At 68.6% G+C, this 56,917-nt stretch carries 53 protein-coding genes and 4 tRNA genes (1 of these 57 only partly in view); 30 read left to right on the top strand and 27 right to left on the bottom strand.

The window, feature by feature from the left end; all coding sequences use genetic code 11:
* Positions 1-2,503, top strand: partial view of a bifunctional proline dehydrogenase/L-glutamate gamma-semialdehyde dehydrogenase gene (locus BIU89_RS06575; RefSeq protein WP_071245299.1) — the 3' portion only. 1,067 nt of this gene lie to the left of the window's left edge; the window shows 2,503 of its 3,570 coding nt (coding positions 1,068-3,570); its start codon lies off the left edge, out of view; it ends in the stop codon at positions 2,501-2,503.
* A 115-nt stretch (positions 2,504-2,618) separates the two neighbouring features.
* Here BIU89_RS06575 and BIU89_RS06570 read toward each other — a convergent pair whose 3' ends face one another.
* The 8 genes from BIU89_RS06570 to BIU89_RS06535 all read right to left on the bottom strand — a co-directional run bounded on the left by BIU89_RS06570 (position 2,619) and on the right by BIU89_RS06535 (position 7,233).
* A complete protein-coding gene (locus BIU89_RS06570) occupies positions 2,619-2,816 on the bottom strand; it encodes a hypothetical protein (RefSeq protein WP_035809337.1) in 198 nt (65 codons plus the stop codon).
* A 10-nt stretch (positions 2,817-2,826) separates the two neighbouring features.
* On the bottom strand, positions 2,827-3,369 hold the full coding sequence (locus tag BIU89_RS06565; RefSeq protein ID WP_071245297.1) for a dihydrofolate reductase family protein: 543 nt from the start codon (positions 3,367-3,369) through the stop codon (positions 2,827-2,829).
* A gap of 33 nt (positions 3,370-3,402) precedes the next feature.
* A complete protein-coding gene (locus BIU89_RS06560) occupies positions 3,403-3,747 on the bottom strand; it encodes a hypothetical protein (RefSeq protein WP_071245295.1) in 345 nt (114 codons plus the stop codon).
* On the bottom strand, positions 3,744-4,739 hold the full coding sequence (locus tag BIU89_RS06555) for an SDR family oxidoreductase (RefSeq protein ID WP_027467045.1): 996 nt from the start codon (positions 4,737-4,739) through the stop codon (positions 3,744-3,746). Before BIU89_RS06555 ends, BIU89_RS06560 begins: the two co-directional genes overlap by 4 nt.
* A 70-nt stretch (positions 4,740-4,809) precedes the next feature.
* Positions 4,810-5,571: a YqjF family protein gene (locus BIU89_RS06550; RefSeq protein WP_254791520.1), complete on the bottom strand. Its 762-nt coding sequence runs from the start codon at positions 5,569-5,571 to the stop codon at positions 4,810-4,812.
* Positions 5,568-6,401: a nitroreductase family protein gene (locus BIU89_RS06545; protein WP_071245291.1), complete on the bottom strand. Its 834-nt coding sequence runs from the start codon at positions 6,399-6,401 to the stop codon at positions 5,568-5,570. Before BIU89_RS06545 ends, BIU89_RS06550 begins: the two co-directional genes overlap by 4 nt.
* A 3-nt stretch (positions 6,402-6,404) precedes the next feature.
* Positions 6,405-6,785: a hypothetical protein gene (locus tag BIU89_RS06540; protein WP_071245289.1), complete on the bottom strand. Its 381-nt coding sequence runs from the start codon at positions 6,783-6,785 to the stop codon at positions 6,405-6,407.
* A gap of 10 nt (positions 6,786-6,795) precedes the next feature.
* Positions 6,796-7,233: an Lrp/AsnC family transcriptional regulator gene (locus BIU89_RS06535; RefSeq protein ID WP_017887694.1), complete on the bottom strand. Its 438-nt coding sequence runs from the start codon at positions 7,231-7,233 to the stop codon at positions 6,796-6,798.
* A gap of 245 nt (positions 7,234-7,478) precedes the next feature.
* Between BIU89_RS06535 and ddaH the strand changes: the two genes are divergently transcribed.
* A complete protein-coding gene (ddaH, locus tag BIU89_RS06530; protein ID WP_071245287.1) occupies positions 7,479-8,387 on the top strand; it encodes a dimethylargininase in 909 nt (302 codons plus the stop codon).
* Complete coding sequence (gene rocD, locus BIU89_RS06525; protein WP_071245285.1) at positions 8,387-9,616, top strand: ornithine--oxo-acid transaminase; 1,230 nt, start codon at positions 8,387-8,389, stop codon at positions 9,614-9,616. The genes ddaH and rocD overlap by 1 nt, the downstream gene beginning before the upstream one ends.
* Before the next feature lie 121 nt (positions 9,617-9,737).
* Here the strand turns inward: rocD and BIU89_RS06520 are convergent, their stop codons facing one another.
* Together BIU89_RS06520 and BIU89_RS18045 are read right to left on the bottom strand one after the other, a co-directional pair.
* Positions 9,738-10,730 (bottom strand): NAD-dependent epimerase/dehydratase family protein, encoded by a 993-nt coding sequence (locus BIU89_RS06520; RefSeq protein WP_071245283.1) that lies wholly within the window; start codon positions 10,728-10,730, stop codon positions 9,738-9,740.
* A gap of 58 nt (positions 10,731-10,788) precedes the next feature.
* Positions 10,789-11,418 (bottom strand): hypothetical protein, encoded by a 630-nt coding sequence (locus BIU89_RS18045; protein WP_139178850.1) that lies wholly within the window; start codon positions 11,416-11,418, stop codon positions 10,789-10,791.
* Positions 11,419-11,661: 243 nt separating this feature from the next.
* Between BIU89_RS18045 and BIU89_RS06510 the strand changes: the two genes are divergently transcribed.
* The gene (locus tag BIU89_RS06510) at positions 11,662-12,672 is read left to right on the top strand and encodes an aldo/keto reductase family protein (RefSeq protein ID WP_071245281.1); all 1,011 of its coding nucleotides are present in this window, start codon (positions 11,662-11,664) and stop codon (positions 12,670-12,672) included.
* 198 nt (positions 12,673-12,870) lie between these two features.
* On the opposite strand, the gene BIU89_RS06505 is transcribed toward BIU89_RS06510, so the two are convergent.
* The 3 genes from BIU89_RS06505 to BIU89_RS06495 all read right to left on the bottom strand — a co-directional run bounded on the left by BIU89_RS06505 (position 12,871) and on the right by BIU89_RS06495 (position 13,147).
* Positions 12,871-12,943: transfer RNA gene (locus tag BIU89_RS06505), tRNA-Phe, on the bottom strand.
* Position 12,944: 1 nt separating this feature from the next.
* Positions 12,945-13,021 (bottom strand) — tRNA-Asp (locus tag BIU89_RS06500).
* Between the two features lie 53 nt (positions 13,022-13,074).
* Positions 13,075-13,147 (bottom strand) — tRNA-Glu (locus BIU89_RS06495).
* Between the two features lie 258 nt (positions 13,148-13,405).
* Here BIU89_RS06495 and BIU89_RS06490 point away from each other — a divergent pair.
* Together BIU89_RS06490 and BIU89_RS06485 are read left to right on the top strand one after the other, a co-directional pair.
* Complete coding sequence (locus BIU89_RS06490) at positions 13,406-14,683, top strand: M23 family metallopeptidase (protein WP_071245279.1); 1,278 nt, start codon at positions 13,406-13,408, stop codon at positions 14,681-14,683.
* 34 nt (positions 14,684-14,717) lie between these two features.
* The gene (locus BIU89_RS06485; protein WP_071245276.1) at positions 14,718-16,178 is read left to right on the top strand and encodes a C40 family peptidase; all 1,461 of its coding nucleotides are present in this window, start codon (positions 14,718-14,720) and stop codon (positions 16,176-16,178) included.
* Between the two features lie 249 nt (positions 16,179-16,427).
* Here the strand turns inward: BIU89_RS06485 and BIU89_RS06480 are convergent, their stop codons facing one another.
* The gene (locus BIU89_RS06480; protein WP_027467055.1) at positions 16,428-16,919 is read right to left on the bottom strand and encodes an inorganic diphosphatase; all 492 of its coding nucleotides are present in this window, start codon (positions 16,917-16,919) and stop codon (positions 16,428-16,430) included.
* 64 nt (positions 16,920-16,983) lie between these two features.
* Here BIU89_RS06480 and tilS point away from each other — a divergent pair, with 64 nt between their 5' ends.
* From tilS to BIU89_RS06415, 15 genes are all read left to right on the top strand, one after another.
* On the top strand, positions 16,984-18,003 hold the full coding sequence (tilS, locus tag BIU89_RS06475; RefSeq protein ID WP_071245272.1) for a tRNA lysidine(34) synthetase TilS: 1,020 nt from the start codon (positions 16,984-16,986) through the stop codon (positions 18,001-18,003).
* 9 nt (positions 18,004-18,012) lie between these two features.
* A complete protein-coding gene (hpt, locus tag BIU89_RS06470) occupies positions 18,013-18,564 on the top strand; it encodes a hypoxanthine phosphoribosyltransferase (protein WP_017887686.1) in 552 nt (183 codons plus the stop codon).
* 158 nt (positions 18,565-18,722) lie between these two features.
* A complete protein-coding gene (ftsH, locus tag BIU89_RS06465) occupies positions 18,723-20,711 on the top strand; it encodes an ATP-dependent zinc metalloprotease FtsH (RefSeq protein ID WP_027467057.1) in 1,989 nt (662 codons plus the stop codon).
* A gap of 6 nt (positions 20,712-20,717) precedes the next feature.
* On the top strand, positions 20,718-21,686 hold the full coding sequence (gene folP / locus BIU89_RS06460; RefSeq protein ID WP_173032459.1) for a dihydropteroate synthase: 969 nt from the start codon (positions 20,718-20,720) through the stop codon (positions 21,684-21,686).
* Positions 21,683-22,072: a dihydroneopterin aldolase gene (gene folB, locus BIU89_RS06455; protein WP_027467059.1), complete on the top strand. Its 390-nt coding sequence runs from the start codon at positions 21,683-21,685 to the stop codon at positions 22,070-22,072. The genes folP and folB overlap by 4 nt, the downstream gene beginning before the upstream one ends.
* Complete coding sequence (gene folK / locus BIU89_RS06450; RefSeq protein ID WP_071245270.1) at positions 22,069-22,623, top strand: 2-amino-4-hydroxy-6-hydroxymethyldihydropteridine diphosphokinase; 555 nt, start codon at positions 22,069-22,071, stop codon at positions 22,621-22,623. Before folB ends, folK begins: the two co-directional genes overlap by 4 nt.
* Positions 22,620-23,111, top strand: a complete 492-nt coding sequence (locus BIU89_RS06445) for a DUF3180 domain-containing protein (protein ID WP_027467060.1) — start codon at positions 22,620-22,622, stop codon at positions 23,109-23,111. Before folK ends, BIU89_RS06445 begins: the two co-directional genes overlap by 4 nt.
* A 24-nt stretch (positions 23,112-23,135) precedes the next feature.
* Positions 23,136-23,657: a PH domain-containing protein gene (locus BIU89_RS06440; protein ID WP_071245268.1), complete on the top strand. Its 522-nt coding sequence runs from the start codon at positions 23,136-23,138 to the stop codon at positions 23,655-23,657.
* 9 nt (positions 23,658-23,666) lie between these two features.
* Entirely contained in the window at positions 23,667-25,427 is a 1,761-nt protein-coding gene (locus tag BIU89_RS06435) for a PH domain-containing protein (RefSeq protein ID WP_083404212.1), read from the top strand.
* On the top strand, positions 25,424-26,116 hold the full coding sequence (locus tag BIU89_RS06430) for a Rossmann-like and DUF2520 domain-containing protein (protein WP_035809347.1): 693 nt from the start codon (positions 25,424-25,426) through the stop codon (positions 26,114-26,116). The genes BIU89_RS06435 and BIU89_RS06430 overlap by 4 nt, the downstream gene beginning before the upstream one ends.
* Before the next feature lie 514 nt (positions 26,117-26,630).
* Positions 26,631-28,157, top strand: a complete 1,527-nt coding sequence (gene lysS / locus BIU89_RS06425; RefSeq protein ID WP_071245266.1) for a lysine--tRNA ligase — start codon at positions 26,631-26,633, stop codon at positions 28,155-28,157.
* Positions 28,158-28,186: 29 nt separating this feature from the next.
* Positions 28,187-28,390, top strand: coding sequence for a hypothetical protein (locus tag BIU89_RS06420; RefSeq protein WP_071245264.1), 204 nt, complete (start codon positions 28,187-28,189; stop codon positions 28,388-28,390).
* A gap of 101 nt (positions 28,391-28,491) precedes the next feature.
* On the top strand, positions 28,492-28,665 hold the full coding sequence (locus tag BIU89_RS18445) for a hypothetical protein (RefSeq protein ID WP_175474980.1): 174 nt from the start codon (positions 28,492-28,494) through the stop codon (positions 28,663-28,665).
* Between the two features lie 63 nt (positions 28,666-28,728).
* Positions 28,729-28,863 carry a hypothetical protein gene (locus BIU89_RS19020; RefSeq protein ID WP_258320880.1) on the top strand — a complete coding sequence of 45 codons (135 nt, stop codon included), beginning with the start codon at positions 28,729-28,731 and terminating at the stop codon, positions 28,861-28,863.
* A 353-nt stretch (positions 28,864-29,216) separates the two neighbouring features.
* Positions 29,217-30,275 (top strand): sigma-70 family RNA polymerase sigma factor, encoded by a 1,059-nt coding sequence (locus BIU89_RS06415; protein ID WP_071245262.1) that lies wholly within the window; start codon positions 29,217-29,219, stop codon positions 30,273-30,275.
* A gap of 205 nt (positions 30,276-30,480) precedes the next feature.
* Here the strand turns inward: BIU89_RS06415 and BIU89_RS06410 are convergent, their stop codons facing one another.
* The gene (locus tag BIU89_RS06410) at positions 30,481-31,413 is read right to left on the bottom strand and encodes an NAD(+)/NADH kinase (protein WP_027467066.1); all 933 of its coding nucleotides are present in this window, start codon (positions 31,411-31,413) and stop codon (positions 30,481-30,483) included.
* A 70-nt stretch (positions 31,414-31,483) separates the two neighbouring features.
* On the opposite strand from BIU89_RS06410, the gene BIU89_RS06405 reads away from it, so the two are divergent.
* A complete protein-coding gene (locus BIU89_RS06405; protein WP_027467067.1) occupies positions 31,484-31,960 on the top strand; it encodes a Clp protease N-terminal domain-containing protein in 477 nt (158 codons plus the stop codon).
* 224 nt (positions 31,961-32,184) lie between these two features.
* Positions 32,185-34,704 (top strand): ATP-dependent Clp protease ATP-binding subunit, encoded by a 2,520-nt coding sequence (locus BIU89_RS06400; protein WP_027467068.1) that lies wholly within the window; start codon positions 32,185-32,187, stop codon positions 34,702-34,704.
* 296 nt (positions 34,705-35,000) lie between these two features.
* On the opposite strand, the gene BIU89_RS06395 is transcribed toward BIU89_RS06400, so the two are convergent.
* The 5 genes from BIU89_RS06395 to BIU89_RS06375 all read right to left on the bottom strand — a co-directional run bounded on the left by BIU89_RS06395 (position 35,001) and on the right by BIU89_RS06375 (position 38,515).
* Positions 35,001-36,023, bottom strand: coding sequence for a hypothetical protein (locus BIU89_RS06395; protein ID WP_071245261.1), 1,023 nt, complete (start codon positions 36,021-36,023; stop codon positions 35,001-35,003).
* Positions 36,020-36,970, bottom strand: coding sequence for a hypothetical protein (locus BIU89_RS06390; RefSeq protein WP_071245259.1), 951 nt, complete (start codon positions 36,968-36,970; stop codon positions 36,020-36,022). Before BIU89_RS06390 ends, BIU89_RS06395 begins: the two co-directional genes overlap by 4 nt.
* Before the next feature lie 4 nt (positions 36,971-36,974).
* On the bottom strand, positions 36,975-37,430 hold the full coding sequence (locus BIU89_RS06385) for a hypothetical protein (protein WP_071245257.1): 456 nt from the start codon (positions 37,428-37,430) through the stop codon (positions 36,975-36,977).
* Positions 37,427-37,870, bottom strand: a complete 444-nt coding sequence (locus BIU89_RS06380) for a hypothetical protein (RefSeq protein WP_035809351.1) — start codon at positions 37,868-37,870, stop codon at positions 37,427-37,429. The genes BIU89_RS06385 and BIU89_RS06380 overlap by 4 nt, the downstream gene beginning before the upstream one ends.
* Before the next feature lie 192 nt (positions 37,871-38,062).
* Positions 38,063-38,515 carry an SRPBCC family protein gene (locus BIU89_RS06375; RefSeq protein ID WP_071245255.1) on the bottom strand — a complete coding sequence of 151 codons (453 nt, stop codon included), beginning with the start codon at positions 38,513-38,515 and terminating at the stop codon, positions 38,063-38,065.
* A 77-nt stretch (positions 38,516-38,592) separates the two neighbouring features.
* On the opposite strand from BIU89_RS06375, the gene BIU89_RS06370 reads away from it, so the two are divergent.
* The gene (locus tag BIU89_RS06370) at positions 38,593-39,135 is read left to right on the top strand and encodes an amino-acid N-acetyltransferase (protein ID WP_071245253.1); all 543 of its coding nucleotides are present in this window, start codon (positions 38,593-38,595) and stop codon (positions 39,133-39,135) included.
* Between the two features lie 64 nt (positions 39,136-39,199).
* Complete coding sequence (locus tag BIU89_RS06365; protein ID WP_071245251.1) at positions 39,200-39,898, top strand: hypothetical protein; 699 nt, start codon at positions 39,200-39,202, stop codon at positions 39,896-39,898.
* A gap of 206 nt (positions 39,899-40,104) precedes the next feature.
* Here BIU89_RS06365 and cspE read toward each other — a convergent pair whose 3' ends face one another.
* A complete protein-coding gene (gene cspE, locus BIU89_RS06360; protein WP_017887662.1) occupies positions 40,105-40,314 on the bottom strand; it encodes a transcription antiterminator/RNA stability regulator CspE in 210 nt (69 codons plus the stop codon).
* A gap of 280 nt (positions 40,315-40,594) precedes the next feature.
* Here cspE and BIU89_RS06355 point away from each other — a divergent pair, with 280 nt between their 5' ends.
* Positions 40,595-40,978 (top strand): SseB family protein, encoded by a 384-nt coding sequence (locus tag BIU89_RS06355; protein WP_017887661.1) that lies wholly within the window; start codon positions 40,595-40,597, stop codon positions 40,976-40,978.
* 4 nt (positions 40,979-40,982) lie between these two features.
* Here BIU89_RS06355 and radA read toward each other — a convergent pair whose 3' ends face one another.
* The gene (gene radA / locus BIU89_RS06350; RefSeq protein ID WP_083404211.1) at positions 40,983-42,344 is read right to left on the bottom strand and encodes a DNA repair protein RadA; all 1,362 of its coding nucleotides are present in this window, start codon (positions 42,342-42,344) and stop codon (positions 40,983-40,985) included.
* Positions 42,345-42,354: 10 nt separating this feature from the next.
* Complete coding sequence (locus BIU89_RS06345) at positions 42,355-43,362, bottom strand: SGNH/GDSL hydrolase family protein (RefSeq protein WP_071245247.1); 1,008 nt, start codon at positions 43,360-43,362, stop codon at positions 42,355-42,357.
* Positions 43,363-43,505: 143 nt separating this feature from the next.
* Here BIU89_RS06345 and BIU89_RS06340 point away from each other — a divergent pair.
* Positions 43,506-43,592, top strand: a tRNA-Ser gene (locus BIU89_RS06340).
* A gap of 741 nt (positions 43,593-44,333) precedes the next feature.
* Here the strand turns inward: BIU89_RS06340 and BIU89_RS18440 are convergent.
* The gene (locus BIU89_RS18440; protein ID WP_175474979.1) at positions 44,334-45,215 is read right to left on the bottom strand and encodes a hypothetical protein; all 882 of its coding nucleotides are present in this window, start codon (positions 45,213-45,215) and stop codon (positions 44,334-44,336) included.
* 76 nt (positions 45,216-45,291) lie between these two features.
* Between BIU89_RS18440 and BIU89_RS18435 the strand changes: the two genes are divergently transcribed.
* Together BIU89_RS18435 and BIU89_RS06325 are read left to right on the top strand one after the other, a co-directional pair.
* A complete protein-coding gene (locus BIU89_RS18435; RefSeq protein ID WP_071245244.1) occupies positions 45,292-45,564 on the top strand; it encodes a tyrosine-type recombinase/integrase in 273 nt (90 codons plus the stop codon).
* Between the two features lie 46 nt (positions 45,565-45,610).
* On the top strand, positions 45,611-46,489 hold the full coding sequence (locus tag BIU89_RS06325; protein WP_071245243.1) for a hypothetical protein: 879 nt from the start codon (positions 45,611-45,613) through the stop codon (positions 46,487-46,489).
* Positions 46,490-47,023: 534 nt separating this feature from the next.
* Here the strand turns inward: BIU89_RS06325 and BIU89_RS17690 are convergent.
* Positions 47,024-48,172, bottom strand: coding sequence for an ROK family transcriptional regulator (locus BIU89_RS17690; protein ID WP_302847407.1), 1,149 nt, complete (start codon positions 48,170-48,172; stop codon positions 47,024-47,026).
* 1,016 nt (positions 48,173-49,188) lie between these two features.
* Here BIU89_RS17690 and BIU89_RS17685 point away from each other — a divergent pair.
* A complete protein-coding gene (locus BIU89_RS17685; RefSeq protein WP_139178844.1) occupies positions 49,189-50,733 on the top strand; it encodes a sigma-70 family RNA polymerase sigma factor in 1,545 nt (514 codons plus the stop codon).
* A 372-nt stretch (positions 50,734-51,105) separates the two neighbouring features.
* Here BIU89_RS17685 and BIU89_RS17680 read toward each other — a convergent pair whose 3' ends face one another.
* Both BIU89_RS17680 and BIU89_RS18430 read right to left on the bottom strand, forming a co-directional pair.
* Complete coding sequence (locus BIU89_RS17680; protein WP_083404217.1) at positions 51,106-53,943, bottom strand: DUF11 domain-containing protein; 2,838 nt, start codon at positions 53,941-53,943, stop codon at positions 51,106-51,108.
* 762 nt (positions 53,944-54,705) lie between these two features.
* The coding region (locus tag BIU89_RS18430) for a DUF5979 domain-containing protein (protein ID WP_217642818.1) at positions 54,706-56,917 on the bottom strand (2,212 nt) is incomplete at its 5' end.

The raw sequence follows: 56,917 nt of genomic DNA, 5'->3' as shown, positions 1-56,917 counted from the left end.
CGCGCAGCGCCGCGGGGTCACCGACGCCGTCGACGTCGAGATGCTGCTCGGCATGGCGTCCACCCACGCCCAGGCCGTCCGGGCCGACGTCGGGCAGGTCCTGCTCTACACGCCCGTCGTGCAGCCGGACGAGTTCGACTCGGCCATCGCGTACCTCGCCCGGCGCCTGCAGGAGAGCGCGAGCCCCGAGAACTTCATCGCCGCCGCAGCCGACATCGACCACGACGCCAGCGTCTTCGAGCGGGAGCACAGCCGGTTCCTGGCGTCCGTCGCCGCACTCGACGAGCCCGTCCCCGCCAGCCACCGCACGCAGGACCGCCACCGTGCCCTCGGCGAACCGGTCCTGCGCGACGCGTTCCACAACGCCCCCGACACCGACCCGTCCGTCGCCGCGAACCGGGCCTGGGCGCTCGACGTCCTGCGCCGGGTGCCGCGCTCGCAGCTCGGCGCACAGACGATCCGCGGCGCGAAGGTCGCCGACCGCTCCAAGCTCGAGCGGATCATGGCGCGGACCGCCCAGGCCGGCGTGAACTGGGGGCGGCAGGACCCGTCCGACCGCGCCGAGCTCCTCGACCTCATCGGGCACGAACTCGAGACCCGCCGCGCCGACCTGATCGAGGTGATGGCCGCCGAGACGGGCACGACCGTCGCCGAGGCCGACGCCGAGGTGACCGAGGCCGTCGACGCCGCCCACTACTACGCCGAGAGCGCCCGGCGCCTCGGTGACGTCGAGGGCGCGCAGTACGTGCCGCCGCGGCTGACCGTCGTCGTGCCGCCGTGGAGCTCCCCGGTCGCGATCCCCGCCGGTGGCGTGCTGGCGGCGCTCGCCGCGGGCAGCGGTGTCGTGCTCAAGCCCGCGCCCGAGGCGAAGCGCTCCGGTGCCGTGCTCGCCGACGTGCTCTGGGACGCCGGGGTGCCGCACTCGCTGCTGCAGCTCGTCGACCTGGCCGAGGACGAACTCGGCCGCGACCTCATCGGCCACCCCACGGTCGACCGCATCATCCTGACCGGCTCGTCCGACACCGCCCGCTCGTTCCGCTGGTGGCGTGCCGGACTGCCGCTCACCGCCGAGACGAGCGGCAAGAACGCCATCGTCGTCACGCCGAGCGCCGACCTCGACCTGGCGGTGCAGGACATCGTGCAGTCCGCCTTCGGGCACGCCGGACAGCAGTGCTCGGCGGCGTCCCTCGTGATCCTGATCGGGTCCGTGGGTGAGAGCGAGCGCTTCCAGCGGCAGCTCGTCGACGCCACCCGCACGCTCCGGGTCGCGTGGCCGGACGACCCCACGGCGCAGGTCGGCCCGCTCGTCGCCGAACCGCAGGGCACGCTCCGCCAGGGACTGACCGAGCTCGGGCCGGGGGAGTCGTGGCTCGTGCAGCCCGAGGCGGTCGACGACTCCGGCCGACTCTGGTCGCCGGGCATCCGGGACGGCGTCCGACCCGGCAGCGACTTCCACCAGACCGTGTACTCCGGCCCGGTGCTCGGCATCATGCGCGCCGAGACCCTCGAGCAGGCGATCGCCATCCAGAACGGCACCGACTTCGGGCTGGCGGCGGGCATCCACTCGCTCGACGTCGACGAGGTGTCCGAGTGGCTGGCCCGGGTCCACGCCGGCAACCTGTCCGTCAACCGCGGCATCACCGGTGCCGTCGTGGGGCGCCAGCCGTTCGGTGGCTGGAAGGGTTCCTCGGTCGGCACCGGCACCAAGGCCGGCGGCCCGATGTACGTCGCGACCCTCGGCCGCTGGCAGCCCACACCCCGGACCGTGCACAGGAGCATCCAGCTGCACGGCCTGCCCCCACGCGTCACCGCGGTGATCGAGGCTGCACGCAGCGGGCTGTCGTTCGAGGAGTTCGACCGTGTCCGAGCCGGAGCCCTGAGCGACGTGCATGCACGAGAGACGCTCTTCCGGTCGCGGGACCTGTCCGGTCTCGTGGTGCAGCGGAACGTGCTGCGCCACCGACCCCAGTCCGTCATCGTGCGCCAGGCCGAGGACGCCTCGACCGTGGACCTCGTCCGGACGCTCGTCGCCGCGACCTCGGCACGCGCGCACATCCTGCTCAGCACGGCTCGGCCGCTGCCGGGCCCGCTCACGCAGCTGCTCGCGTCGAACCGGTCCCCGCTCGACGTCGTCGACCACCTGGTCGAGTCCGACCAGGAGTTCCACGCCCGCGCGTCGTCGGGGGCCGTGTTCCAGGCGGACTGGTCCACCGACCAGGACGACCAGCCGGTCGACGCGCTCGAGGCCGTCTTGTCGCAGGGCCAGGACCGGCCGGCCCACACGGCGTTCGGTGGTCCCGGTGCCCGGATCCGGTTGCTCGGCGGTGACCCGCTCGCCCTCGAAGAAGCCCTGGGTGCGAGCATCGACGTCGCGATCCACGACGCCCCCGTGGTCGAGGCCGGTGTGATCGAGATGCTGCCGTACCTGCGTGAGCAGTCGGTGTCGATCACCGCGCACCGGTTCGGCGACGTCGACAGCGACTTCTCCGAGCTGCGCGTCTAGGCGCTTCGCGCGTCGCGCATCGCGCGTTCCACTTCGTGCGTTCCGCTTCGTGAGCAGAAGAGGTCGGGTTCCCAGACGGGACCCGACCTCTTCTGCTCACGAAGTGACCCGAGGATCAGTCCTCGGCGTCACCCGCGTCTTCGTCCTCGACGCCGGTCTCGTCCATGCGGTCCCGCAGGTGGTCCGCCATCGCGCCGGCGCCCTCACCGGCGTGGTCGTGGTCGACCTGCTCGATCAGGCCCTGCAGCTTCTCGTGGTTCGTGGCATCGGTGGCACCGTCCATGACGGGCTCGGTCTGCTCGTTGTCGCTCATGCTCCGGACGCTACGCCGCGGTTGCTGCGGAACGGTAGTGGAGCTCGACCGCCCCGCCGTCGAACTGCGTGGTGCCGACGAGCTCGAACACCGGGGTCGGTGCGGCGACCGGCAGCAGGGGAGCTCCGCCGCCGAGCGCGACCGGCATCACGGTGACCCGCAGCTCGTCGAGGATCCCCGCCTGCTGGTACTGCGCCGCGAGCAGTCCGCCGCCGACGACCCAGACGTCACGCCCGGCGGCCTCGCGCTCGAGGTCGGCCTGGTGGTCGCCGACCTCGCCCGAGACGAAACGCACGTCGACGCCGTCGGGCACCGGCAGGTCTCGGGTCGTGAACACCCACGTCGCCAGGTCCGGGTATGCCCACGTGTCGTCGTGCTCGAGCACCCACTCGTACGTCGTCGACCCCATCGCGATCGCCCCGACGCCGGCGAAGAACCGGTCGTGGTGTTCCTGGAACGGCTCGAAGCCGAACTGCAGCAGCCAGTCGAGGTCGTCGTCGGGTGCAGCGACGAAGCCGTCCAGCGAGGACGCGACGGAGTAGATCGTGCTCATGCCGGGGACGCTACCGAGCACCCCCGACAGGAGTCAGCGACGACCGCTGCGACCGACGACCGCTGCCTCGGCGACCGCGAGCACCGCGGCGATCCAGAGCTGGTCGAGCGCGAACCGGCGTCGACGCGGATCGGCGACGGCCAGCGGCACCATCGTCACGCCGTGCAGGGCGTCCACGACGGCGCTCAGGGTGTGCGCGTTGCCGGAACCAGCCCGCGCGACGAGCGCAGCCTGTGCGAGCTGACGGACCCCGAGCACGCCGTGCAGCACGGCCTGGTCCGACCCTCGGGCCGCACGGCTCAGGTGCCACAGGCCGAGCCCGGCACGCGCCAGCTCGACGACGGCTGCCCCGTTACCGGCGGACGACCGGCGGCTCATCGTCGGCGTCCCGCGACGAGTGCAGCGGCACCGGCCGCACCGAGCACCGCCCCGATGATGCCGTTGCCGACCCGGCGGTGCTCCACCCACCAGGTTTGCGGGGACCAGGCGTGCGCTGACTCGTCGAAGACCCCGTGCGCGCCGTGGTCGCCCGGAACCGGCTCGTACAGGTTGTCCCGCATCTCGAGGCCGTCCTTGTCGGGGGCCTGCTGCCCGTCGACCAGCGTCTTGGCGGCGTACCAGTCGGCGAAGCGTCCGCTGATCCGGTTGCCGAGGATCGTGTAGACCGTCGACTCGCCCACCCAGGTGCGGCTGCGCGGTCGTTCGGCCACGGCGGCGATGGCGCGGGCGCCGACCTCGGGCTGGTAGATCGGGGCGACCGGCTGCGGGTGGTGCGGCAGCTTCGACTTCACCCACTGGAACTGGATCGTGTTGAGGGCCGGCATGTCCACGCGGGACACCTTGACCTTGCTGCCCTGTTCGCGCAGCTCGGAGACGACGGACTCGGTGAACCCGACGATCGCGTGCTTCGCGCCGCAGTACGCGGCCTGCAGCGGGATCCCGCGGAACCCGAGCGCCGAACCGACCTGGATCACGTGCCCACGACCGCGGGGGACCATCCGCGACAGCGCCGACCGGGTGCCGTTCACGAAGCCGAGGTAGGTCACGTGCAGCGCGCGCTCGAAGTCCTCCGGGGCGGTGTCGAGGAACTTCCCGAACACCCCGACCATCACGCCGTTCACCCACAGGTCGATCGGTCCGAGCTCTCGCTCGACCCGGTCGGCGGCTGCCTCGACGGCGTCGCGGTCGGAGACGTCGGCGACCAGGGCCAGCCCGCGTCGCCCGGCTGCCTCGACCTCGGCGACGGCGGCGTCGACGCCCTCCTGCCCGCGGGCCAGGACGGCCACGTCCCACCCCCGTGCGGCGAGCTCCCGGACGGTCGCCCGTCCCAGTCCTGCGGATCCACCGGTCACCACTGCCACTCGAGTCATGGCTCCCTTGTACCTGCGGTCGACCGTGCACCACTCAGCCGCTGTCCCCCGATGCGGCAGCAGCCGTGCCTCAGCGCCCCCGACCGAACCGCGTCGTGACCCCCGGCGAGTAGAGCACCGAGTCCGGCTCGAGCTCGGTCAGCCCGAAGGGCAGCCCGGCCGCTCCGACCAGGTCGTCCCGCAGCGACACCACCGAGGCCCGGTGCAACGGCCACGACTCGTGCTCGTTCGGCCAGAACCGTGTCCGTCCGGCCCGGTGCACGTGCATGCCCCACCGCGCCGTCAGGAACGTCTCGAGGGGCCCCGGCTCGTCGAGCACCTCGCCCACACGGACGTCGAGCATCGACCGCAGGTGGGTGCCGTGCCGCCGCATCGCGTACCCCACGCGGCCGTCACCGCTGCGCGACTCCGCGACCGCCCACCGGTACGGCAGCCCGGTCGCGACGCGTGCGCCGATGGTCGGCAGGAGCTTGCCGGCGTCGAGCGACAGGAACACGACCCCGCGTTGCCCCTGTTCGTCGACCGTGTAGACGCGGACGTTCAGCTCGACGAAGTCGCCGATGCTCCCGGTCGAGAACGGCGGGAACCGGGTGTCCTCGAACCGGAACGCGATGAGGCCCACCCAGGTGGTCACCCCGTCGTCGGTGCCGTCGAGCGCCATCGTGTCGGGCCGCGTGCCGGCCGGCAGCAGCGGGGCCACCGCCGACACGTCGACGCGCCAGTGCACGAAGACGACGTCGAGCCAGTCCTGCGAGATCCAGGGACGGCCCGGCAGACCGGGGGCCACGGCCTGGAGGCCCGGGGTCACGTGAGTGGGTCGGGTGTCGGTCACGATGTGGTCGCCTCCGGTTCGATGTGGGCTGCGACGGGTGCGTCGTCCCACCCCTGCTGCGGGGTGTCGCAGGTGCCGCGGAACACGTACTGCGAGGGACGCTTCCGCTCGCTCGACGTCCAGTCGATGGCCGGCCGTCGTCGTTCCGGGGGCAGGTACCCGATCCGGTAGACGGCCATCAGCTCGAGCGACTCGGGCACGCGGAGCAGTCCCTCGATCTCCTCCCACGCGCCGGGGGTCTCCATCGGGAAGGACACGAACTGGATCCCCAGACCGAGCTCGGTCGTCGCGAGCCAGATGTTCTCCATCGCCGCGCCCATGCTGAACACCGAGTAGAAGCCGGACAGCTCCTCCTTCCGGTACTCGTGGCGGTCGAGCATCACGCCGAGCAGCAGCGGCGACCCGGCGACGAGCTTCCGGTTCTCCTCACCCAGGGTCTGCGGCACCCGGAGCGTGTTCATGAGCAGCTGTCCGCGCTTCGTGAACACCTGCTTCGTGAACGGCCGCAGCGGCCCGGGGAGCTTGTCGAACAGCATGCCGTCGCGCCGCTCGTCCATCTCGGCCTTGGAGAACCGGAAGTACGGCTTGTACCGCTCGAAGAACGTGCCCTCGGCCATCGTGCGGGTCATCGAGCTGCCGCTGATCTCGGCGACGCGGTCGATCGTCTGGCGTTCTTCGATCAGCACGAAGCGCCACGGCTGGCTGTTGAGCTGCGACGGCGCCCGGCCGGCGAGCTCCATGAGCAGCCGCTGGTGCTCGTCCGACACCGGATCGGGCAGGAACGGCCCGTTCGTCGTGCGTCGTCGTCGGATGGCCTCGAACAGCTCCACTGCTCACCTCTCTGATCGCCTGCGTGCGAGCACGGCCCCCAGGTAGGACGGTGCGGCGGCGACCGCGACCCTCCAGTGTGCTCCGGAGCGCGGGTTCGTGCGTGGAGCGACCGCCAGGGGCACGAGTGCCGGCAGCAGGAACAGTGCGGTCCGGTCGCGCGTCCACGCGGGGGTCGTCGCGGCGACGCCGGTCAGGGTCGCGGTCACGACGAACAGGCCGTGGTGCACGACGCGGAGCTTCTTCGTGCGGATCAGCCGCACGGCGACCGCGGTGCCCCACAGGCAGTTCGCGACGTAGGCGACGCTCGCAGCGGTGACCAGCTGCCGGGCCGGGCGCGATCCCGTGGGTGCCGAGCCGCGCCTCCAGACCGCCTTCCGTCCCATGCGTGGGACGTTACGCGGTCTCTCGACTGACGAGCTTGGAGAGCACGATCGCGGAGCGGGTGTGGTCGACCTGGGGTGCGAGGCGGACCTTGTCGAGCGCCTCTTCGAGCGCGGACAGGTCCTTCGAGCGCATGTGCACGACGGCGTCGGCGCTGCCGGTGACCGTGCCGGCGTCGATGACCTCGGGGACGGTGTCGAGCAGGGCACGCAGCTCGTCGGGCGAGACGGTGCCGCGGCAGTAGAGCTCGACCCAGGCCTCGGTGCCGCGGTCCTCGACGGCGGGGTCGACCTTGATCGTGAAGCCCTGGATGACGCCGTCACCGACCAGCCGGTCGACGCGGCGCTTGACGGCCGAGGCCGAGAGTCCGACCACCGACCCGATGTCGCCGTAGCCGGCGCGGGCGTTGTCCCGGAGCTGATCCAGGATGCGGTGGTCGAGCGTATCCATTTGTCCCCATCGTACGCGGACTTGTTGCGAGGCTGGTGGGTCTCGCGCACGAAACGTGCGTCACCCGAACGGGTGTCACGGTCCCGCAGGCGGGGGACTGCGCTCCGTGGAAGGTCTGTGGAAGGATCGTCACGGCGTCGACCTGGTCCGCTGCGGTGAGTGAGCCTGCATCTCACCGGAGCTCTTCTCCTCGTTCCGTTTCGGTTCCTGGCAGGCTCGGGCCCCGGTCCCTTCCAGGAGGACTGATGTCGAACACCGCACCCGCCCCCGAGTCCGTCGCCACCCCGGCCCGTGTCGCCACCAAGCGCACGATCCTGATGTGCAAGCCGGACTTCTACACCGTGAGCTACCGGATCAACCCGTGGATGCACCCGGAGGAGCCGACCGACACGTCGAAGGCCGTCGAGCAGTGGGAGTCGCTCGTCGCCGTCTACGAGCAGCTCGGCTTCGACATCTCGTACATCGACCCGATCGACGGCCTGCCGGACATGGTCTACGCGGCCAACGGCGGGTTCGTCCTCGACGGCATCGCGTACGGCGCGAAGTTCCAGTACCCGGAGCGCCAGCCCGAGGGCCCCGCGTACATGGACTGGTTCCGCCAGGCCGGTCTGACCGTCGCCGAGCCGGAGCAGACCAACGAGGGCGAGGGTGACTTCCTGCTCATCGGGGACACCATCTTCGCCGGCACCGGCTTCCGGTCGGACAGCACCTCGCACGACGAGCTCGCGAAGATCTACGGCCGCGAGGTCGTCACGCTCAAGCTCATCAACCCGAGCTTCTACCACCTCGACACCGCCATCGCCGTGCTCGACCCCGAGCCCGCCGTCGACGGGACGAGCAACATCGCGTACCTGGAGAGCGCCTTCGACGAGCCGTCGCTGGCGATCCTGCGCGAGCGCTTCCCGGACGCGATCATCGCCACCGAAGAAGACGCCGCGATCCTCGGTCTGAACTCGTACTCCGACGGGTACAACGTCGTGATCGCCGCCCGGGCTGTCCGGTTCGCCGAGCAGCTGCGCGAGAAGGGCTACAACCCGATCGGCGTCGACCTGTCCGAGCTGCTGCTCGGCGGCGGCGGCGTGAAGTGCTGCACCCTCGACCTGCACCCGGTCGGCACCGGCACCTCGGTCGCGCGTTCGCTCGGGGTCAGCTAATGTCGGCGGCAGCGTCGCTCGGGGTCAACACCGCGGCGGCGCTCGCCGTCGAGGACCGCGCCCTCGCGCACAACTACAGCCCGCTGCCCGTCGTCATCGCGTCGGGTGCCGGAGCGACCGTCACCGACGTCGACGGCAAGCAGTACCTGGACGGCCTCGCCGCGTACTCGGCGGTGAACTTCGGCCACGGCAACCCGCGGCTGCTCGACGCCGCACGGGCGCAGCTCGACCGTGTGACGCTCACGAGCCGCGCGTTCGTGAACGACCAGCTCGGGCCGTTCGCCGCAGCACTGGCAGCGTTGACGGAGACCGAGATGGTCCTGCCGATGAACACCGGTGCCGAGGCCGTCGAGTCCGCGATCAAGGTGTCCCGCGCCTGGGGCTACCGCGTCAAGGGTGTGCCGGCCGAGCGGGCGACGATCATCGTCGCGTCCGGGAACTTCCACGGCCGCACCACGACGATCATCTCGTTCTCGGACGACCCCTCGGCCCACGATGACTTCGGGCCGTTCACGCCGGGCTTCCGCACGGTGCCGTACGGCGACGCTGCGGCGCTGCGCGAGGCGATGGACGAGACCGTCGTCGCCGTGTTGCTCGAGCCGATCCAGGGCGAGGGCGGCGTGGTCATCCCGCCGGAGTCGTACCTCCCTGACGTCCGCGCGGTCTGCGACGAGTTCGGCGCGCTGTTCATCGCCGACGAGATCCAGTCCGGCCTCGGTCGCACCGGACACACGCTCGCGGTGCAGCGCGTCGGGGTCCGCCCCGACCTCATCACGCTCGGCAAGGCCCTCGGCGGCGGCATCGTGCCGGTGTCGGCGGTCGTCGGTTCGGCAGCGGTCCTCGGCGTCCTGCGCCCCGGCGAGCACGGGTCCACCTTCGGCGGCAACCCGCTCGCCGCGGCCGTCGGCGCCGAGGTCGTGGCGATGCTCGGAGAGGGCACCTTCCAGCAGCGGGCTCTCGACGGCGAACCGCTGTTGCGCGGCCTGCTCGACGACCTGCTCGGCAAGGGTGTCGTCTCGCACCGCGTGGCCGGACTGTGGGCGGGGATCGACATCGACCCCGCGCTCGGCACCGGCAAGGCGATCTCGAAGGACCTCGCCGACCGCGGGCTCCTGGTGAAGGACACCCACGGGTCGACGATCCGCTTCGCGCCGCCCCTGGTCGTCACCGACGACGAGGTGCGCTTCGCGATCGGAACCCTGGCCGACGTCCTGACGGCGCGCGCCTGACCTGATCCGCAAAACACCGGTGTTCGCGCGTTGAACCCCCGCATCCCGCGGTGCGGAGCGCGAACACCGGTGTCTTGCGTGCGCCGGCGCGCGTCACCCGATGCGCAGCGACCAGTGCGGCTCACACGGCCCAGCGCGCCGCCAGCTCGTCCATCAGGGCATCGAGCCGCTCGTCGACGACCTGCTCCTCGGGGTGCGCCTCGTACCAGGCGATGACCTCGCGCACACCCTGCCGGTAGGTGGTGCGCGGCAGGTACCACGGCACGAGCGACCGGACCTTGCTGTTGTCGAACACCGAGCTGTTCGCCTTGTCGCCGAGCAGCGCCGCGCCCCACTCGGGGTCGACGGCGGCGATGGCATCCGCCGGCACGTGCACGATCCGCAGGTCCTCGACTCCGGCCGCCGCCGCGATCTCGTGCGCGATGGCGTTCCACGTCGGCGCCTCGTCGCTCGTGATCGTGAAGGGCTCACCGATCGCCTCGGCCCGGTCGAGCAGCCCCGTGAAGCCGACCGCGAAGTCGCGGCTGTGCGTCAGGGTCCACAGCGAGGTGCCGTCGCCGGTGATGATGACCGGCTTGCCGGCACGCATCCGAGTGACCGCGGTCCAGCCGCCGGTCAGCGGCAGCTTCGTCTCGTCGTAGGTGTGCGACGGCCGCACGATCGTCACCGGGAAGTCCTGCTCCCGGTACACCTGCATCAGCAGTTCCTCGCATGCGATCTTGTCGCGCGAGTACTGCCAGTACGGGTTCTTCAGCGGCGTCGACTCCGTGATCGGCAGGTGCGTTGCCGGCGTCTGGTACGCCGAGGCCGAGCTGATGAACACGTACTGCCGCGTCCGCCCGGCGAAGAAGTCGACGTCGGCCTGCACCTGGTCCGGCGTGAAGGCGATCCAGTTCACGACCACGTCGAAGCGCTGGTCGCCGAGTGCGTCCGCCAGTGCGCTGCGGTCCGACACGTCGGCCTGGAGGCGCGTCACACCCTCCGGGATCGGCCTGCCCCCGGTGGTCCCCCGGTTGAGCACGGTGACGTCGAACCCCTGCTCGACGGCTTCCCGGACGCAGGCGGCGCTGATCACGCCGCTCCCGCCGATGAACAACACGCTCGCTCCGGTCATGGATGCTCCCTCGATCTCCGCGGCGCAGCCCTGCGCCGAACCCCTCCGATCCTGCCCCTCAGATGCTGGGTCGGGCACCGAGCACCGTGCCGAGCATCGTCACGTCCTGTGCCCAAGCCGCGGCGCCGGGGTGGATCCATCCGAGCAGTTCGATCGCGTAATCGTGGTCCCGCCGAAGATCACGCCCATGGATCGGCTCGTGGTGCGCGGCGCGGTTCCGCACGAAGTGCAGTTGCTGCATACGTGTCCGAACCTCGCGCTGGCGAGTCAGCGCATCCGCCGGGCCGTGTGGGAACGCGCGGTGGAGTGCCGGTGTCCACAGGGCCGTCAGGTAACGAGACTCGAACAGGTACCGCCAGAACCCGAAGCTCAGTTCGGCGACGACTCGCCCGTGCACTTCTGCTCGTTTCCCCCCTCGCGTGGCACGTCGTCGCGCGACGACCAGATCGTTCTTGCCTTGGGCGTCGAGGGGAACGACGTCGAGCCAGGATGAGCCGGGGTGACGAGCAGTTGCCCAAGCGCGGAGCTGCACGTCTGCGGCGTTGCGGACCACGATCTCGACCGCCCCGGTCAGCTCCATCACGGCAGCTGCAGCTCGCATGTTCCATTCGTAGAGCCCGACAGCGCGTGCGTCGTCGGGCACAGCGTGGAAGTAGGAACGAAGGCGTTCCCGGGTCAGCAGGTCCACTACGTCCGCCGGCTCCACGCGACCTCCAGTTGACATCGAACGCACGCCCCGTAAACTCATATATCGAAGACCCCGGAACGATCACTGGCTCAAGCCACATCGCCGGGGTTTCGTCTTTGCCGACCGTTTCTGAAACATCAGCGTACAGCGCCGCGCCGCCTTGCCGAGTGCGCGGCGACGACGTCGGACTACCGTCACGGTTCGGGTCGCACCGACGCGCCCCACGACAGGAGTGACACGCACATGGAGTACCGCTACCTCGGCAACTCGGGCCTCAAGGTCTCCGAGATCACCTACGGCAACTGGCTCACCCACGCATCCCAGGTCGAGAACGACGCGGCGATCGCCTGCGTCAAGGCCGCCCTCGAGGTCGGCATCTCGACGTTCGACACCGCCGACGTCTACGCCAACACCGGCGCGGAGACGGTCCTCGGCGAAGCGCTCAAGGGGGAGCGGCGCCAGTCCCTCGAGATCGCCACGAAGGTGTTCGGGCCGACCGGTCCGAAGGGGCACAACGACACCGGGCTGTCCCGCAAGCACATCCTCGAGTCGATCGACGGCTCGCTGCAGCGGCTGCAGACGGACTACGTCGACCTGTACCAGGCGCACCGTTACGACCACGAGACCCCGCTCGAAGAGACGATGCAGGCCTTCGCGGACATTGTGCGCCAGGGCAAGGTCCTGTACGTCGGCGTCAGCGAGTGGACCGCGGACCAGCTGCGTGCGGGTGCTGCGCTCGCGAAGGACTTCGGCTTCCAGCTCATCTCGAACCAGCCGCAGTACTCCGCGCTGTGGCGGGTCATCGAGGACGAGGTCGTCCCCACCTCGAAGGAACTCGGCATCTCGCAGATCGTCTGGTCCCCGATCGCCCAGGGGGTGCTCACCGGCAAGTACAAGCCGGGTCAGCCGCTGCCCGAGGGCTCCCGCGCGACCGACGACAAGGGCGGCGCGGACATGATCAAGCGGTTCATGCGCGACGAGGTGCTGTCCTCGGTGCAGGAGCTGCAGCCGGTCGCCGACGAGCTCAACCTGTCGATGGCGCAGCTCGCCGTCGCGTGGGTCCTGCAGAACGACAACGTCGCCTCGGCGATCATCGGGGCCTCGCGTCCGGAGCAGGTGCACGACAACGCGGGCGCTGCCGGCGTCACGATCCCCGCGGAGCTCATGTCGCGGATCGACGATGCCCTGGGCGCCGTGGTCGAGCGCGACCCCGCGAAGACGAACGACAGCAGCCCGAAGACGCGCGAGGCCTAGCCGCCGAAGCCGACGTGCGGAGGCGACCCGCGCCTCCAGGCCGTCGGCGAACCGGCGCGAACGCGAGCCGCACAACCGGAGTCACCCCGAACTGCGCTGCTGCGTGGTTCGGGGTGGCTTTGGTTGTGCGCTGCGACCGACGTCACACCGCTCAGACAACGGAAAAGGCCCCCTGCCGAAGCAGGGGGCCTTCACCGGTGGCTGGACACGGCATCGATCCGTGGACCTTTCGATTTTCAGTCGAACGCTCTACCAACTGAGCTATCCAGCCGTGGCGACCCTGACGGGACTTGAACCCGCGACCTCCGCCGTGACAGGGCGGCACGCTAACCAGCTGCGCTACAGGGCCATATTGAATTGCTGTGGTGTTGTTCAGTACTACTTGCTCGCTCACTCAAGGAGTGACCCCAACGGGATTCGAACCCGTGCTGCCGCCGTGAAAGGGCGGTGTCCTAGGCCACTAAACGATAGGGCCGCAAGCAGTGCATCGCGCTACCGATGGACAAGCATACGGATGCCCCCCGGGTTTCACAAATCCGACCCCGCCAACCATGCATCCCCGGCGTGTCGCGGCGTCAGCGCACGGGTCTCCGATGCTGTCGGTGCGAGCATCGTCGGCGGCCGCACCCCTCGTCCGAGGGGCTGTCGAGCCTGCGACCCGTGTTGTTACTGTTGCACCTGTTAACAGTGTTACGTGCGTGAGCCTTGCCGCGCTGTTACGAAATCGAGATACATGTCGACCTCCACTCCCTTCTCCCTCCGCACCCGCAGCCGCCTGATCGCCGCCGCGCTCGCCGTCGCGCTCACGGCCGGCACGCTCGCGGCCCTTGCCCCGACGTCGTCCGCCAGCGCTGCGAGCTACCCCAGCTGGGACGAGGTGCAGCAGGCGAAGTCGTCGACCAGCGCCCAGCAGGCCAAGGTCAGCGAGATCAAGTCGCTCATCTCGTCGCTGAAGAGCGAGGCGGCTGCCAAGCAGAAGACAGCCCAGGCCGCGGGCGAGGCGTACCAGGCCGCGCAGAGCAAGTACGACGAGGCGACGCTCAAGCAGAAGTCGCTGCAGTCCCAGGCCGACGAGGCCGAGCAGACCGCCGCGCGGTCCGAAGCGCAGGCCGGTCAGCTCGCCGCGCAGCTCGGTCGGGCCAGCGCCAACGACGTGACGACCGACATCCTCACGCACCCCTCGGACTCCGGTGACCTGCTCTACGAGCTCGGTGCCATGTCGAAGCTCAGCGAGCAGGCCGACGGCATCTACTCGCAGGCCTCGCAGGACCGCGGCACCGCCCAGGCCCAGGCCGACAAGGCGGACACTGCAAAAGCAGCCCTGGGCGACCTCGCCGACGCCGCACAGTCGAAGATGCAGCAGGCCCAGGGCGCCGCCGACGCCGCACAGACCGCGGTGGACGCCCAGAACGACAACCAGTCCCGGCTCGAGGCGCAGCTGACCGCGCTCACCTCGAAGCAGCGCGGCGTCGAGGCCGACTACCGCAAGGGCGTCGCCGCCGAGAAGGCCCGACAGGCCCGCCTCGCCGCAGCCGCCGCGAAGGCAGCCGCGAAGGCCGCAGCCACGAGCCAGGGTGGCACCGGCGGCGGCACCGCGAACGCGTCCGGCTGGGTCCGACCCGCCGGCGGGTACCAGACCAGTCCCTACGGCTACCGCGTCGACCCCTACACGCACGTCAGCGCCCTGCACGCCGGCGTCGACCTGGCCCCGGCCTGCTACGCCCCGATCTACGCGGCACACGACGGCACCGTCACCTTCGCCGGCAACGGTGGCGGGTACGGCAACGAGGTCATCCTCGACAACGGCGGCGGCATCTCCACCGCGTACGGCCACGTCGTCGACGGCGGGATCATGGTCGCCGCCGGCCAGCGCGTCACCGCGGGACAGCAGATCGCCAAGATCGGCTCGACCGGCTGGTCGACCGGGTGCCACCTCCACTTCGAGACCCGGGTCAACGGCGCTGCCGTCGACCCGGTCCCCTTCATGGCAGCGCGGGGGATCTCGGTATGAGCATCAGCGCCACCGGAACGAGTCCTTCCACGTCATGACCACCTCCGCTCGCTCGTTCTCCTGCGGGATCGCGACCATCGCCGTGCTCGGCATCGGCCTGTCGGTCGTCATCGCCGGACCGGCCCAGGCCGCGCCCTCGGGTCCGTCCTGGGACGACGTCAAGGCCGCCAAGTCCGACGCGGCCGACGCCCAGCAGACGGTCGACGAGCTGAGCGACCGGCTCGGCACGCTGCAGGACGCCGCCGACCAGGCCGGTGTCGCCGAGCAGCAGGCCGGACAGGCGTACGCCCTGGCGGCGTCGCAGCAGCAGGAGGCCGAGGACACCCTCGCCGACCTGTCCGCGCAGTCGAAGCGTGCGAAGGACCGGGCGGACGACTCGGCCGGCCAGGTCGCCGGGCTCGTGGTCGAGCTGTCCCGCACGGGCGGCGGTGACCTGTCGACGACGATGCTCATGGACTCGTCGGACTCGAAGGACCTGCTCTACCGCGTCGGCACCATGTCGCACCTGTCCGAGCGCTCCGCGACCGTCCTGGCCGAGGCACGCGCCGACCAGAAGACCGTCGAGTCCCTGGCGGCCCAGCAGTCCGCCGCCGAGAAGGCCCTGAGCAAGGCGACCGAGGCGACGAAGACCACCTTCGCGACGGCCAACGACGTGGCCGCAGGCGCCCAGGCGCGGGTGCAGAAGGAACAGGACCAGCAGGCCGAGGTCCTGCGCCAGCTCGCATACCTGAAGGGCACGAGCGTCGCGACGGAGACCGCGTACTGGAGCGCGCAGCAGGCGAAGGCCGCCGCGGCCGCCATCGCCAAGCAGACGGGCGACGCCGGTACCGGGAACGCCACCGGCGGGGGCACGAGCGGCAGCGACACCGGCGACACCGGCAACACGGGCGGCACCGGCAGCACCGGTGGTGGGACCTCCACTCCGGCCGTCCCGAGCACGCCGTCCAAGCCGAGCACCCCGTCGAACCCCGGCACCCCCGCGAAGCCGAGCACGCCGTCCAAGCCGAGCACTCCCAGCACGCCGAGCAAGCCGGCACCCGCCCCTGCTCCCGCGCCGGCTCCTGCCCCGGCACCCGCCCCCGCACCGGCCCCGAGCAGCCCCTCGAAGGCCGCCGGCGCGATCTCCTACGCCCGAGGGCAGCTCGGCGAGGCGTACGTCCTCGGCGGCGCCGGCCCGACCACCTGGGACTGCTCCGGCCTCGTGATGATGGCCTACAGCTCGCAGGGTATCGCGACCGGTGGGCACAACGTCGTCTGGCAGTACAACTACTTCAAGTCGATCGGTCGCCTCGTCCCGCTGTCCCAGCGCCAGCCCGGCGACATCCTGTTCTACTCGTCGAACGGCACCGCCTCGGGGGCGTACCACGACTCGATCGTGACGAGCTACGGCACCATGGTCGAGGCCGCGCGCCCCGGCGTCGGCGTCGTCGAGCGCGCGATCTGGCTGCCGAACCAGCTCATGCCGTACGTCGCCCGCCCGAGCGGTTCCCTGTAACCCGCTCCCGGTCTGCCCGTTCTTTCCCAGAGCGGCTGCGGTACCAAGCGAGATCGGGCGTACCTGCACGGATCAACGCACCAGGTACGCCCGTTTCCACCAGGTGCAGCCCCGGCATGCCCCGCGCCACCCCCCCCCGCACGCCGCTCGGCCCGGCCCGCCCCCGCCCGACAGCAGCCACCACGCACGACACAGAACGGCGCCCGCCCTCCGGAAGGAGAGCGGGCGCCGTTCGTCGTCAGGGGATCGTCAGTGCGAGCCGGGCACGTACGCGGCCTGACCGGCCTGCACGATGCGCTCGGCCTCGGCGGCGTCGCCCCAGCCCTCGGCCTTGACCCACTTGTTCGGCTCGAGGTCCTTGTAGCGCTCGAAGAAGTGCGCGATCTCGGCCTTCGTCTGCTCCGGCACGTCCGAGATGTCCTGGATGTGTGCCCAGCGCGGGTCCTTGGCGGGGACGACGAGGACCTTCTCGTCGTTGCCGGCCTCGTCGCTCATCTTGAAGACGCCGACGGGGCGGACCTTGACGCCGACGCCGGGGAACGTCGGGAACTCGAGCAGCAGCAGCGCGTCCACGGGGTCACCGTCGTCGGCCAGGGTCTTCTCGAAGAACCCGTAGTCGGTGGGGTAGACGAACGAGGTGAACAGCACGCGGTCGAGGTAGACGCGACCGGTCTCGTGGTCCACCTCGTACTTGTTGCGGCTGCCCTTGGGGATCTCGACGACGACGTCGTACGCGGCCATGTTGCGCTCCTGTGTCTGCTTCGGGGACTGTCGTGTGTTGCGAAAGCGCGGCTAACGTTACCGGGTGAACTCTCCGCGTCCCCGGCTCGACCCCGCCGTCGCCGAGACCCGCCTGGCGGTCCGCGACCTGCTCGCCGCAGCCGTCGACGACGGTGTGGTCGCCGCAGGCGACCTGGTCCTCGTCGCACTGAGCGGCGGACCGGACTCCCTCGCCCTGGCGGCGGCCACCGCGTTCGAAGCGGGCAAGCAGGGTCTGCGGGCCGGGGCAGTGGTCGTCGACCACGCGCTCCAGGCGGGCTCCGAGGCGGTCGCGAGCCGCGCCTCCCGGCAGGCATCCGAGCTGGGACTCGACCCGGTGACGGTCCGCAGGGTCACGGTCGGCTCCGACGGTGGTCCGGAAGGCGCCGCCCGGGAGGCCCGCCACGCGTCGATCGCCGAGGTCGCGGCCGCCACCGGGTCACCCCTCGTGCTGCTGGGCCACACCCTGGACGACCAGGCCGAGACGGTGCTGCTCGGCCTGCTGCGCGGCAGCGGGCCGGACAGCCTGTCCGGCATGCAGCCGCTCGCCCGACGCGACGGCGGCCCGGCGTACGGCCGGCCGCTCCTGTCGGTCCGGCGTCACGTGACCCGGCAGGCGTGCGCCGCAGCGGGGCTCGCGCCGTGGCACGACCCGCAGAACGACGACCCCGCGTACGCGCGGGTGCGGGTGCGGAACACCCTGCTGCCGGTGCTCGAACGGGAGCTCGGTGCCGGGGTGCCCGAGGCCCTGGCCCGCACGGCCGACCAGCTGCGCGAGGACTCCGCCGCCCTCGACCACTTCGCCGAGGAGATCGCCGAGGACATCGCCGAGCACTCCGAGGCGGGCATCTCGCTGTCGGTGCGGGCGCTCGGGGCGAACCCGCCGGCGCTCCGGCAGCGACTCGTGCGCCTCGCGGTGGAGAGCGAGTTCGGGGTGACGCTGTCGCGCGTGCAGACGCTCGAGGTCTGCCGGCTGGTCACGGACTGGAGCGGACAGGGCCCGATCGACCTGCCGGGCGTCCGTGCCACGCGGACCGGCGACCGCATCGAGTTCAGCGCCGGTTAGGCTGGCGTGGTGGAACTCTCCGACGTCCAGGCAGACCTGTCCGAAGTGCTCTTCACCCCCGAGCAGATCGACGAGAAGCTCGCCGAGCTCGCGGCGGTCGTCGACGCCGACTACGCGGGCCGCGACCCGCTGCTCGTCGGCGTGCTCAAGGGTGCCGTCATGGTGATGGCGGACTTCTCGCGCCACCTCAAGATGCAGGCGCGGATGGACTGGATGGCGGTGTCGTCGTACGGCTCCGGCACGAAGTCGTCCGGTGTGGTGCGGATCCTCAAGGATCTCGACACCGACCTGCACGGCCGCGACGTCCTGATCGTCGAGGACATCATCGACTCCGGCCTGACCCTGTCGTGGCTCAAGCAGAACCTGCAGTCCCGCGGTGCCGCGAGCGTCGAGATCGTCGCCCTGCTGCGCAAGCCCGAGGCCGCCAAGGTCGAGGTCGACGTGAAGTACGTGGGCTTCGACATCCCCGACGCCTTCGTGGTCGGGTACGGCCTGGACTACGACGAGCGCTACCGCAACCTGCGCGGCGTCGGCGTCCTCGCTCCGCACGTCTACTCCTGACGGGCGGCCCGCCGCGCTCGGGTCGCACTCGGCCGACTCTGGCCCGGGGGTGAGTTCGCCCGCAGAGGACACCCATTCTCGCCACAGAATCGCGGCCGTATGCTGACCTGCACGCAACTTCGGCAGAGAAAGGTGTCGGGCACTCGCGCCCGGATCACATGAACTTCAAGCGCATCTTCCGCGGCCCGTACCTCTACGTGCTGATCGCGCTGGCGGGCATCTTCATCGGCTGGAGCGTCATCAGCCAGGGCAGCACGCAAGAGATCGACACCCAGAAGGGTCTCGAGCAGCTCTCCGATGACAAGGTCTCGTCCGCGACCATCAACTCCACCGAGCAGCGGGTCGACCTCGTCCTGAAGGACGGCGACAAGCAGGAGCAGTTCTACTACTCCACGCCCCGCGGCGAAGAAGTGGTGCAGGCGGTCAACGACGCCAACCTGCCCGACGGCTACAACGACCGTGTCGCCCAGGGCAACTGGTTCCTGTCGCTGCTCGGCATCCTGCTGCCGTTCCTGATCATCGGTGCCCTGTTCTGGTTCCTGCTCTCGAGCGCCCAGGGCGGCGGCTCGAAGGTCATGCAGTTCGGCAAGTCGAAGGCCAAGATCAACAACAAGGAGAACCCGCAGGTGTCGTTCGCCGACGTCGCGGGTGCCGACGAGGCGATCGAGGAACTGCACGAGATCAAGGAGTTCCTCAAGGAGCCCGCGAAGTTCCAGGCCGTCGGGGCGAAGATCCCGAAGGGCGTGCTGCTGTACGGCCCTCCCGGAACCGGCAAGACCCTGCTCGCCCGCGCCGTCGCGGGTGAAGCCGGCGTGCCGTTCTACTCGATCTCCGGTTCGGACTTCGTCGAGATGTTCGTCGGTGTCGGTGCGAGCCGTGTCCGTGACCTCTTCGAGCAGGCCAAGGCGAACTCGCCGGCCATCGTCTTCATCGACGAGATCGACGCCGTCGGTCGTCACCGTGGTGCCGGCATCGGCGGTGGCAACGACGAGCGCGAGCAGACGCTGAACCAGCTCCTCGTCGAGATGGACGGCTTCGACGGCAAGACGAACGTCATCCTCATCGCCGCGACGAACCGTCCCGACGTGCTCGACCCCGCGCTCCTGCGCCCCGGCCGCTTCGACCGCCAGATCGGCGTCGACGCTCCGGGTCTCGCCGGCCGCAAGCAGATCCTCGAGGTGCACGCGAAGGGCAAGCCGCTCGCCGCGAGCGTCGACCTCGAGCTGCTCGCCCGCAAGACGCCGGGCTTCACCGGTGCCGACCTGGCGAACGTCCTGAACGAGGCGGCCCTGCTGACCGCCCGCTCGAACGCGCAGCTCATCGACAACCGCGCCCTCGACGAGGCCGTCGACCGCGTGATGGCCGGCCCGCAGCGCCGGACCCGGATCATGTCCGACCAGGAACGCCTGATCACCGCGTACCACGAGGGTGGCCACGCCCTGGCGGCAGCGGCGATGCGGCACACCGACCCGGTCACGAAGATCACGATCCTGCCCCGCGGCCGTGCCCTCGGCTACACGATGGTGCTCCCGCTCGAGGACAAGTACTCGGTCACCCGCAACGAGCTCCTCGACCAGCTCACCTACGCAATGGGTGGTCGCGTCGCGGAAGAGATCGTGTTCCACGACCCGACCACGGGCGCCTCGAACGACATCGAGAAGGCCACCGGCACCGCCCGCAAGATGGTGACTGAGTACGGCATGAGCCAGGCCGTCGGGTCCGTCAAGCTCGGGTCCGGCTCGAGCGAGCCGTTCGTCGGCCGTGACATGAGCGGCGGCACCGGTCGCGACTACTCGGAGACCATCGCCCAGACGGTCGACGCCGAGACCCGCGCCCTGCTCGAGGCCGCGCACGACGAGGCCTACCAGGTGCTCAACGACAACCGCGACATCCTCGACCGCCTGGCCGGCGAGCTCCTCGAGAAGGAGACGCTCGACGCCCCGGAGCTCGTGGAGATCTTCAAGGACGTCCGCAAGCTGCCGGAGCGCCCCCAGTGGCTCTCCAGCGACAAGCGCCCGGTCAGCAACCTGCCCGCGATCGACGTGCCCGGCAAGGCCGCCTCGACCGCAGCGGACCCGTCGGACTCCGAGTCGACCTCGAAGACCCGTCGTCGCCCGTTCGGCAACCCGGGTATCGCCCCCGCGTAGGCCGGCATGACCGAGCTGCCGACGCGACGAGAGCGTCGACTCGCCGAGGTGAGTCGTGCTCGCGCCGCCGCCGCCGAACCGGCGACGGTCGCGATCGACCTCCGTGCACCCCAGCCGGTGCCGGAGGTCGTGACCGGCCGTCGCCGTGATCGCGGTGGCCCGGCCGAGGAACGCACCCGGGTGCTCGGCATCCTCAACGTCACCCCCGACTCGTTCAGCGATGGCGGGCTGCACCAGGCCTACGACGCCGCCGTGCAGCACGCACGTGACCTCGTCGCCGCCGGTGCGGACGTCATCGACGTCGGTGGGGAGTCCACCCGCCCCGGTTCCGAGCGCGTGCCCGTGCCGGTCGAGCAGGAACGTGTGCTGCCGGTCGTGCAGCAGCTCGTCGCCGAGGGCATCCCGGTCAGCGTCGACACCATGAACGCCGCGACGGCCGAACGTGCCGTCGACCTCGGCGCCGCGATCGTCAACGACGTCTCGGGCGGGCTCGCCGACCCGGACATGGCCCGGGTCGTGGCGTCGACGGGGGTCGGCTTCGTCGTCATGCACTGGCGCGGCCACAGCGACCGGATGTACCGCAACGCCGAGTACACCCACGCGGTCGAAGAGGTCCGGCGCGAGGTCGAACTCCGGGTCGCCGAACTCATCGTGCTCGGTGTCCGGCAGGAGCAGGTCGTCATCGACCCGGGCCTCGGCTTCGCCAAGCACGGCGTGCAGAACTGGGAGATCCTGGCCGGCTACGAGCGCTTCGCCTCGATCGGCCTGCCGGTGCTCGTCGCCGCCTCACGCAAGCGGTTCCTCGACGGTGTCGGGAGCCCCGAGGGCGCTCCACCCAGGGAGCGCGACCTCGCCACCGCCGCCATCAGCCTGCTCGCCGCCGAACGCGGCGCGTGGGGTGTGCGCGTGCACGACCCGGCACCGACCCGTGCCGTGCTCGACGTCTGGGACGCCTGGAGGGCAGCTCGATCGTGAACGACACCATCCGACTCACCGGGGTCCGCGCCCGCGGACACCACGGCGTCTTCGACCACGAGCGCGAGGACGGCCAGGACTTCGTCGTCGACGTGGCCGTGGAGCTCGACGCCCGTGCCGCCTCGGGCAGCGACGACCTCGACGCCACCGTGCACTACGGCGTCCTCGCCGAGCAGGTCGTGGCCGAGATCGAACGCGACCCGGTCGACCTGATCGAGACGTTGGCCGAACGCATCGCCGCGGCCGTGCTCACCCACCGTGCCGCACTGGCGACGGAGGTCACGGTGCACAAGCCGCAGGCCCCGATCACCGTGCCGTTCACCGACGTCTCGATCACCATCCGGCGCACCCGCGGCGCCACGGTGCCGGACGAGGAAGAAGAATGACCCACCGGGTCGTCGTCGCCCTCGGAGCGAACCTCGGCGACCGGGGGAGCACGCTCCGCGCCGCCGCCACCGCGATCGCCGCCCTGCCCGGGGTCGAGCCCGTGGCCTCGAGCCGCGAGGTCGAGTCGGTCGCCGTGACCCTCGATGGCCTCGACACGTCGAAGCCCCGCTACCGGAACGCCGTCGTGGTCGTCGACACCGACCTCGAGCCGCAGGCCTTCCTCGACGCCCTGCACGGCATCGAGGACGCCCACGGCCGCACGCGCGAGGTCCGGTGGGGCGACCGCACCCTGGACCTCGACGTCGTCGCGGTGGACGACCTGCGGATCGCCACGGACACCCTGGTCGTGCCGCACCCCCGGGCAGCGGAGCGCGCGTTCGTGCTCGCCCCGTGGCTCGACGCCGACCCCGGGGCCGTCCTGCCCGGTGCCGGACCGGTGGCCGACCTGCTCACCGCCGTGGGGGACGACACCGAGCGCGTCGACGAGCCGCGCCTGTTCGCGGAGCCGGCACGGGCCTCCCGGCCGGCGGGGAGCGCGACCAGCGCATGAAGCCCACCCGTGCCTCCACGCTGATCAGCATCGCCGTCGTGACGGTGGTCGCCGGTTTCGCGGTCGACGCCGTCCTGGCGTCGCGCCAGCTGCCGACCTTCCTGTTCTCGATCCCGCTCGGCATCACGCTCGCCTTCATCGGCGTCGCCGTCGTGCTCATGGCGCGCCCGGTGCGCCGGCACGCGCGCGACGGCGCCGGACGCCAGCGGCCGGTCGACCCGCTCTACGCGACACGGGTCGTCGTGCTCGCGAAGGCGTCCAGCATCTGCGGCACGCTGCTCGGCGGGTTCGCCCTCGGCCTCGTGCTGTACCTGCTGACCCGTTCCGCGACGCCTTCGCTAGGCTCGACCCTGCCGAACGTGATCGCCGTCGGGGGCGGGATCGTCCTGACGGTCTGCGCACTCGTGGCGGAGCGCATGTGCATCGCACCTCCGGGTGACGACGACGACCGTGACGATCCCCGCAACGGTTCGACGACGGTGAACTGACCGAGCAACCCCAGGAGGCCCGCGATGCCGCGTGAACGACTCGACGAGCCCGGCCTCGGCCTCGGTGGGATCGCCTGGCAGCGGGTGTCCGCGAAGCTCGTGTGGACCGAACTCATCACCACGCTCGTGATCGGTGTCGTCCTCACCGCGGGCTGCGTGCTCATCGGGATCGTCACCGACGGCTTCGGTTCCGGGGCCGGCACCGTGTGGCTCACCATCGGCATCGTCGTCGCGGTCACCACGGCGATCACCGCCGCGCTGACGCCCCGACGGGTCCGGGCCATCGGCTACGCGCTCCGCGATGACGACCTGGTCGTGCGCCGTGGCCTCATGTGGCAGCGGTTCACGGCGGTCCCGTACGGCCGGATGCAGCTCGTCGACGTCGCCCGGGGCCCGCTCGACCGGGCGCTCGGCATGAGCGAGCTGAAGTTCGTCACCGCCGCGGCCGCGACGAACGTCCGGATCCCGGGTGTCCCGGCAGCGGACGCCGACGAGCTGCGCGACCGCCTCGTCGAGCTCGCCGAGTCCCGTCGCGCCGGTCTGTAGGGGTCGTCCGTGACCTTCCGACCGGGCACCCCGCCACCCGCTCCGCCCACCCCGCCCACCCGGGGCAACGCGGCCGCCGCGGCACCCCTGACCGACGGCGAGTGGCACCGCCTGCACCCGCTCACCCCGCTGCTCAAGGGCGGGATCTTCCTCATCGTCATCCTCGGCTACGTGCTGAACAGCCTGCGCGACCAGCTCGTCGAGTTCTTCATCCCGGGCGAGCAGCAGGAGGACGGTGACCCGGTCCGGTACGTGTACGAGCACGGCGTCGTCGGCTGGGTCCTGCTCGGCATCGTGGTGCTGCTCGTGGTGCTGATCGGGTTGTTCTACCTGTCCTGGCGCATGCACGAGTTCCGCGTCACCGGCGAGATCGTCGAGGTGCGCTCGGGCGTGCTGTTCCGGAACCACCGCAAGGCCCGGCTCGACCGGATCCAGGGCATCAACATCCAGCGGCCGCTCGTGCCCCGGGTGTTCGGCACCGCCAAGCTCGAGATCGCGCAGGCCGGCAACGACGCCAACGTGCAGCTCGCCTACCTCGGGGCCCGCGCCGCCGACGACCTGCGGCAGCGGATCCTGGTGCTCGCGTCCGGCGCGAAGGACGACGACGGGCACGGCGGTCCGTCGCGGCAGTCGCACGGAGCACTGCAGGACCGCGTCGACGAGATGTTCTCGCCCGAGCTCGACCCGGCAGCCGTGCACGCGACCCGCATCGTCAAGGTGCGCCCGGGTCGGCTCATCGCGTCGATGCTGCTGTCCGGCACGACGCTGTTCCTGCTGCTCGTCATCGCCGGCATGATCGTCAGCGTCGCCCTCACCGGCGAGTTCGCGGTGCTGTTCGGGCTGTTCCCCGCCGTGCTCGGTGCCGGTGGCTACTACGTCCGCAAGTTCTCCCGTTCGTTGCAGTACACGATCGCCGAGACCCGCGACGGCATCCGGATCGGCTTCGGGCTGGTCTCGACGTCGAACGAGACGCTGCCGCCCGGCCGCATCCACGCCGTCAGCGTCGCACAGCCGCTGCTGTGGCGTCCGTTCGGCTGGTGGGACATCCGCATCAACCGTGCGACGAGCGCCGGCAACGGAGCGTCGAGCAACCAGCAGGTGTCCTCGATCGTGCTGCCCGTGGGCACCACGGCGGACGTCCGCGAGGTCCTCGACATCATCCTGCCCGGGCTCGTCGGCACCGTCGTCGCCGGCCCCGAGGCGTCGCAGGAAGCCCTGCGCGAAGGGGCTGCCGAAGCCGTGGACGTCGTTGACGACAGCCTCACCACCTCGGGCGACCGTGGCGGCTTCGTGCACTCCCCACGACGCGGCGCCTGGCTCCGTCCGTTCGCGTTCCGGCGCAACGGCTACCGGTTCGTGCAGGGCGCGGTGCTGCTGCGGCTCGGTGCCGTGTGGCGGTCGCTCGTCATCGTGCCGCTGCCCCGGGTGCAGAGCGTCAAGGTCGAGCAGGGTCCCCTCGAGCGCGCCCTGCGGCTCGCAGCCGTCCACGTCCACACCGTGGCCGGTCCGGTCTCGGCCCGCGTCGGTGCGCTCGACGCGCGTGACGCGCAGCGCCTGTGGTCGGAGACGACGCAGCGTGCCGTCGAGGCGGCCGCGGTCGACACGACGCACCGCTGGCGCGAACGGGAGGCCCGTCCCGCGGCCGCCAGGCACGCTGCGGCCGACACCGTGCCCGGGTCCGGAGCCCCTGCCGGACCGACGGCGGACCACCGGCCCGGTGCCCTCCCCGCCGGCTGGGGCGACGTGCCCCCGACCGGAGCCGCACGATGAGGGCCGGGCGTCTCGGGGTCGGCATCGTCGGCGCCGGACGGGTCGGACCCGTCCTCGGAGCGGCCCTGGCGAACGCGGAGCACGCCGTCGTCGGGGTGACCGCCGTGTCCGACGAGAGCCGTGACCGCGCCGAGGCCATGCTGCCGGGCGCCCCGGTGCTCGCGACGCCGGACCTGGTCGAGCGGAGCGAACTCGTGCTGCTCGCGGTGCCGGACGACCAGCTCGCCTCGCTCGTGCAGGGGCTGGCGGACGCCGGGATCTGGCAGCCGGGGCAGCTCGTCGTGCACACCAGCCCGGACCACGGCGTCGGGATCCTCGCCCCGGCGATGGCAGCCGGTGCGATCCCGCTGGCGATCCACCCCGCGATGGCCTTCACGGGCACGAGCGTCGACCTGTCCCGGCTGCGCGACGCGTACTGCGCGGTGACCGCCCCGGCGCCCGTCCTGCCGATCGCGCAGGCGCTCGTGGTCGAGATGGGGGCCGAACCGTTCGTCGTGGCCGAGGGCGACCGGCCCGCGTACGCCGATGCGGTGCGGGCCGCCGTGAGCTTCTCGACCGCGATCGTCGACCAGTCGGCGGGCACCCTGTCCGGCATCGGCGTCGAACACCCGGGTCGTGTCCTCGGCGCGCTCGTCCGCTCCGCCGTCGACAACGCGCTGACCGCCGCCGACGGGCAGTCGACGCTCTAGCGGTTCGGGGCCGGGACCGCGGCGCGGGGAGGACGTCGGGGCCGGGTGGAAGTCGGGGCCGGGCGCTCGAGTGGTCACGACTCCCCGCTCGGTTCGCCCGAGTGGTCGCGACCTGTCGGCTGCGCGTGCTCGAGCTGACAGATCGTGACCGGTGGGGGTGGTGCGGGCGGGGTGTTGTGACCGCGGTCTCGGCTCCTGGTTCGGCGAGCTCGGCGACTCCGGGTGGTCACGACTCCCCGCTCAGTTCCGCCGAGTGGTCACGACCTGTCGGCTGCGCGTGCTCGAGCTGACAGATCGTGACCGGTGGGCGTGGTGCGGGCGGGGAGTCGTGACCGCGGTCTCGGCTCCGGCAGCCTGGCAGTCCCGCCGCCCGGCAGCCCGTGGTGGTCGGGACCCACCGCTCAGTTCTGCCGAGGCGGCGGGAACTGTCGGCCGGGCGGGCACGGTTCGGGGGCGGGACCGCGGCGCGGGTAGCATTTCCCCCGACCCCCACGACCATCGGAGCCGCACCCGCATGACCGACGAGACCGTCACCCCCGACACCGCGATCGCCGACGCCGCCGCACTGGCCGAGCAGGAGACCAGCGAGCAGCGACAGGTCCGGCTCGACAAGCGGGCGAAGCTGCTGGAGTCGGGCATCGAGGCGTACCCCGCCGAGCTCCCCATCACCTCGACGATCCCGGCCGTGCGCGAGCAGTACGCGCACCTGGAGACCGGCGAGGAGACCCAGGACGTCGTGGGCATCGCGGGTCGTGTGGTGTTCTCGCGCAACACCGGCAAGCTCTGCTTCGCGTCCCTGCAGTCGGGCGACGGCTCGCGCATCCAGGCGATGGTCTCCCTTGCCGAGGTGGGCGACGAGTCCCTCGCCCGCTGGAAGGAGTTCGTCGACCTGGGTGACCACGTGTTCGTGCACGGACGGGTGATCTCCTCGCGCCGCGGCGAGCTGTCGATCATGGTCGACGACTGGGCGATCGCGGCGAAGGCGATCCTGCCGCTGCCGAACCTGCACAACGAGCTCAACGAGGAGACGCGGGTCCGCCAGCGCTACCTCGACCTCATCGTCCGCGACGAGGCCCGCGCCACCGTGCGTGCCCGCGCAGCCGTGATGGCCTCGCTCCGCCAGACCTTCACCGCGCACGAGTACCTCGAGGTCGAGACCCCGATGCTGCAGACCCAGCACGGCGGCGCCTCGGCCCGACCGTTCGTCACGCACTCGAACGCCTTCGACACCGAGCTGTTCCTGCGCATCGCACCCGAGCTGTTCCTGAAGCGTGCCGTCGTCGGTGGCATCGACCGGGTGTTCGAGATCAACCGGAACTTCCGGAACGAGGGCGCCGACTCGTCGCACTCGCCCGAGTTCGCGATGGTCGAGGCGTACCAGGCGTACGGCAACTACGAGCAGATGGCCGACCTGACGCAGGAGCTCGTGCAGAACGCGACCCGCGCGGTCACCGGTGGAGCGCTCGAGGTCACCCTGCCCGACGGCAACACCTACGACCTGGGTGGCGAGTGGCCCCGCATCGACATGTACGGCTCGCTGTCCGAGGCCGCGGGGCGCGAGATCACCCCGGAGACCCCGCTGTCCGAGCTGCAGGCGCTCGCCGAGGCCGAGGGCGTCGAGGTCGCCCACGCCACGCACGGCAAGTACGTCGAGGAACTCTGGGAGCACTTCGTCATCGACTCGCTCGACCGCCCGACCTTCGTGATGAACTTCCCGGTCGACACCTCGCCGCTCACCCGGCAGCACCGAACCCGTCCGGGCGTCGTCGAGAAGTGGGACCTGTACGTCCGCGGCTTCGAGCTCGGCACGGCGTACTCCGAGCTCGTCGACCCGGTCGTGCAGCGGGAGCGGTTCGTCGAGCAGGCGAAGCTCGCGGCCGGCGGTGACCTCGAGGCGATGCGCGTCGACGAGGACTTCCTGCGGGCCCTGGAGCACGCGATGCCCCCGTCGGGCGGCATGGGCATGGGGATCGACCGCCTGCTCATGGCCATCACGGGCCTGGGCATCCGCGAGACGATCCTGTTCCCGCTGGTCAAATAGCTCCCGGTCCACCGGGGTACGATGCTCGGGTGCCTGAAGGAGTCGTAAGCGGGATCGTCTTCGCCCTGACGCCGACCATCGTCGTCGGCCTGATCTTCTGGTTCGTGATGCGCGCGATCATGCGTGCCGACCGGACCGAGCGTGCCGCGTACGCCAAGGTCGAGGCCGAAGAGCGCGCCCGCTTCGAACGTGAGCACGGTCGCCCCGCGCCGGCTCCGACGTCAGCCGAGTAGCCGCAGCAGCAGCAGCACCCTGCACCCAGCGCGCTGTCCGGCGCGCACGTCGGCGCGCTGACTTCACCCGGCGTTCACCGCACGGTGTGACGCTGTCGCGCATGCCGACCTTCCCGGAACCCGTCGAGGAGCTCGACGACCTCGACGTGGAGGACGCCTTCGGGCACCCGGTGTCCGGTACGTCCGGCCTGCCCGACGGTGCCGATCGAACCGACCGCGGAGCCGACGGCGCACCCCTCGACGACGAGGGCGACGTCGACGACCTCGACGTCTGAGCGCCGACGGACCGTCACGCACCGTTCACCTCGCCGACGCGTGCCGGGGTGAGCATCGTCCGCATGGCAACCACCGCACATCCCTTCACGGGCCGCAGCCTCGTCGGTGACATCGAGAGCGAGTACGACGAGTTCGACCGAGACGCAGACCTTGAGGTCTCCAAGCGCCGGGACGGGTGGCTCGAACCGTCCTGGTGACCCCCACCCATTCGGTATTCGGGGTACGACGACCAGATCGCACTGATCCGGTCGGACGTACCCCTTTTGCATGTCCGGAGTACGCAGTCGCCTGGGGTACACGATCGGAAACGCTGGTGAAACACGCCTGCAACGCCGGAAACACGGCGTTATCCGCTTGATCCAGGGCCGATTGGGGGACCAGACTGGCGGTGGGCTGTACCCCGCGGGGGACGCTTTCGATGACGAAGCACGGAGAACCCTGAGAATCGCTCCGAACGATTTGTGGGGTACACCTCCGGGCCGCTTTACTCATCAGCACCCCCCGGCAACGCCCCACGAAGCCATCACCGTCGAACGCAGGGAGAAACACCATGACGATCGCAACGGCTGCACCCAGCACCACCCGCCGCACCGCCACCAAGAAGGCATCGGCATCGAAGACCGCGGCCGCCGAGTCCGCCACCACCTCCCTCGACACCGAGGTCGAGGCCGACGAGCAGCTCGCCGGTGTCCGCGGTGCCTCGGTCGACCAGGTCGGCGACTACCTCCGTCACATCGGCCGTCTCTCGCTCCTCACCGCCGAGGAAGAAGCGCAGATCGCACGCCGCATCGAGGTCGGGCTCTTCGCCGAAGAGAAGCTCGCCACCGAGAAGGGTCTCGCGAAGACCCTCCAGCGTGAACTCCGCTGGCTCGTCCGTGACGGTGAGCGCGCCAAGGAGCGCATGATCACCTCGAACCTCCGCCTCGTCGTGAGCATCGCCAAGCGGTACTCGCAGCGTGGCCTGCCCTTCATGGACGTCATCCAGGAAGGCAACCTCGGCCTGGTCCGTGCGGTCGAGAAGTTCGACTTCACGCAGGGCTACAAGTTCTCGACCTACGCCACCTGGTGGATCCGCCAGGCCATCTCGCGTGGTCTCGCCGACAAGGCACGCACGATCCGCATCCCGGTGCACACCGTCGAGCTCATCAACAAGATCTCGCGCACCGAACGTGACCTGACCGTCGACCTCGGCCGCGCGCCGATGCCGGAGGAAGTGGCCGCCGAGCTGAGCATGAGCGTCGAGGAACTCGTCGACCTCAAGGGCCGCTCGCACGAGCCGGTCTCGATCCACACCGTGGTCGGCGACTCCGACGACAGTGAACTCGGTGACTTCATCGAGGACGAGGACGCCGCGAGCCCGAACGAGCTCACCGAGACGACGCTGCTGCACCGCGACATCCGCTCCATCGTCGCCGAGCTGCCCAGCGACGAGGCGAACGTCATCCGCATGCGCTACGGCCTGGACGACGACAAGCCGATGACCCTCGACGAGATCTCGAAGATCGTCCACACGACCCGCCAGGCCGTCAGCCGGGTGGAGTCGCGCGCCAAGCTGCGTCTGTTCGCCAAGGCGGTCTCGCAGGACATGCAGCTGTACCTGACCGACTAGGTCAGTGGACTTCGGCCGGCGCGTTCACCCGTGCCGGCGCGGGGAAACCGGGTCGTTCTGTGGGAAGACGATCCGGTGGGGTGATGGGACGGCCCGCTCGAGCACTGCTCGAGCGGGCCATTCACGTTCCCGGGGCAGGACCAGGACCAGGACCAGGCCCAGGCCCAGGCCCAGGGCCGGGGCCAGGGCCAGCGCCGACGCGGCGTCAGTCGTCGATCTCGCGCCGGAGCTTCTGCCGTAGGTCGCTCGGGATGAGCTCGACCAGCTGGTCGGGCCGCACCGGCAGGTCGAGCAGGCTGAGCTTCACACGTCCGGTCCGCCCGTGCCGTTCGGCGTCCAGGCGCACCACGCTGCCGGCGTCCTTGCGGAGCCGCATGTCGATCTGCGCCCCGGTGGCCACCTCGCCGACCACGAGCCCGTCGACCTCGAGCGCTGCGCTCCTGGTGCCCTCGGCGATGTCGAACCGGTAGCGCTCCCGCGCGGCGAGCACCACCGAGCGGTCGATCCCGGCCATCGGCGCGACCGGCGTCACCACGGAGCCGGACAGCGCGGGGGAGAGCACCGGCCCACCGGCGGCGTAGTTGTACGCGGTGGAGCCGGCCGGGGTCGCGGCCACGATGGCGTCGGCCCGGTAGTACCCGTACCCGAGGCCCCCGACGCTGAGGTCGGCCGAGACCTGTCCGGCACCGGGCCGCCGCACGATGGTCAGGTCGTTGAAGGCCAGGTAGTCGGTGCGGGCGCCGCCCCAGGACAACCGGGCCTCGAGCGCGTGGTGCGGCTCGAGCTGGTACTCGCCGGCGGACAGCCGCTCCAGTGCGCTCTCGAGCTCGGGCGGCTCGATCTCGACCAGGAACCCGACGTTGCCGTAGTTCACGCCGAGGACGGGCACCGGGCGCTTCGCCACGAGCCGCATCGCGCCGAGCATGGTGCCGTCGCCACCGAGGGCCACGACCAGGTCGACGCGGTCGGTGAAGTCGTCGTCGTCGACCACGTCGACCCCGCCGCCGATGCGCTGGGCGTCCGCGCGCCGGGCGAGCAGCTCGCCCTGGCCGGACGCGTTCCAGCGCTGCAGGGTCGTCACGGACTCCTGCACGTTCTTGGTCGGGTGGACGACGAGGCCGACGACGGGCTGCTCCATGAGCGGATCGTACCGAGCGGACCTCCGATACGGGCTGGTCGTTCGCAGAGGTATGCGATATTCTGAATACATGCAGACCGCTCAACTCTCCGTCGCCCTCCCTTCCGTCCGGCACGGCCGCGAGATCGTGCTGCTCGCCGACCTCGAATCCCACGAGTCCGGCTTCGGCTTCGTCGACGCCGAACACCTGCTGCTGGCAGCCGTCACGCTCTGCGCCGGCATGCCCCGCTTCCGGCCCGTCCTCGACGCCCACCGGATCACCCCCGACGCCGTCCGCTCCGGCATCCGCGCCTTCGTCGGCGCACACAGCACCTGCCCCGGCGAACACGACCGCGTCGCGTGCACGCCGGCTGCGATGCGCGTGCTCGCCCGTGCCGCGACGATCGCCGGCCGTTCGGAGCGCATCCGACCGCCGCACGTCGTCCTCGCCGTGCTCGACTCGGTCGACGATCCGCTCGCCGGATCCGGGCACGACGTCCTCGACGCCCTGGGCGTCGACGCGCGCCGCTTCCGACGCGACCTGCGTCGCGCGGTGCGGCGCTCCTGACCCGGCGCAACCGACAAGCGGACTGGAGGCCCGTGGCGATCCCGCCACGGCCCTCCAGTCCGTCTCGTCGTTCGCTCACTGCGCACAAGACGCACCCTGGTCACGCCCACGGCGAACAGGGGCAGCCCCCGGGGGGAGCGCTGGTTACTCTCGAAGTACTTGGCCGGACTCACACGAGACCGGCACAGCGTCGGCTCCGCTCATCAGGGGCCAAGGGAGAGCACATGTTCGAGAGATTCACCGACCGGGCCCGTCGTGTTGTCGTCCTCGCTCAAGAAGAAGCGAAGATGCTCAACCACAACTACATCGGCACCGAGCACATCCTCCTCGGCCTCATCCACGAGGGCGAGGGCGTCGCCGCCAAGGCGCTGGAGTCGCTGGGCATCTCGCTCGACGCCGTGCGCGAGCAGGTCCAGGACATCATCGGGCAGGGCCAGCAGCAGCCGACCGGGCACATCCCGTTCACGCCGCGCGCCAAGAAGGTGCTCGAGCTGTCCCTGCGCGAGGCGCTGCAGCTCGGCCACAACTACATCGGCACGGAGCACATCCTGCTCGGCCTGATCCGCGAGGGCGAGGGTGTCGCAGCCCAGGTCCTCGTGAAGCTCGGCGCCGACCTGAACCGGGTGCGCCAGCAGGTCATCCAGCTCCTGTCCGGTTACCAGGGCAAGGAAGCGGTCGCCGTCGGCGGCGAGCAGCAGCAGAACGCGCAGCAGGGTTCGCAGGTCCTCGACCAGTTCGGTCGGAACCTCACCCAGGCCGCGCGCGACGGCAAGCTCGACCCCGTCATCGGGCGCGAGAAGGAGATGGAGCGGGTCATGCAGATCCTCTCCCGCCGCTCCAAGAACAACCCCGTCCTGATCGGTGAGCCCGGCGTCGGCAAGACCGCCGTCGTCGAGGGCCTCGCCCAGGCGATCGTCAAGGGCGACGTACCCGAGACGCTGAAGGACAAGCAGCTCTACTCGCTCGACCTCGGATCGCTCATCGCCGGGTCCCGCTACCGCGGTGACTTCGAGGAGCGCCTGAAGAAGGTCACGAAGGAGATCCGCACCCGCGGCGACATCATCGTCTTCATCGACGAGATCCACACGCTCGTCGGTGCCGGTGCAGCCGAGGGCGCGATCGACGCGGCCTCGATCCTCAAGCCGCTCCTCGCCCGCGGTGAGCTCCAGACCATCGGTGCCACCACGCTCGACGAGTACCGCAAGCACTTCGAGAAGGACGCCGCACTCGAGCGTCGCTTCCAGCCGGTGCAGGTCAACGAGCCGTCGCTGCCCCACGCGATCAACATCCTCAAGGGTCTGCGCGACAAGTACGAGGCGTTCCACAAGGTGTCCATCACCGACGGCGCGATCGTCGCCGCGGCGAACCTGGCGGACCGCTACGTGCAGGACCGCTTCCTGCCGGACAAGGCCATCGACCTGATCGACGAGGCCGGCGCTCGCCTGCGTCTGTCGATCCTGTCGGCGCCGCCGGAGCTCCGCGAGTTCGACGAGAAGATCTCGACGGTCCGCGGGTCAAAGGAAGCCGCCATCGAGGAGCAGGACTTCGAGAAGGCCGCGAGCCTGCGCGACGAGGAGAAGAAGCTCCTCGGCGAGCGTCTCCGCCTCGAGAAGCAGTGGCGTGCGGGTGACGTCGCCGCGTCCGGCACCGTCGACGAGGGCATCATCGCCGAGGTCCTGGCCCAGGCCACGGGCATCCCGGTGTTCAAGCTCACCGAAGAGGAGACCTCGCGTCTCGTCTTCATGGAGAAGGCACTGCACGAGCGCGTCATCGGTCAGGAAGAGGCCATCTCGGCCCTGTCCAAGACCATCCGGCGTACCCGTGCCGGCCTGAAGGACCCGAACCGTCCCTCCGGCTCGTTCATCTTCGCCGGCCCCACGGGCGTCGGGAAGACCGAGCTCGCCAAGGCCCTCGCCGAGTTCCTGTTCGACGACGAGGGTGCGCTGATCTCCCTCGACATGTCGGAGTTCGGTGAGAAGCACACCGTGTCCCGCCTGTTCGGTGCCCCTCCCGGGTTCGTCGGGTTCGAGGAGGGCGGCCAGCTCACCGAGAAGGTGCGCCGCAAGCCGTTCTCCGTGGTCCTGTTCGACGAGATCGAGAAGGCCCACCCGGACATCTTCAACTCGCTGCTGCAGGTGCTCGAGGAAGGCCGTCTCACCGACGGTCAGGGCCGCGTGGTCGACTTCAAGAACACCGTCATCATCATGACCACGAACCTCGGTTCGCAGGGCATCGCGGGTGGCCCGGTGGGCTTCCAGGTCGAGGGTGACTCGGCCGTCGGCTACGACCGCATGCGCGGCAAGGTCAACGAGGAGCTCAAGAAGCACTTCAAGCCCGAGTTCCTGAACCGCGTCGACGACACGATCGTGTTCCCGCAGCTGTCGCAGCCCGAGCTGCTGCAGATCGTGGACCTGTTCGTGAAGCGTCTGGCGGACCGCCTGCTCGACCGCGACATGACCGTCGAGCTCACGCTGCCGGCCAAGGAGCAGCTCATCAAGGTCGGGTTCGACCCGTCCCTGGGTGCTCGGCCGCTGCGTCGCGCGATGCAGCACGAGGTCGAGGACCAGCTGTCCGAGCACATCCTGCAGGGTGAGCTCAACGCCGGTGACCACGTGAAGGTCGACTTCGTCGACGGTGCGTTCCACTTCGAGACCGGGCGTCAGCCGGGCCGCGAAGAGGTCCTCGCCGGTGCAGCCGCGGTCGAGGCCGCGACCGACACGCCCCAGGGCGAGATCGAGTCCTAGGACCTGACACCCCACGGACAGGAGGCTCGGTGCCAGCAGGCACCGGGCCTCCTGTCCGTTCTCGGGTCGCGTTCAGATCCCGCATCGCCGATCTGCGCGTCCTTCCGGCCACGGACCCCCGTCCGGGGGTACTGTGATGACAACGCGCGAGACGTTCCCCCCAACTCCTCGCGCGTCGCGCTCGATCGGTTCCCCCCAACGGATCGAGACGCAGCCGGCCCCGGTCTGTTCGCAGACCGGGGCCGTTGCACGTCCGGGGGGGTGGTGCTGATCCGTGCGGACGGGTGTCCGCGGCGTCAGGCGGCGTCGGGCAGCTGTGCGGCGAACTCGCGGACGGCGCGCTCCCAGCGCTCCGGGTCCTCGTTCCACTCGAGCGTGTGCGGCGCCGTGCGGAACGCGACCGTGGTGGCGCCCTGCCGCGCGGCGACGGCGGCGACGTCGTCGGCCGCGACCAGGGCGTCGGCCTCGGAGTGGATCAGCAGCGCCGGCGTCGACGAGTCCTGCCAGGTGGTCGTCGTCACGGGGGTCGGGGCCCCGGCGAGCCGTGACAGCACGTTCGTGGTCGCGATGCGGGCGGCGACCGTGCCGACGAACGCGGGCAGGTGCGCGCCGCGGACGGCCCCGCGGAGTGCCGAGGCGACGTCGAGCAGGGGTGAGACGGCCACGAGTCCGTCGACGTCGACGCGTGCGGCGGCGACGGAGCAGGCGAGCGCGCCGGCGGACCAGCCCTGCAGCACGACGCGCTGAGCACCACGGGCCCGGGCGGCGCGGACGGCGGTGACGATGCGGTCCGCTGCACCGGCGTCGAGGGAGCGGAGCGGCAGGTCGGTGGTCTCGACGACCTCGGACGAGGCGCCGAGCGCACGCCAGACCCCGACACCGCGCAGGACCTGGCGCGGGCCGAGGGACTGCCCGTGCACGTGGACCACGTGGGTCGTGGCGGCCTCGGGCTCGGTGCCGGGGACGTCGTCCGGTCCGTCGTACCGCAGGGCGTCCCAGCCCCACGCACCGGTCGCCACGGGGGCGGTGACGCTGCGGCGCACGGTGTCACCGTCGCTGCCGGCCCCGGTCTCCGTGCTCGCGGTGGTGATCGCGCCGACCTGCACCCGGGTGTCGTCGCGCTGCAGGTCGTAGGTGCCCGGCAGGCGGGTGTCGCGGGTGGCGGTCAGCTCTACCTCGGTGTCCGTGGCGCTGCGGACCGTGGCGGTCGCCGTGTACGGCGTCGGGAACAGCAGCCGTCGTGCGACGAAGGCGCCGAGTCCGAGCGTGCCGACCGCTCCTGCCGCGGTGCCGAGTGCCGTGATGCGTGCGCCGGTCATGTGATCTCCCTGAGTCGTGCCGTGGTGAGCGTCGCAGCGGCCGGAACGTCCTGCCCGGCCTCGCGCGCGCGGTCTTCGATCTCGACGGACAGTCGGTGCTGCCGACTCCGCCACTGGCGACGCTGCCACACGATCGTGAAGTAGAGCCCGGTGTTGCCCGATGCCGTCTCGAGTCGTCGGAGCTCCGGTTCGAGCACGCGGAACCGGCGTCGTGCGGCCCGCCAGTCGCGGAACTCCCGTGCGGCGTCGGGCAGGACGCCGCCGGCCGCGCCGATCGCGAGCAGGACCATCGAGCCGAGGAACACCGGGGTGTAGAGCTTCGACAGGACCCCGACCGCACCGTCGGCGCCGGCGACGTGCACGGCGTCGAGGGCGATCGCGATGCCGGCGAGCAGCACGAGGCCGGCGGCACCGACGACGAAGAGCCAGTACAGGCGCCCGAGCCCGTCACCGCTCCGGAACCCGCGCAGCACGGCGACGGCCGACCGGGCGATCACGATGGCGATGTAGGTCATCTCCACCGCCGAGTAGAGCGCGGTCGGCAGCTGGTCGCCGTAGGCCACCATGAACTGCGCCGTCGGTGTCGGAGCGTCGATGAAGCTGAACAGCACGACCAGGGCGACGAGCACGAGCACGCAGCCGATGATGCGGCTGGCGCGCAGGAGCTTGGCTGAGCGTGCGGCGGCCTCGACCGACTGCGCGAGGGCGAACATGCCGCACACCATCAGGCAGCGGCCGATCAGGTCGGCGATGTTGGGCACGTGCGTCACACCGGCGAGGAACGTCGTGACGTCGGGCTGGTTGATCGTGAGTCCGACGGCGACGCAGCTGCAGCAGACCATCAGCCAGGTGACGCTGGCCGACTGGGTGCGCACCAGGAGCAGCCGGGCGACCAGCACCGCCAGGATCAGCCAGACCGGGATCGACCCCCAGACGTGCAACGTCACAGCGTCACCGGAAGATCCCGGGCTGGCCCTCGGGGTCGAGCAGCCCGATCCGCAGCGCGAGCTGGTCGGCGACGAGTTCGACGGCCTGCTCGTGCGGGGTGTCCAGCGAGCGGGTGAACGCCGTCCGGCCGCTGAGCAGCCCCGTGTACGCCTGGTGGTCGCAGCCGGTGTCGTCCATGAACACGTGGGCGAGCTCGTGCAGCACGCACGCCACCCGGGAGCGCTCGGACAGCCCGGGGCGGGTCTCGAGCAGGGCGTGGTCGGTGCGCTGGATCAGCCGCGCGGACAGGTCGCCCGGCAGCGCCGTGGTGCGCACGTGGATCGGCTTGCCGAGCGCCGCTTCGGCGCGGGCGGTCAGCTCCGGCAGGGACAGGCGACGGGGGAGCCCGAGGCGCTGCACGCGGCGTCGGGCCTCGGTCTGCCGACGCAGCGCGTCGAAGCGGTCGCGGTACCCGCTCACGGGGTGCCGCCCGATTCGTCCAGGCGACGCAGGTGGTCGGTGAAGTCGCGGATCTCGTCCGCCGAGGCGAACTCGCCCAGACGCCGGGTGGCGAACGCGACGACCTCGCGCTTGCGCAGTTCGAGCACGAGCTCCAGCTGCGCCTGCACCCGCTCCGGCACGTCCGTGTTGCCGGCCGCGTCGGTCAGGTACTCCGCCGGGACGCCGAAGTAGGTCGCCAGGGCGGCCAGGAGTCGCTGGTCGCGGACAGCCGGACCGTTGCCGCCGAGCATGTAGCCCCAGCGCGGTCGGCTCATCGACGCTCCCTGCGCCTCGATCTCGGCGGCGATCTCCTTGTACGGGGGTCGCTGGCCCGAGTTGGCCTCGACGACGTCCATCAGGAGCTGCAGTTTGCGCGACAGTTCCCGACGGTGTGCGTCGTCGTCGTTGTACTCGATCACGTGTCCCCACTCTCACATCTGTCTCAGACATGATAAAACTGATCCAGCGCGTCGGCCGGTGTCACCACTCTGCCAGGCTCGCGCTCGCTCGTCAGGTCGGCATTTCGATGGGGGGATGCCGAACGGGGGACGAACGAACGGGAGGCGCGGTGCCAGCTGGCACCGCGCCTCCCGTCCGTCGTGTGGTGCGGACTACGCCTGCACGTCGCCGCGCCAGCCCGGCTGGGTCGGTGCGTTCTCGACGCGCTCCTTGTAATTCTGCAGGTCCTTCTTGACGGCGTGGCCGCCGACGCCCACGACTGAGCCGAGCTTCTCGAGGATGCCGGAGGGCTCCCAGTCGATCTGCACGGTGACGCGGGTCTCGGCGTCGGAGAGCTTGTGGAAGGTGACGACACCGGCGTGGTCGGTCTCGCCGTCCTTCACGGTCCAGGCGACACGCTCGTCGGGGTGCTGCTCCGTGATGAGGGCCCGGAACTCGCGCTCCTGGCCGGCGATCTTCACGGTCCAGTCGGTGGTCTTGTCGTCCACCTGGACGATCTTCTCGACCTCGTCGAGGAAGTGCGGGAACTCCTCGAAACGGGTCCACTGGTCGTAGGCCTGGCGGACGGGGACGTTGACGTCGACGGTTTCGATGATCTGAGGCATGCACCGGACGGTAGGCCGATCGACCTGGGCGGCACTCAGCAGCGCTGTCCCCCTGCGACCCCGGTAGTGTGAGGCGGATGACAGAGCACGGCAAGCACGCGTTCCACGAGCGCGACGACCACGGGATCCTCGTGCGTCCGGCGCTCGCCTCGGACGTTCCGCACATCCAGCGGCTCATCGCCCCCTACGTCGACCGGCGCATCCTGCTCGGCAAGGAGAACGTCGCCCTGTACGGCTCGATCCAGCAGTTCCGGATCGCCGAAGGGCCCGACGGCACGCCCATCGGGTGCGGCGCGCTCGCCGTCTTCTGGGACGACATCGCCGAGGTGCGCACGCTCGCCCTCGACGAGCAGTGGATCCACAAGCGCGTCGGGCACCGGATGCTCGAAGCGCTCGAGCACGACGCCCGTGAACTCGGCGTCGCCCGGATCTTCTGCCTGACCTTCGAGGTCGACTTCTTCGCGAAGCACGGGTACCTGGAGATCGGCGAGAGCGTCGTCTCACCGGACGTCTACGCCGAACTGGTCCGCTCGTCGGACGAAGGGGTCGCCGAGTTCCTCGACCTCGCACGGGTCAAGCCGAACACCCTCGGCAACACCCGCATGCTGAAGAACCTCTGACGCTTTCCCGTGCCGCCCGGCGGGGTGGCCGGGTGCGGCACGCGCCGTTGTCTACCCTGTGCGCATGTCGTCGTTGCGTCACCCCGTCGGGCCCGAGAAGCCGGTCGTCTACTGGCGCCGCCGGGCGCTCGTGCTCGGGGCGCTGCTGGTCGTCGTCCTGGTGGTGGTGCTCATCGTCGTCGGGCGGGGGAGCGGGGCCACGTCGGCGGCGCCGAGTGCGTCGGCCTCTGCTGGTGCAGGGTCTGCTGCCGGTGCATCGTCCGACGGGTCTGCGGCCGGTTCCGGGTCCTCGCGGTCCGCTGCGCCGAAGCCGTCGGCTTCCGCCTCGGCTTCGGCGTCGAAGCCTGCTGCCGCCGACGGCTCGACCTGCACGAAGGACCAGATCGTCCTGACCCCGGTGCTCGACAAGTCGACCTACGGCCCCACCGAGGACCCGAAGATCGCGATGTCGATCAAGAACTCCGGCACGAACTCCTGCCACCTGGACCTCGGATCGGCGCAGCAGGTGCTGACGATCAGCTCCGGCCAGGAGCAGTACTGGTCGTCGAAGGACTGCCAGACCGGCGGCACGAACCAGGACGTCACGATCAAGTCCGGTCAGACGCTCACGACCCCGGCGATCGCCTGGGACCGGACCCGCTCGTCCACGTCGACGTGTGACTCGTCACGGCCGGCGGTCACGGCTGGAGGCGCGAGCTACCACCTGCAGGTCGCCGTCGGGAACCTCGAGTCGAAGAGCTCGGTGCAGTTCATCCTGCAGTAGGCGGCGGCGGCGGCGGCGGCGGCGGGTTCGCGGTTCGCGGTTCGCGGTTCGCGGTTCCGATCCGTTCCGCACAACCGAAGTGCATTCGCGCCAGGCGCTCGCGTGGTTCGGCGCCGCTTTGGTTGTGCGAGATGCCGAGCAGCGCGCCGGGAACAGCAACAGGCCCCGTCGTCCGAAGACGACGGGGCCTGTTCAAGCTGATGTGATCAGCCGAGGACGGTGATGTTCTCCGCCTGCGGGCCCTTGCGGCCCTCGGTGATGTCGAACTCCACCTTCTGGTTCTCCTCGAGCGACTTGTAGCCGTTGCCAGCAATCGCAGAGAAGTGCGCGAAGACGTCAGCGCTGCCGTCGTCCGGGGCGATGAAGCCGAAGCCCTTTTCGTTGTTGAACCACTTGACGGTACCGGTAGATGCCATGATGGCGTTTCCTTAGCTTTCTTGCTTCCGCCAAGGTGCAGATGCACCGACGGAGACCCCGACGTACGTCGACGGGGGTAATGCGCCACGCGGGCAGGTGCCGGCGGGACGGGTTCGGGGTCAGGCCTGTCGGCCAGTGACCCTGGGGCCCGGGTTGAGGGGCAAACCACCTCGCCCGGACGTTGAGCGCCGCCGAAGCGGTCCCATCAGGCTAGCGTGCTCTGGGCCGACTGGCTACCCGTGCGTCACGGAACGACGAAAATCTGGTGGAATTGAGCTGATGGCAGACAAGGAACAGCGCTTCCGGAGCGAACAGCTCGAGGAAGCCCTCGCGAAGCAGGACGTCGCTGCGGTGGCGTTCGCGCTCCGCCACGACATCGTGATCGTCCCCCGACTCGTCACCGGCAAGAAGGACATGCAGGTGCGGGTGTTCGGCCGTGAGGGGTCGGACAAGCGCATCCTGCTGCTGTTCTCGTCGGCGGACGCCTACACGGCGATGGTGCCGGACGAGAAGATCCGGCAGGTCATGGTCTACGACGGGCCGCGGCTCGAGGAGTTCCTGGCCGCCCACCTCGACATGCTCGAGGGCGTGTTCTTCGACATCGCCGGCCCGCACACCATGCAGGCCGCGCCGGCGGACCTGCTGGCCGCTTTGCGCGCGTAGCGCCTCAGAACGCGCGGTCGAGCTCGCGTTCGCGCGGCGACTGCGTCATCGAGAACGCCACACGCAGGGCCTCGCGCAGGTGCCCGGAGTCCGAGCCGAGCACCGTCGTGAACCCTAGGCGGGTGGCCTCGTTCACGCGCTGCTTCGTGCCCGTGGCCGGACGGATCTCGCCGGCGAGGCTGATCTCGCCGACGGCTGCGAGCGTGTGCGGGTACGGACGGTCACGTGCGGCGCTCGCGAGGGCCAGTGCGATCGCCAGGTCGGCGCCGGGCTCCGTGAGCTTCATGCCGCCCACCGTGGACACGTAGACATCGGCATCGGACAGCTTGAGGCCGGCGCGGCGTTCGAGCACCGCGAGCAGCATCGCCACGCGCGAGGCATCGACACCGTTCACGACCCGGCGTGGCTGCGGCGCCGAGCTCGGGACGATGAGGGCCTGCACCTCGACCGGCAGCGCGCGACGCCCCTCGAGTGCGACGGTGACGCACGTGCCGGACACCGGGGTGGCGTTCTTCGACATGAAGAGGCCGCTCGGGTCGGGGACCTCGTGGATGCCGTCGCCACCCATGTCGAAGCACCCGACCTCGTCGGTGGGGCCGAAGCGGTTCTTGAGCGCCCGGACGAAGCGCAGCGCGGTCTGCCGGTCGCCCTCGAAGTGGCAGACGACGTCGACCAGGTGCTCCAGGAGCCGCGGGCCGGCGATCGTGCCGTCCTTCGTGACGTGCCCGACGATGAGGACGGGCAGGGCGCGGTCCTTCGCGATGCGGATCAGGGTCGAGGCGACCTCGCGCACCTGGGACGTGCCACCCGCGATGCCGTCGATCGAGCTCGACGAGATGGTCTGCACGGAGTCGGCGATCAGCAGGTCGGGCTGGACCTGGTCGATCTGGCCGATGATCACGCCGAGGTCGACCTCGCTCGCCAGGTACAGGTCGTCGTGCATCGCCCCGGTGCGTTCGGCGCGGAGTCGAACCTGGTCGACGGACTCTTCGGCGCTGACGTAGAGGACGCGCTTGCCCGAGGCTGCGGCTCGCGAAGCGACCTCGAGCAGGAGGGTCGACTTGCCGACACCCGGCTCGCCGCTCAGCAGGACCGCGGCACCCGGCACCACGCCGCCGCCGAGGACGCGGTCGAACTCGCCGATGCCGGTCTGCCAGCGCATCACGGAGGTGCCGCGGGCTTCGGTGATCGGTCGCGCGGCGCGGGCGCCGGTGACGGCGACCGCCGACGTGCCCCGGGTGCTCGCCGACGCCGCGGAGCTGTCCTCGACGGTGCCCCAGGTCTGGCACTCACCGCACCGGCCGACCCACTTGATGCTGGTCCAGCCGCACTCGGTGCAACGGTAGAGGGACTGCGGGCGCGCCATGTCGTCGAGGCTAGGCCGTACGGCCGACATCACCGGCGTGGTCGCCCGGCTCGTCTGGTCCGCTTGGTTCGTCCGACTGGTCTCGTTCGTCGGGCACTGCGATCGACCCGGTCATCCGGTGGCGCAGGCGCTCGACCGGCCCCGGACCCTGGCGCGAGGCGTGGTCGAGTGCTTCGGCGCCATCGGTGTCCTGCTCGGCGCGCGCGTTCGCCACCGCCCCGGCTTCGCGACCGAGGTTCTCGGCCTCGCGCGCGGACAGGTAGTGCCGGATCGCCGCCACGGTGTCGACCCGGGCGTCGACCGCAGGTTCGAACGCGCTCGCCCAGATCTCGTAGCCGCGGTCGTTCGGGTGGAACAGGTCGCCGTAGCTGTTGAAGAAGGTCCGACGGAGCCCGACCCGCTTCGTGATGGTGTGCAGCGGGGCCACCGTCAGCCCGAACTCGTCGGCCACCCGGTGCACGATCTCGTTCGCCACCGCCACCTTGCGCTCCCGGTCCGGCACGAACATGCACGGCAGCTCGGCCACCACGGCGTGCGACGGCACCGCGCCGTAGATCGCCCGGATGTTCCGCTCGAACTTGTCCGGATCGAAGTCGGCGATGTCGTTTGCCCCGATCGACACCGTGCAGACGTCGGGCGCGTAGTGCCGGAGCTTCGGCAGCTGATCACGCTTCGCGCCCCACGTGGTCGAGCCGGAGACGCTGAGGTTCACCACGCGCACCGACATGTGGGAACGGTGCCGGATGCGCCGTGCGAGCAGCCCCACGTAGCCGCGTCCGGGTGCGGTCGCACCGACGCCCTGCGCTGCCGAGTCACCGATCGCCACGTAGAGCAGCTGCCCCTCGTGCTGCTGTCGTTCCCGCCACCAGTCGGCGTGGATCGGGAGCATGTCGACGACTCGTTGCGCCGCTGCCCGTTGGCCCTTCACGCCGGCGCGGGCACCGACGGCTGCGGCGCCGACGACGCCGAGGCTGCCGACGACGGAGGTGAGGAGTGCGATGAGCGTGCGGGATCTCATGCCGTGGACGGTACGCCCGCCGGTCTTGCCGGAGACGAGGAGGACCTGTGGGTGTGGGGAGAGCCCTGCAGGGGACCGCCTGTGGAGGGGGAGCCGACCCGGGGTGTCATCACGGGCCGCCCGGATCGTGTAAACTCTTTCCCGGTACCGTGTCCGAGCGGCCGAAGGATCATGTCTCGAAAACATGTGTGGGGGCAACTCCACCGTGGGTTCAAATCCCACCGGTACCGCCCAGGTGAAGAGCCCCGGACTCCCGTTGCGACGGGGATCTGGGGCTCTTCTATTTCGCCTCGCAGGTCGGTCCGGTAACCAGGCGGTAACGGAGCTTCTCGTAGTAGGTGTGAGCAACCGCAACCCCAGGCCGCTCCAGAGCTCTGCTGATCGCGACGATTGACCCGTCCGGTGCCGGCGCAGATGCCGCCGAGCTGTCGGCCGAGGTCGGCACGACGGCCACCGATAGTCCCGATTTCAAGTGCTGGTGCACCTTGTCCCTTCGCCCAGGAGCGCCCACACAAATCTTCCTCTCGGCCGTTGACATCAACCTCGACCTTGGCACCGTCGTGCCCCAGACCTTGGTCACCTACGTGTTGGTTCAGTCGCGCATCGACCGGAAGAAGGCCAGACTGAAGTGATGGGCCCGACTACACGTTCCGACGCCAACGTGCGCTCGCTCGCGACGGTCCACTCCCTGACATTGGGAGCCACTTCGCAAACGTGGCCAGTGCACGTTGTGGACAAAGGTGCGGGTGGGCCTGCTTGGAGCCCTCTGCGACGGGTTTGACCGATTGACTAGGCGTGACGGCTCCATGGGCGGTGGTCTAGTCCAACTAGCTATGTCGGCAACCTCGCGAGTAGTGAGACGAGGGCTCGTTTTCGATCAATTGAGTGGGCTCGCACTCGCTTCCTCAGCGGGCGTTGAAGACCGAGATAAGCGTGATTCCGAGGGGGCGCGTCGGCCGCGACGAATTCGGTCATGGTTGTGCCAACTCGTGAAGGATCTTGGCCCGCCACGCGCTGTCCGTCTGCTCCTCCCACCACCGCTGATCCGCACACCACCATTCCGTGGCCGTAAGCCAGCGATCTACGAACTCGTCTGCGTTCCCAGAAGCGACCTGCTCCGAAATCATCGACTCGTACTGTCCGGCGACGGACGGCGGCGTCACGAACATGCAGTCAAGCGCGCCGGGGCTCGGGATCATCGCCAGCACCACGGGGACACGGTCGATGCCATCCTCCTCTCCCCCGGACACCTGCAGGAACGTCGAGCCGGAGAGTGCGATTCGTCGCGTAGTCGGGATCGTTAGCCTACGAATGGCAGTCGGGTTAGCCGCGACCCCCGACTCTCCCTCAATCCCTCCAAGAGTCCAACACAGTCTCCAGATCGCCGCGAGCTGTTGTGCTTCGACATGCATGCGCGCCATGAGCGACTCGAGCGGCGAGAGCACGTCATCCGCGAGGGTCTCCGGTGTCCCGGGAGCGGCCTTGGCAAAGAAAACCCCCGAGAACTCGCGCTGGAGTGTGTCGAGGTACGCGTACCGCCGGCGCTTGTTCCAGTATTCACGGGACGAGGACCGAAACAGCTGGAGCGCGACGTGTTCGGGCGCGGTGATCCGTTTCGAGCTTTCAAACACCCCGAATCGCTGCTCGTGGGGGTCGCAGAACCCAGGGAAGGTCGTGGCGTTCTTCCAGCCTATCCGCTCCATGCTGCCTAGGCGGTCTCCCAATGACGGCATCAGGACGTGTCCGTCGATCGTGATCGGAGCGAGGGCTAAGCTACGGGCCAGGGTGTGCGAGCGAGTGAGACGTGTGGCGTCGCAACCGGGCCAGGAACAGCGGTCCTCGAAGTCGCGCATGTGCGCCGCGCGTCGCATCGCGTCCCAACTCGACGCGTGCAAGCCCTTGCGGTCGAAGGCGCCGAGCTTCCCAGCGGTGAGCAAGTGGGGCCTCTTCCGCGAAGCCCGGCTCACCCCGACCGCGGTCGGCAAGGTCGTCCAGTCCCGGATCCGGAAGGCCGGCCTCAACGCCGAGGGCTTCAGCGGACACTCGATGCGCGCCGGCTTCATCACCGAGGCACGCAACGCCGGCGCGACCGACGACGAGATCATGAACCAGACCGGCCACAACTCCGCGGCGACGTTGCGCATCTACGACCGCGAATACACGCCGCTGGTGCGCAACGCCTCGACCCGGATCAAGCTGTGACCACGACGCCGCAGCTCGAGCGACGCTGGGCGCGCTTCGAGGCCTGGTGCACGGCGTCGGGGAGGGAGCCCTCCCGGCGACGCCCGAGACAGTCGAGGAGTTCCTCACGCTGTTCCCCGGTTCGAAGACGCAGCAGCGCATCCGACGCCGGGCGATCGTCGTCCAGCACCTCGCCGCGGGGGAGCCGTCCCCAATCATCGTGCCGCCGACGGATCGCGTCTGGAAAGGGGCGGCGTCAGTCGCGGACGTCGAACGGGCGCTGGCGGAAATCCCGAAGTACCGACACCCCGTCGGCCTCCGGGGCCGGCGCGACGCCTTCCTCGTGATCCTCGTCGGCTTCCTGCAGCTGACTCGTCAGGAGGCCCAAAGCGTCACGCCCGGGCTGATCGAGCTCGGCAGCATCGTGAAGATCCACGGCCGCGTCATCCCCAGCAACGACGACCCAGTAACGTGCCTGGCCTGCGCCGTCACACGCTGGCTACGCGTAGTTGGCAACGCTTACGTCGGCCGGCGGGCGGAGATACGGGCGCTCCTGGACCCCACGAAAGCAGACCTCACCGAACACGACTGCGGCAGGCCGATTACCGAACAGTGGCGCCGCGCCACCGAGCTCCTCGTTCCACTGGACACATACGGCTGGGCCCGGACCGGCGTGCCGCTGTCAACGCGGTCAATTACGTCGATCATTCCGGCCAAGCGTCGAGGGACTGGGTTCGTCGAGGACATCCGACCGCACTCCCGGAAGCCGACCCGGTTCGACGACTTGAGCGCGGCCGATGCCTACCGAGCCGCGGGTGCGCTTGAAGCGACGGCTGCAGCAGCACTCGCGCGATCCGCGGAAGTACTCACGGAGGCTCATCGGCTGGGCAGTCTGATCGACGACCTGCTCGCGCCCATGCCGCACGAGAGTGTGGACAGTTGGTGAAGACGCGGGCGGGCGCGCGAGGACAACCTAGCTAGCTAGCTAGCTGATGAGCAGCCTCGCGGACCTCTCGGCTTTGCGCTTCGGGTCTCCGCGCAGTGCTGCGGGGTGTTTCCCGCCCCGCTGCGAGCCCGGCCACGGCGCCGCGCTGGAAGTAGTTCTGCTGCCGCCGCAGTTGTGCAACACTCCGTGTCCGCCTCACGAGTCCGGAACCGTCCTCGCACCCAAGTCGAGGTGGTGGTCCGGCGGCGTCATCCCTAGCGCCGCCGGACCCCCGCGACCGACCCGATCAGCCGCGGTTTGAGGGGCTTCCTCAATGAGTGGACGGCCTCGGCCGGCCGGTATGACGCGAATCGAGGTAGGACTCTGGTTGACGCTCGCATGCTGTCGGTCCGGCGCCGAAGGTAGCGGAGATTCCGTGGGTAATCACGAATTGAGGCTCGTTGGTGATGGCCAGATCGGGGCTCCAATTTCAGCATCGAGCGGATCACGTCACGAGCGCAAAATTGGCATCGATCGAACCAAACGATGTGACAGTCAGTAGTTCAAAGCACTATTCAAGAGCACTTGGGCAGAATTCCGTGCTGCGCCAAGTAGGGCGAGTAGGTCACTCTTCTGCGTGGAAAGAATTGTCAATTCATTCGTCGAACCGGGTAAAGCATCCGTGTAAACACGAGAGCGGATTGCCGCTATCACCTGGTCACCTAAATTGACGACTTCACCGCCGACCAAGACTGTTCGCGGGTTGAACGCGTCAACGAGTGCTGCGGTGAGCATGCCGGCGTCATTGCCTGCGGACCGAAGGGCCGCACTAACCTTGGGAGAGGAGAGAAGCTCCAGATCGCGCAGTCGGTGAATGGCGTCGGACACAGAGTCATTGGCCTCAAATATGCCGGTGGAGCGCAATACATGATTTAGTCCGATTGCGGCGCCGATGCACCCCGAGCGCCCGCATACGCATGCGACAACGCTCGATCCAGCCAGGCGGATGTGGCCAATTTCTCCAGCAGACCCGTCGGCACCACGATAAACCATGCCATCCGAACCGACCAGGCCGGCCCCCACTCCATGCGAAAGGTGTAGATAAAGCAGCGGTAACCCTTCGGTGGAAACGGCAGCGCCTGTGGCTATCAAATTAGCATCATTCTCCAGCACAGACACGGCTTCAAAAAGCTCGGCTAACCGCTCTCGAACGGGCCAGTGCAGCCAAAGGGGCATCATCGCTCGGTGCGAGGGTGCACCTTCCTTCAGGTGGACCGGCGCAGCTATCGATGACACGACCACCCTCACATCCTCGATAGAGAGACCTTGCCGCGTTAGAACAGTTAGCGCTACATCCTTAGCGGCTGTCAACGTCAGTTCTGGTTCAATCCTCGAGTCCAAATCGGCTTCTGCGAAGTCGAGCACTTCACCGTATCCGTCAAGCACCCCAACCAACGTTGTCTTGTCCTGGAAGATGATCCCGATGCCGACCCCAATACGGGTGCCGAGAAAGAGCGCACTACCCGGCCTCCCGGGCTGGACCGACCGGGTCTGACCTTCTGTCAGGAGATCGAGTCTCAGGAGCCGGTCAACGTGAAGCGTCACGGTTGATCGTGCAACCCCCAATTGTCTTGACAAAGCAGCCCGGCTGGGTCCGGCGCCCTGGGCAACTTCCGTCACTATCCGCCGGTCCACGGCATCCATCTCGACCTCACGCCTTGTTACGCCGACCATCGAACTAATATCGCCATCTTGAAAGCTTGCGTCGCCAAGTCTACGCTTTCAGAACCCAAACCAGATGAGCAGGTTGCATCTCTCGAGCACGGCCACGAGGAAAAACCCGATCATAACTCGCTTTTAGGCTCTTTGATGAAATGTGACCCTTGACGCATGCGAACCAGATCCCACCGTCTCGGCTTCACCGTCTCGGCTTCACCGGGGCGGTTAATCGGCTTGCGAAGAGTATGAGCAAGTGTTTCGTTCTCTCACGCAACGCACTCCGTTCTCGATATCGAATACCGATCCGAGCGCGCCGGGCATGACAATGCTGACCCCATGCAAAGCCTCCTATCGGCCTCGCAGCTGGTGCTCTGTGGGTGATTCGGTGGTCCGACGTGGCGTCCCGACTAACCTGCCGGCCGGTAAGCCTATGTCGTTGTATTCGGTTTGCGTTCCGTAGCAAGAAGCGCGGCCCGTTCGATGGTCTTACAGCTCCCGCGAACCAACCGAAAGTTCGCCACAAGAGCAATCGGCTCGAGGTCGTGGCCAGCTACCTCGACACCTGTTTAGGCCAGCTCGAACATCTGGTTTTGCCCATGCGTCCCACAAGCGGGAGAAAGACCAGAACCGCTGACCCACCTGCCTCGGCGCTTCGCGATGTTACTTGCCGAACGGCAAGCGTCCCGCCTTCGCTGACCAGGGGAGTCCAAAGTCGTGCCCGTCAACCGCGTCACTAATCGCCCGCCCACCACTCCTTCAAGCATGACCGAATCTAACACCACCGGATCTCGTCTCCTCCCGACACACGTCGAGGTGTTCGTCAGCAGCAGAACGGGCGAACCCATCGGCGTCTGGTGTGCGTGCGCCATTGGGAAACTGCATACCTATGCCGAATGGCGAGAGCGCTATGAGCATGAGGACCCAAGCAAGAATCACGTTGTGAATCCTACTGTCGGCAAAGAATCGACTTACCGCTAATCTCTATATCTGAAAGATATACAGTGCCAGAATTTGACGAACAAGCCTTAATGGACGAGGTGCGGCGCGGCAATACCGCGGCCTATGCCACTCTCTGGGGGCTGCATGCGCCGGCCGCACGCCGGTTCGCGCGGACACTAACTAAGCGATTCGACGCGGATGATCTCGTCTCAGACGCTTATTTGAAGATCCTTTTGGCGCTGCAGAATGGCAAGGGTCCGTCTGGCCCGTTCCGACCATATCTCTTTGTAACAATCCGAAATACGGCAGTCTCTTGGGCTAAGCGTGATCGTGAGGGGCCGCTCGACGACGCAGAGTCGATCCCGGATCCTCGTGAAACTGATGCTTCCGTCCTGGCGGCGTTGGACAGAAATCTAACCACTCAAGCGTTTCTATCCCTCCCGGATCGGTGGCAGGAAGTTCTTTGGTTGACTGAAGTTGTGGGACTCTCCGCACAAGAAGTCGGAGCGCGGCTAGACATGCCCCCAAATAGCGTCTCTGCGTTGGCGTATCGAGCCCGGGAAGGTCTTCGTCAAGCCTGGATACAGGCCCATATCGACGCGAGCGACACGGGAACTGAGCATCACTGGACGCTAACGCGGGTAGGCAGATGGGCGCGCAACGCTTTGAGTCGGAGAAACGCCGTTCGGTTCGATGAACACATTCAGGCCTGCGACCATTGTGCCGTTATCGCTAACGAGGCTAAGGCTACTAGCGCATTGTTCACCGCGAGCACGCTTCCTGTAGCGGCGGTCCTGTTTCCGGCCGCCGCTATCAAGTGGGCCGTTCCAAGTGATAGCTCATTCACCGCCGTGAGCCCGACATCCGCGCGAAGTTTGCAGAATGAGGCGGCGAGCTCGCGGAGAGCCCGTCACTTCACCACCTTGGCCGTAGGAACTGCTGCAGCGCTGATGACGGTGGGTGTGGCGGCGGGACTGATCAATAATAACGGGTCCACTGAGCCGAACTTGATTGCGGGCCCCTCGGCAAGAACTGACTATCCGACTAGCTCGCGATCTCCGAATCCGACACTGCGCGCCCCCGGTGCGTCGACCGTGCCGGGGCCCGAAGAAGCTGATCACAGTAAGGGAGTCCTGGCCTTCACATCAATCGATACCCATGGTGGGGCCGCTTACCCCGTGGTACGAGGGGTGGCTTCCCCGCATGCTGTCGTGCAACTGAGTAGCCGCAACGGCGTGCTGTCTGCTGTGGAAGCGAACGCGGACGGACGCTGGAAAAGCTTGCCCTTGCAGCGATTTCCGACCGGAAACGCCAAGGTCACTGCTTCGAGCCGCGGCGAATCAATTTCGGCCCCTGTCCCGATCTCAGCTCCGGCTTTTAGTACTTCGTTCAACGGGAGCACGCTCACGGTGAAAATCAGTGGGTTGCCTCACGCGCAGTATCAGGTCGTTTGGGACGACAAATCGGTCTGCTACGTCCGGGCTAACGCAAAGGGGAATGCGTTGTGCAAAGCAGATGTGGCGCCGCAGGGCGCGCATCGCGTCGGCGTGCGTGTATCCGAAACCGGGCGGGCAGGGCCGATGACGTCACTGAAACTACTCCTGTAGCTTTCGTTAAAAATTCCACCATCTTAGCGGAAACCCGTTTCTCATCCCGGTGCGCGTCCTTACTGGTCACCTTTTGTAACATCTTCGCCCGGCCTGGTCATGGGCCATCTGCAATGAACGATCAGGCGGGCGTGTGGATGCCGGGCCCACGGAGTGAGCGCGGCGTTAGCGTAGGACACCGACGCCGCCTGGAATGTTAAGCGGTTCCTAGACACGATCTCTGCAGCAGCGGCAGGTCTATCTTCGAAGACCGCGTCAACGCCTGCCCGGCGAGCCGGTCCTCGGGCATGGCGTTTAGGTTTGAGCTCTCGCGTGAAAAACAGAGTGAGCAAGGGGGCGAGCTGATAAGGCTCGCCCCCTTCGCCGATTCCGTTACAGACTTGCTCTGCCGCGCCGCAGGGCGAGGAGGAGGAGTCCCAGGAATGCCAGAAGTACGGCCAGGCCGACTGGGAAGGCAAGGTCCGCCCCAGTGAATGCAAGCTGCCGGTCCGACGGGCGGCCGTCTGCACCGTTCGAGGACGGAACAGGCTGGGTGAAGCCATCCTGCTGGCCGCTAGTGACCGCGCCCGTAATGCTGATGATGCTTTCGAACGGGGCGCCGTCGTCAATCCGCGACCCGTCGGGAGCGGTGCCAGTAGCCGTTGCCTCGATCGAGAGTGACTTCGCCTCAAGATCTGCCGAGGTCAGCACATAAGAGGCTTCACACACGATCCGCTGCCCGGGCGAAACCGTCGCCGGAACAGCCGGACAAGTAACCGCACCCAGAACGCCACTCCCAGAGAAATCCCCGACGCTAACTCGAACATTGTTGATACTCACATTCCCAGTATTCACAACATGGAACGTCAGATTCAGTCGCTGACCAACTCGGGCGGCTGAGCCTTCGGCAACGATCTTGGAAACGGAAAGAATCGGAGCTGGCGAAATCGGAATCACCACGTTCGACGGTTGAGAGGTGACTTGACGAGCGGCATTCGACGCGGGTGTTGATGCGCGGGCGACGAACTCGGCCGTAATCTCGCCTCTATCAATGTCCGATTGCGTTAGCACATACGTCGCTGTGCAGGCCGCCTTCTCAGAGGGTGCGAGACTCTCGTCAGATGCGGTGAAACAGTTGGTCACAGGTAGCCGACTGGATCGTGCGAAAGCGGTTTCGACCACCAGTGCGCGACTTAGCGTCACGTTTCCCGTGTTCGTCACTACGTAGTTATAAGCGACCTTCGAGCCGACCTTAGCTGCCGTGAGTCGACTTGCATTCGCCACGATTGCCAAAGAAGCAGACTGTTGCGAAGTAATCTCGACAGACGCCGGAGTCGACGTCACCCGCGCACCTCCGGCGGGAGTGCCTGAAGCGACCACAGTGCTAACAATTGAACCCCGATCAATATCGCTTTGAGTCGCGGTATAAGTAGCGGTACAGGACGTCGATTCGCCGACGGCGAGGTTTCTGGCTACGCAGGAGAGTCCCGGTGCAGTCCCAGAGCCGGTGAACGCTCGCTGTACGAAGTCAACATCCCTGATCGGCACGTTGCCCGTGTTTGTCGCGGTAAGAGTGTAGACGATCTGGTCATCCGAACTCGTGACGGACTTGACATCAGTCGTTTGTCGCAGTTCGATTCGCGGTGAAGCTGTGCCTACGGCAGTCGTCGTTGACGACGTCGAAGAGACGACCACGTCGCCGTTAGGGGCTACGCCCGAGGCGGTCGCCTCATGAACAACCTCACCGGCGGTGGCGTCCGAGGTAGTGACGGTATCGACCGAACTGCAGGTGACCGAAGCACCAGGATCCAAAACGGTGACGGGGCAAGCGACTCCCTCGATGCTGGGGTCATCGACCTGGACACTCGTGAGCGTCAGCTGGCCGCTATTGGTCAGCACGTACGAGTACGGGATGCGGTCGCCAACGTCCGTAATGCCGTTGTCATTGACATCGATTGGTGTACCGGCGGTCATCTTCAGAGTGACGCTCGCGGACGCCCCTGTTGTGGAGGACGAGTCGTTCGAGGTCGCCACATCCTGCTCGTTCGCCGTTACAGTCGCGGTGTTAACGACCGCCCTCGCGAGTGAAGATGGCGCTGTGGCAGTGATTGTGAAGGTCGTTGACGACCCTGCCGCGAGAAATCCTCCAATGCACTGAGCATTATTTCCGTCCACCGTGCAACGCGTGTCCGACGACTGTATGTTTTGCAGCTCCTCTGGGACGAGGTCCGCGACAATAAATCCGCTTGAATCACCGGGCCCTTGATTGGTGACGGAAACTGTGTACTTGACGGATTTGTCGGCTATGAGAGTGGCGGGGCCGTCGACTTTCACCGCCAAATCGGTAGGCAATCCGGGTGACGCTGCGCCGTCATTGTCCGAGCTTGCCGGACCTGTACCCATGGTATACGTCTTAAACCGCGGAGCGGTTGACGGGTCGGTTACCTGTACTTGAAACAGTTCCCCGGTGTCATTGTTTACGAATCCGAGATTGCCGTTGCCGTACGTCCAGTTGGCGCCATAGCTTCCGGAGGGAAGGGGAGAGGGGAAACCGTCAATTTGCCCTGTGAGAGGATTCGTGCGATATATGGATCCTCCCTGGACCCCCCAAAAGAAACCGCTTGCCATGGTCCAGTCGCCTGTGGCAGGGACCTGACTCAATACCAGCCTGCGATTTAGCCGGCCGGTGGCCGTATTGATAACGGCAACCCCTGTGTTCCCTGACTGGGCTACATACAAGTAGCCGTCGGGGCCGAATGTGCCGAGCCGTGCGCTGTTTGGGACGATGACAGTCCCAACGCGCTGAGCGGTTCCATCGCTGGCGATGCGAACAAGCGCTCCTCTTGGAATCGCGTCGGTATTCTCCACCTGGATGCCGTACAGGAAATTGTCAGCAGTGTTGTAGGAGATGGCGTTGTAGGTTCCAGTTGCTGCTCCCCCGAGTGGGTTGAAACTGACAGCGCTACCGTTATTGGTGGCCTTGTAGAGTTGGGTCGGCGCACCACTGGAAACGTAGATGCTGGCTTCGCTTGGGTTGAATGCGGTTTCAGCGGCTTGGGCTGAGTCGGTGAAAAAAAGGCTCGTCGCCGCAACGGCAACAGCCAGAGTCGTGGATAGTAGTGTGTTGGTGATTGTCCGTAGACGCGATCGGGTTTGATGGCTCGTTCGAGTACTTCCTGAATATTGGTTGCCTACCGCAGTGGAATCGACCATCGGTCGGATATGTTGCATCAAAGTTTTCCTAACGGATTTTGACGGGGGCTATGCGTGAATGTGGGAGGGGCGCACGCTCGGCTGTGGGTCTGCGAGATCGGCGGTGGTGCCCGACGCGGGCCAGGGGACCCCAGTGACACACCGCCTTGGTTGGTGGACAGCCGGTAGGCGACGTTATGACGGCGTTTTTGTACGACACGCCGGGCGGTCCAGGTCTCGAGGTCGCGGCGGCCAGCGGTGTGTGCGCGAATCCGTCGTCGCCAAGGTGAGCGTTATGGACGGACGGCGAGGACGTCGGTGTCGGTGAGGCGCCTTGAGTGCCGGTGTTGAGATCGTGACGTGGCGTTCGACGTACGCCGGCTCGTCGAACTGTGGGTCGGCGAGCAGTGCCACGCTGGACGCGGTCAGCGAGGGCAGCCGCACGACTGGTGTATCCGAGCGCTGCAGGATCGCGAATCCGACGCCAGCAGAGCTCCGGCGACGCCACGTGTCGTGGAGGGGCTCCTGTTGCTGGTCGCTGACAAGAACGTGGGCGTTCACGGCAGCTTTCGCGGGTGCAGACCCTCTCGAGGCATCACGGACAGGTAGCTGCGGGCGTCGGTATGGGCAGGAGGGCGGACTGGCCCGCGCCCGCCCAATAGCAGCGGGACGGGCTTTCTTGACCCGGAAAGGAAGAGGGCGGTACCGGCCAAGTGTGTGGTCGGTACCGCCCGAGGGAGGTGCGTGGTGCTGGTCAGCTAGCGGGCTGGCCAGCACCACTTCGTGGGCCGGTTGTGCCGTTTAGTTGTTGCGGTGGCGCCGGCGGCTTCCGAGGGCCCCTGCCCCGATACCGAGGCCCAGGAGCAGCACTCCCAGCAGGAGCGGGAGCTTGGGGTTGGAGCCGGTGAAGGCGAGGGAGGTGTTGGCGCCGCTGCCGGTTCCGGAGTGACCCGTGTTGGTTCCCGTACCACCGCTGGTTCCCGTCCCTTTGCCGGGTCCGGTGGCGGTTTTGATCAGCGGGTTGGTGACGGTGACGTCGCTAACGTCGTCGCTAGTGACGTGGACCGTTGCGGCGGACACTACGGCGGTCTTCCAGGTGTATCCGGTGGGTGCTGCGGTCTTGCCAGTTTCCTGGATGGTGCAGTCCGCGCCGTTCGGGATTCCGGTGAGGGTTGCGGTGCCCTTGTCGGCCTTGGTGATGGTGATGCTGGTGCGGTACACGTCGGTCCCGCAGAACACCGCGAAGGTGAACGTCCCAGTGACGCCGGCAGAGGGCCCGCCGGTGATGGTCTTACTGATCCGGATGCTGCCCGGGTCAGCGGTCGGAGTGACCGCAGCGGTGAGGGTGTTGGTGACGGTGACCGCGGCTACCTGCCCGTTGGTCAGGGCCCCGGTGCTGGTCGGGGTGACCCCGACCCCGGTCCAGGTGTATCCGGTGGGCGCGGCCGGCGGGGTGTTCTCCTTGACCGTGCAGTCCGACCCGACAGGTTCCGTGATCGGGTCGCTGTCGGCGGCGATCTGCCCCTTCGGGACCGTCACCGACCAGGTTCCCGTGGTCGCCTCGCCGGTACCGGTGGTGCAGCGAAGGGTGCCGGTGAACGTTTCTGCAGCGGGCAGCCCACCGGGGAGGCCGTCGATCTGCTTGGTGACAACCACCTGGGCTGCGGTGATCGGGTCAGCGATCAGGGTGTTGGTGACGTGCACGGTGATCGGGGTGGACGCGGTCGGGGTGATCGTTCCCGGGTCGATGACCGGGGTCGGGGACCAGGTGTATCCGGTCGGCGCCGTGGTGGGGGTGTCCTCGTTGACGGTGCAGGACTCCCCGTCGTAGAGCTCCACCGGGTTCGAGGACGCCGTGGTAGAGCCCTTCGGGACGGTGATGGACCAGGTGTGTGAAGCCTGCGTGGCGCAGGTGATCGTCCCGGTGAACGTTGCCGCGGCCGGCAGGCCCGCCGCGGTGAGGCCGTCAATGTGCTTGACGATCGTCACAGGGGAGGTGGTGTTGAAGATCTGCAGGTTCACCCGAGAGGAATCCGAGCTTGGATTCGGGTCGTAGTAGGTGCTATCGGCTGTGGTGGAGATCTTCGCGATGTTGGTGAACGTGCCGGCGGCGACACCGGCGATGGCGTGGATAGTGAACGTGAGCGCGTCACCAGGGGAGAGGGCCGGAATGGTGCTCGAGACCGTCTTCGTGATCGGGTCGAATCTGATCGTCCCGCAGGTGGGGGTGCCAGTTGTGGCGGCGCAGTCGGTGGAGACGTAGTTCAGGTTCCCAACCAGCGGGTCACTGAACGCAATGTTGTTCGCCGTGCCGGAACCGGAGTTGGTGACCTTGACCGTGTAGGTGAACGGGTCGCCGGCCCGGATGGAGCTGGGGCTGACGGTGCTGTTCACGGCTACTTCCGCGCAGGTCGCTGGGGTGGTGACCTGGGCGTTGTTGTCGTTCTGGTTCGTGTCGGCGACTCCGTCGGGTGCGGCAATGGAGGCGTAGTTGTTCACCCGCGGGTTCGCGTTCGGGATGCAGGTAGCGGAGCCCGTGGCGAAGGTGTCGGTGTAGGTGATGGTGACGGTGGAGTTCGCGGGGAACGTGGGGATGGTGCTGGTGAACGTGCTGCCGTAGCTGGTGCTGGTGCCGGTGCTGTTGTTGAGGTCCGGGCAGACGGCGCCGCCGGTGGTGGTGCAGGAGAAGTCGGTGGCGTCGTAGGTGGAGAACGCGCTGCCGGTGTTCTGGGTGTAGAGGAAGTCGTTGATCGTCGCACCGTCGGCCGCTTGGGGGCCGTCGTTGGTGTAGGTGACGGTGTACTTCGCTGCACCGCCGGGGGCGATGCTGGTGGCGTCCGTCTTCTTGGTCACGCTGACGCTCGCCTGCGGGCACAGGGGAATGTCCGCTGGGGTGGTGACCTGGGCGTTGTTGTCGTTCTGGTTCGTGTCGGCGACTCCGTCGGGTGCGGCAATGGAGGCGTAGTTGTTCACCCGCGGGTTCGCGTTCGGGATGCAGGTAGCGGAGCCCGTG

The sequence above is a fragment of the Curtobacterium sp. MCBA15_005 genome (assembly GCF_001864855.1).
GTDB classification, from domain to species: domain Bacteria; phylum Actinomycetota; class Actinomycetes; order Actinomycetales; family Microbacteriaceae; genus Curtobacterium; species Curtobacterium flaccumfaciens.
This window is presented reverse-complemented; position numbering and strand designations above follow the sequence as displayed.

Bases quoted from the DNA above. Each gene is read 5' to 3' on its own strand.
- BIU89_RS06570 (WP_035809337.1), bottom strand. From the start codon at position 2,816: ATGAGCGACAACGAGCAGACCGAGCCCGTCATGGACGGTGCCACCGAT.
- BIU89_RS06565 (WP_071245297.1), bottom strand. From the start codon at position 3,369: ATGAGCACGATCTACTCCGTCGCGTCCTCGCTGGACGGCTTCGTCGCT.
- BIU89_RS06560 (WP_071245295.1), bottom strand. From the start codon at position 3,747: ATGAGCCGCCGGTCGTCCGCCGGTAACGGGGCAGCCGTCGTCGAGCTG.
- BIU89_RS06555 (WP_027467045.1), bottom strand. From the start codon at position 4,739: ATGACTCGAGTGGCAGTGGTGACCGGTGGATCCGCAGGACTGGGACGG.
- BIU89_RS06540 (WP_071245289.1), bottom strand. From the start codon at position 6,785: ATGGGACGGAAGGCGGTCTGGAGGCGCGGCTCGGCACCCACGGGATCG.
- BIU89_RS06535 (WP_017887694.1), bottom strand. From the start codon at position 7,233: ATGGATACGCTCGACCACCGCATCCTGGATCAGCTCCGGGACAACGCC.
- ddaH (WP_071245287.1), top strand. From the start codon at position 7,479: ATGTCGAACACCGCACCCGCCCCCGAGTCCGTCGCCACCCCGGCCCGT.
- rocD (WP_071245285.1), top strand. From the start codon at position 8,387: ATGTCGGCGGCAGCGTCGCTCGGGGTCAACACCGCGGCGGCGCTCGCC.
- BIU89_RS06520 (WP_071245283.1), bottom strand. From the start codon at position 10,730: ATGACCGGAGCGAGCGTGTTGTTCATCGGCGGGAGCGGCGTGATCAGC.
- BIU89_RS06510 (WP_071245281.1), top strand. From the start codon at position 11,662: ATGGAGTACCGCTACCTCGGCAACTCGGGCCTCAAGGTCTCCGAGATC.
- BIU89_RS06490 (WP_071245279.1), top strand. From the start codon at position 13,406: ATGTCGACCTCCACTCCCTTCTCCCTCCGCACCCGCAGCCGCCTGATC.
- BIU89_RS06485 (WP_071245276.1), top strand. From the start codon at position 14,718: ATGACCACCTCCGCTCGCTCGTTCTCCTGCGGGATCGCGACCATCGCC.
- BIU89_RS06480 (WP_027467055.1), bottom strand. From the start codon at position 16,919: ATGGCCGCGTACGACGTCGTCGTCGAGATCCCCAAGGGCAGCCGCAAC.
- ftsH (WP_027467057.1), top strand. From the start codon at position 18,723: ATGAACTTCAAGCGCATCTTCCGCGGCCCGTACCTCTACGTGCTGATC.
- folP (WP_173032459.1), top strand. From the start codon at position 20,718: ATGACCGAGCTGCCGACGCGACGAGAGCGTCGACTCGCCGAGGTGAGT.
- folK (WP_071245270.1), top strand. From the start codon at position 22,069: ATGACCCACCGGGTCGTCGTCGCCCTCGGAGCGAACCTCGGCGACCGG.
- BIU89_RS06445 (WP_027467060.1), top strand. From the start codon at position 22,620: ATGAAGCCCACCCGTGCCTCCACGCTGATCAGCATCGCCGTCGTGACG.
- BIU89_RS06440 (WP_071245268.1), top strand. From the start codon at position 23,136: ATGCCGCGTGAACGACTCGACGAGCCCGGCCTCGGCCTCGGTGGGATC.
- BIU89_RS06430 (WP_035809347.1), top strand. From the start codon at position 25,424: ATGAGGGCCGGGCGTCTCGGGGTCGGCATCGTCGGCGCCGGACGGGTC.
- lysS (WP_071245266.1), top strand. From the start codon at position 26,631: ATGACCGACGAGACCGTCACCCCCGACACCGCGATCGCCGACGCCGCC.
- BIU89_RS18445 (WP_175474980.1), top strand. From the start codon at position 28,492: ATGCCGACCTTCCCGGAACCCGTCGAGGAGCTCGACGACCTCGACGTG.
- BIU89_RS19020 (WP_258320880.1), top strand. From the start codon at position 28,729: ATGGCAACCACCGCACATCCCTTCACGGGCCGCAGCCTCGTCGGTGAC.
- BIU89_RS06415 (WP_071245262.1), top strand. From the start codon at position 29,217: ATGACGATCGCAACGGCTGCACCCAGCACCACCCGCCGCACCGCCACC.
- BIU89_RS06410 (WP_027467066.1), bottom strand. From the start codon at position 31,413: ATGGAGCAGCCCGTCGTCGGCCTCGTCGTCCACCCGACCAAGAACGTG.
- BIU89_RS06405 (WP_027467067.1), top strand. From the start codon at position 31,484: ATGCAGACCGCTCAACTCTCCGTCGCCCTCCCTTCCGTCCGGCACGGC.
- BIU89_RS06400 (WP_027467068.1), top strand. From the start codon at position 32,185: ATGTTCGAGAGATTCACCGACCGGGCCCGTCGTGTTGTCGTCCTCGCT.
- BIU89_RS06395 (WP_071245261.1), bottom strand. From the start codon at position 36,023: ATGACCGGCGCACGCATCACGGCACTCGGCACCGCGGCAGGAGCGGTC.
- BIU89_RS06375 (WP_071245255.1), bottom strand. From the start codon at position 38,515: ATGCCTCAGATCATCGAAACCGTCGACGTCAACGTCCCCGTCCGCCAG.
- BIU89_RS06370 (WP_071245253.1), top strand. From the start codon at position 38,593: ATGACAGAGCACGGCAAGCACGCGTTCCACGAGCGCGACGACCACGGG.
- BIU89_RS06365 (WP_071245251.1), top strand. From the start codon at position 39,200: ATGTCGTCGTTGCGTCACCCCGTCGGGCCCGAGAAGCCGGTCGTCTAC.
- cspE (WP_017887662.1), bottom strand. From the start codon at position 40,314: ATGGCATCTACCGGTACCGTCAAGTGGTTCAACAACGAAAAGGGCTTC.
- BIU89_RS06355 (WP_017887661.1), top strand. From the start codon at position 40,595: ATGGCAGACAAGGAACAGCGCTTCCGGAGCGAACAGCTCGAGGAAGCC.
- radA (WP_083404211.1), bottom strand. From the start codon at position 42,344: ATGGCGCGCCCGCAGTCCCTCTACCGTTGCACCGAGTGCGGCTGGACC.
- BIU89_RS06345 (WP_071245247.1), bottom strand. From the start codon at position 43,362: ATGAGATCCCGCACGCTCATCGCACTCCTCACCTCCGTCGTCGGCAGC.
- BIU89_RS18440 (WP_175474979.1), bottom strand. From the start codon at position 45,215: ATGCGCGACTTCGAGGACCGCTGTTCCTGGCCCGGTTGCGACGCCACA.
- BIU89_RS17690 (WP_302847407.1), bottom strand. From the start codon at position 48,172: ATGGATGCCGTGGACCGGCGGATAGTGACGGAAGTTGCCCAGGGCGCC.
- BIU89_RS17680 (WP_083404217.1), bottom strand. From the start codon at position 53,943: ATGCAACATATCCGACCGATGGTCGATTCCACTGCGGTAGGCAACCAA.